General features: G+C 71.9%; 61 protein-coding genes, 1 tRNA gene and 2 riboswitches. Of the genes, 28 read left to right on the top strand and 34 right to left on the bottom strand.

The features are described from left to right. The first annotated feature begins 656 nt into the window (after positions 1–656). Positions 657–1475 (top strand): NAD(P)-binding domain-containing protein, encoded by an 819-nt coding sequence (locus ABD140_RS32190; protein WP_344245269.1) that lies wholly within the window; start codon positions 657–659, stop codon positions 1473–1475. A 430-nt stretch (positions 1476–1905) separates the two neighbouring features. Here the strand turns inward: ABD140_RS32190 and ABD140_RS32185 are convergent, their stop codons facing one another. The 9 genes from ABD140_RS32185 to purU form a co-directional block, all read right to left on the bottom strand. Further along, complete coding sequence (locus tag ABD140_RS32185) at positions 1906–3324, bottom strand: FAD-dependent oxidoreductase (RefSeq protein WP_344245267.1); 1419 nt, start codon at positions 3322–3324, stop codon at positions 1906–1908. A 220-nt stretch (positions 3325–3544) separates the two neighbouring features. Further along, positions 3545–4804 carry a serine hydroxymethyltransferase gene (locus ABD140_RS32180; protein ID WP_344245266.1) on the bottom strand — a complete coding sequence of 420 codons (1260 nt, stop codon included), beginning with the start codon at positions 4802–4804 and terminating at the stop codon, positions 3545–3547. After that, the gene (gene gcvH / locus ABD140_RS32175) at positions 4801–5187 is read right to left on the bottom strand and encodes a glycine cleavage system protein GcvH (RefSeq protein ID WP_344245265.1); all 387 of its coding nucleotides are present in this window, start codon (positions 5185–5187) and stop codon (positions 4801–4803) included. Before gcvH ends, ABD140_RS32180 begins: the two co-directional genes overlap by 4 nt. Next, positions 5184–6290 carry a glycine cleavage system aminomethyltransferase GcvT gene (gene gcvT / locus ABD140_RS32170; RefSeq protein WP_344245264.1) on the bottom strand — a complete coding sequence of 369 codons (1107 nt, stop codon included), beginning with the start codon at positions 6288–6290 and terminating at the stop codon, positions 5184–5186. The genes gcvH and gcvT overlap by 4 nt, the downstream gene beginning before the upstream one ends. An 80-nt stretch (positions 6291–6370) precedes the next feature. Then, positions 6371–6453, bottom strand: a riboswitch (glycine riboswitch). Between the two features lie 4 nt (positions 6454–6457). Then, positions 6458–6557: riboswitch (glycine riboswitch) on the bottom strand. A 64-nt stretch (positions 6558–6621) separates the two neighbouring features. Next, a complete protein-coding gene (locus ABD140_RS32165) occupies positions 6622–7413 on the bottom strand; it encodes a TSUP family transporter (protein ID WP_344245263.1) in 792 nt (263 codons plus the stop codon). Between the two features lie 266 nt (positions 7414–7679). Next, positions 7680–8204, bottom strand: a complete 525-nt coding sequence (locus tag ABD140_RS32160) for an Asp23/Gls24 family envelope stress response protein (RefSeq protein WP_344245261.1) — start codon at positions 8202–8204, stop codon at positions 7680–7682. Next, on the bottom strand, positions 8204–8806 hold the full coding sequence (locus ABD140_RS32155; protein WP_344245259.1) for a DUF6286 domain-containing protein: 603 nt from the start codon (positions 8804–8806) through the stop codon (positions 8204–8206). The genes ABD140_RS32160 and ABD140_RS32155 overlap by 1 nt, the downstream gene beginning before the upstream one ends. A 61-nt stretch (positions 8807–8867) precedes the next feature. Further along, positions 8868–9440, bottom strand: coding sequence for a YdeI/OmpD-associated family protein (locus ABD140_RS32150; protein WP_344245257.1), 573 nt, complete (start codon positions 9438–9440; stop codon positions 8868–8870). Between the two features lie 37 nt (positions 9441–9477). Beyond that, positions 9478–10314 carry a formyltetrahydrofolate deformylase gene (gene purU, locus ABD140_RS32145; RefSeq protein WP_344245255.1) on the bottom strand — a complete coding sequence of 279 codons (837 nt, stop codon included), beginning with the start codon at positions 10312–10314 and terminating at the stop codon, positions 9478–9480. Between the two features lie 106 nt (positions 10315–10420). Between purU and ABD140_RS32140 the strand changes: the two genes are divergently transcribed. Both ABD140_RS32140 and ABD140_RS32135 read left to right on the top strand, forming a co-directional pair. Next, entirely contained in the window at positions 10421–11305 is an 885-nt protein-coding gene (locus ABD140_RS32140; RefSeq protein ID WP_344245253.1) for a CE1 family esterase, read from the top strand. 57 nt (positions 11306–11362) lie between these two features. Next, positions 11363–12541 carry an amino acid deaminase/aldolase gene (locus ABD140_RS32135; protein ID WP_344245251.1) on the top strand — a complete coding sequence of 393 codons (1179 nt, stop codon included), beginning with the start codon at positions 11363–11365 and terminating at the stop codon, positions 12539–12541. Between the two features lie 27 nt (positions 12542–12568). Here ABD140_RS32135 and ABD140_RS32130 read toward each other — a convergent pair whose 3' ends face one another. Further along, positions 12569–12874, bottom strand: coding sequence for a DUF3618 domain-containing protein (locus ABD140_RS32130; RefSeq protein WP_344245249.1), 306 nt, complete (start codon positions 12872–12874; stop codon positions 12569–12571). A 118-nt stretch (positions 12875–12992) separates the two neighbouring features. On the opposite strand from ABD140_RS32130, the gene bcp reads away from it, so the two are divergent. The 6 genes from bcp to ABD140_RS32100 all read left to right on the top strand — a co-directional run bounded on the left by bcp (position 12993) and on the right by ABD140_RS32100 (position 17469). After that, the gene (gene bcp, locus ABD140_RS32125) at positions 12993–13460 is read left to right on the top strand and encodes a thioredoxin-dependent thiol peroxidase (protein WP_344245247.1); all 468 of its coding nucleotides are present in this window, start codon (positions 12993–12995) and stop codon (positions 13458–13460) included. Between the two features lie 27 nt (positions 13461–13487). Beyond that, a tRNA-Leu gene (locus ABD140_RS32120) sits at positions 13488–13562 on the top strand. 164 nt (positions 13563–13726) lie between these two features. Continuing rightward, complete coding sequence (locus ABD140_RS32115) at positions 13727–14581, top strand: MEDS domain-containing protein (protein WP_344245245.1); 855 nt, start codon at positions 13727–13729, stop codon at positions 14579–14581. Beyond that, positions 14581–15501, top strand: a complete 921-nt coding sequence (locus tag ABD140_RS32110) for an anti-sigma factor RsbA family regulatory protein (RefSeq protein WP_344245243.1) — start codon at positions 14581–14583, stop codon at positions 15499–15501. The genes ABD140_RS32115 and ABD140_RS32110 overlap by 1 nt, the downstream gene beginning before the upstream one ends. A 145-nt stretch (positions 15502–15646) precedes the next feature. Continuing rightward, positions 15647–16543, top strand: coding sequence for an MEDS domain-containing protein (locus tag ABD140_RS32105; protein WP_344245241.1), 897 nt, complete (start codon positions 15647–15649; stop codon positions 16541–16543). Further along, a complete protein-coding gene (locus ABD140_RS32100) occupies positions 16540–17469 on the top strand; it encodes an anti-sigma factor RsbA family regulatory protein (RefSeq protein WP_344245239.1) in 930 nt (309 codons plus the stop codon). Before ABD140_RS32105 ends, ABD140_RS32100 begins: the two co-directional genes overlap by 4 nt. 155 nt (positions 17470–17624) lie before the next feature. Here ABD140_RS32100 and rdgB read toward each other — a convergent pair whose 3' ends face one another. From rdgB to clpS, 10 genes are all read right to left on the bottom strand, one after another. Next, a complete protein-coding gene (rdgB, locus tag ABD140_RS32095) occupies positions 17625–18239 on the bottom strand; it encodes an RdgB/HAM1 family non-canonical purine NTP pyrophosphatase (protein ID WP_344245237.1) in 615 nt (204 codons plus the stop codon). Beyond that, the gene (rph, locus tag ABD140_RS32090) at positions 18236–18955 is read right to left on the bottom strand and encodes a ribonuclease PH (RefSeq protein ID WP_344245235.1); all 720 of its coding nucleotides are present in this window, start codon (positions 18953–18955) and stop codon (positions 18236–18238) included. The genes rdgB and rph overlap by 4 nt, the downstream gene beginning before the upstream one ends. Positions 18956–18976: 21 nt before the next feature. After that, positions 18977–19723: an MBL fold metallo-hydrolase gene (locus tag ABD140_RS32085; protein ID WP_344245233.1), complete on the bottom strand. Its 747-nt coding sequence runs from the start codon at positions 19721–19723 to the stop codon at positions 18977–18979. A 25-nt stretch (positions 19724–19748) separates the two neighbouring features. After that, complete coding sequence (gene murI, locus ABD140_RS32080; RefSeq protein ID WP_344245231.1) at positions 19749–20570, bottom strand: glutamate racemase; 822 nt, start codon at positions 20568–20570, stop codon at positions 19749–19751. Between the two features lie 60 nt (positions 20571–20630). Beyond that, positions 20631–21440 carry a thioesterase family protein gene (locus ABD140_RS32075; protein ID WP_344245229.1) on the bottom strand — a complete coding sequence of 270 codons (810 nt, stop codon included), beginning with the start codon at positions 21438–21440 and terminating at the stop codon, positions 20631–20633. A gap of 160 nt (positions 21441–21600) precedes the next feature. Next, positions 21601–22548, bottom strand: coding sequence for a PLP-dependent cysteine synthase family protein (locus ABD140_RS32070; RefSeq protein WP_344245227.1), 948 nt, complete (start codon positions 22546–22548; stop codon positions 21601–21603). Positions 22549–22551: 3 nt separating this feature from the next. Then, positions 22552–22824: a MoaD/ThiS family protein gene (locus ABD140_RS32065; protein WP_106397775.1), complete on the bottom strand. Its 273-nt coding sequence runs from the start codon at positions 22822–22824 to the stop codon at positions 22552–22554. A gap of 131 nt (positions 22825–22955) precedes the next feature. Then, a complete protein-coding gene (locus ABD140_RS32060) occupies positions 22956–23378 on the bottom strand; it encodes a M67 family metallopeptidase (protein WP_344245223.1) in 423 nt (140 codons plus the stop codon). Between the two features lie 61 nt (positions 23379–23439). Next, positions 23440–23970 (bottom strand): DUF2017 domain-containing protein, encoded by a 531-nt coding sequence (locus ABD140_RS32055; RefSeq protein WP_344245221.1) that lies wholly within the window; start codon positions 23968–23970, stop codon positions 23440–23442. Further along, positions 23971–24261 carry an ATP-dependent Clp protease adapter ClpS gene (clpS, locus tag ABD140_RS32050; RefSeq protein ID WP_344245219.1) on the bottom strand — a complete coding sequence of 97 codons (291 nt, stop codon included), beginning with the start codon at positions 24259–24261 and terminating at the stop codon, positions 23971–23973. It lies immediately after the preceding gene. 80 nt (positions 24262–24341) lie between these two features. Here clpS and ABD140_RS32045 point away from each other — a divergent pair, with 80 nt between their 5' ends. Together ABD140_RS32045 and ABD140_RS32040 are read left to right on the top strand one after the other, a co-directional pair. Next, the gene (locus ABD140_RS32045; protein ID WP_344245275.1) at positions 24342–25652 is read left to right on the top strand and encodes a nicotinate phosphoribosyltransferase; all 1311 of its coding nucleotides are present in this window, start codon (positions 24342–24344) and stop codon (positions 25650–25652) included. A gap of 31 nt (positions 25653–25683) precedes the next feature. Continuing rightward, positions 25684–26262, top strand: coding sequence for an isochorismatase family protein (locus ABD140_RS32040; protein WP_344245217.1), 579 nt, complete (start codon positions 25684–25686; stop codon positions 26260–26262). Positions 26263–26271: 9 nt separating this feature from the next. On the opposite strand, the gene ABD140_RS32035 is transcribed toward ABD140_RS32040, so the two are convergent. The 3 genes from ABD140_RS32035 to ABD140_RS32025 all read right to left on the bottom strand — a co-directional run bounded on the left by ABD140_RS32035 (position 26272) and on the right by ABD140_RS32025 (position 29321). Next, positions 26272–28005: a DEAD/DEAH box helicase gene (locus tag ABD140_RS32035; protein ID WP_344245273.1), complete on the bottom strand. Its 1734-nt coding sequence runs from the start codon at positions 28003–28005 to the stop codon at positions 26272–26274. 83 nt (positions 28006–28088) lie between these two features. Next, entirely contained in the window at positions 28089–28880 is a 792-nt protein-coding gene (locus ABD140_RS32030) for a hypothetical protein (RefSeq protein WP_344245215.1), read from the bottom strand. 45 nt (positions 28881–28925) lie between these two features. After that, complete coding sequence (locus ABD140_RS32025) at positions 28926–29321, bottom strand: hypothetical protein (protein WP_344245213.1); 396 nt, start codon at positions 29319–29321, stop codon at positions 28926–28928. Between the two features lie 10 nt (positions 29322–29331). Here ABD140_RS32025 and ABD140_RS32020 point away from each other — a divergent pair, with 10 nt between their 5' ends. From ABD140_RS32020 to ABD140_RS32005, 4 genes are all read left to right on the top strand, one after another. Then, positions 29332–29724 (top strand): hypothetical protein, encoded by a 393-nt coding sequence (locus ABD140_RS32020; protein WP_344245211.1) that lies wholly within the window; start codon positions 29332–29334, stop codon positions 29722–29724. Positions 29725–29838: 114 nt separating this feature from the next. Continuing rightward, entirely contained in the window at positions 29839–30423 is a 585-nt protein-coding gene (locus ABD140_RS32015) for a YqgE/AlgH family protein (RefSeq protein ID WP_344245209.1), read from the top strand. A gap of 49 nt (positions 30424–30472) precedes the next feature. Continuing rightward, positions 30473–30709: a DUF3039 domain-containing protein gene (locus ABD140_RS32010; protein WP_425544171.1), complete on the top strand. Its 237-nt coding sequence runs from the start codon at positions 30473–30475 to the stop codon at positions 30707–30709. 103 nt (positions 30710–30812) lie between these two features. Then, complete coding sequence (locus tag ABD140_RS32005; RefSeq protein ID WP_344245205.1) at positions 30813–31754, top strand: zinc metalloprotease; 942 nt, start codon at positions 30813–30815, stop codon at positions 31752–31754. On the opposite strand, the gene ABD140_RS32000 is transcribed toward ABD140_RS32005, so the two are convergent. Beyond that, positions 31755–33167: an NAD-dependent malic enzyme gene (locus ABD140_RS32000; RefSeq protein WP_344245203.1), complete on the bottom strand. Its 1413-nt coding sequence runs from the start codon at positions 33165–33167 to the stop codon at positions 31755–31757. It lies immediately after the preceding gene. A gap of 144 nt (positions 33168–33311) precedes the next feature. Further along, on the bottom strand, positions 33312–34217 hold the full coding sequence (locus ABD140_RS31995; RefSeq protein ID WP_344245201.1) for a co-chaperone YbbN: 906 nt from the start codon (positions 34215–34217) through the stop codon (positions 33312–33314). 259 nt (positions 34218–34476) lie between these two features. Here ABD140_RS31995 and ABD140_RS31990 point away from each other — a divergent pair, with 259 nt between their 5' ends. The 3 genes from ABD140_RS31990 (at position 34477) to ABD140_RS31980 (ending at position 37487) form a co-directional block, all read left to right on the top strand. Next, positions 34477–35235: an ATP-binding cassette domain-containing protein gene (locus ABD140_RS31990; protein WP_344245199.1), complete on the top strand. Its 759-nt coding sequence runs from the start codon at positions 34477–34479 to the stop codon at positions 35233–35235. Positions 35236–35309: 74 nt separating this feature from the next. Next, on the top strand, positions 35310–36569 hold the full coding sequence (locus ABD140_RS31985; protein ID WP_344245197.1) for a hypothetical protein: 1260 nt from the start codon (positions 35310–35312) through the stop codon (positions 36567–36569). A 264-nt stretch (positions 36570–36833) separates the two neighbouring features. Beyond that, a complete protein-coding gene (locus ABD140_RS31980; RefSeq protein ID WP_344245195.1) occupies positions 36834–37487 on the top strand; it encodes a DUF4230 domain-containing protein in 654 nt (217 codons plus the stop codon). A 67-nt stretch (positions 37488–37554) separates the two neighbouring features. Here ABD140_RS31980 and ABD140_RS31975 read toward each other — a convergent pair whose 3' ends face one another. Then, positions 37555–38730, bottom strand: coding sequence for an acetyl-CoA C-acetyltransferase (locus tag ABD140_RS31975; protein ID WP_344245193.1), 1176 nt, complete (start codon positions 38728–38730; stop codon positions 37555–37557). An 84-nt stretch (positions 38731–38814) separates the two neighbouring features. Here ABD140_RS31975 and mce point away from each other — a divergent pair, with 84 nt between their 5' ends. From mce to ABD140_RS31960, 3 genes are all read left to right on the top strand, one after another. Then, positions 38815–39249 carry a methylmalonyl-CoA epimerase gene (gene mce / locus ABD140_RS31970; protein WP_344245191.1) on the top strand — a complete coding sequence of 145 codons (435 nt, stop codon included), beginning with the start codon at positions 38815–38817 and terminating at the stop codon, positions 39247–39249. A 315-nt stretch (positions 39250–39564) separates the two neighbouring features. Next, positions 39565–40857: a DivIVA domain-containing protein gene (locus tag ABD140_RS31965; RefSeq protein ID WP_344245189.1), complete on the top strand. Its 1293-nt coding sequence runs from the start codon at positions 39565–39567 to the stop codon at positions 40855–40857. 125 nt (positions 40858–40982) lie between these two features. After that, positions 40983–42257 (top strand): AI-2E family transporter, encoded by a 1275-nt coding sequence (locus tag ABD140_RS31960; protein WP_344245187.1) that lies wholly within the window; start codon positions 40983–40985, stop codon positions 42255–42257. A 13-nt stretch (positions 42258–42270) separates the two neighbouring features. Here ABD140_RS31960 and ABD140_RS31955 read toward each other — a convergent pair whose 3' ends face one another. The 4 genes from ABD140_RS31955 to ABD140_RS31940 all read right to left on the bottom strand — a co-directional run bounded on the left by ABD140_RS31955 (position 42271) and on the right by ABD140_RS31940 (position 45250). Further along, positions 42271–43089, bottom strand: coding sequence for an alpha/beta fold hydrolase (locus ABD140_RS31955; protein ID WP_344245185.1), 819 nt, complete (start codon positions 43087–43089; stop codon positions 42271–42273). Between the two features lie 88 nt (positions 43090–43177). Continuing rightward, the gene (locus ABD140_RS31950) at positions 43178–43891 is read right to left on the bottom strand and encodes an alpha/beta hydrolase (protein WP_344245183.1); all 714 of its coding nucleotides are present in this window, start codon (positions 43889–43891) and stop codon (positions 43178–43180) included. Continuing rightward, positions 43888–44178 (bottom strand): ATP/GTP-binding protein, encoded by a 291-nt coding sequence (locus ABD140_RS31945; RefSeq protein WP_425544170.1) that lies wholly within the window; start codon positions 44176–44178, stop codon positions 43888–43890. The genes ABD140_RS31950 and ABD140_RS31945 overlap by 4 nt, the downstream gene beginning before the upstream one ends. 10 nt (positions 44179–44188) lie before the next feature. After that, positions 44189–45250, bottom strand: coding sequence for a 3-hydroxyacyl-CoA dehydrogenase (locus ABD140_RS31940; RefSeq protein ID WP_344245181.1), 1062 nt, complete (start codon positions 45248–45250; stop codon positions 44189–44191). Positions 45251–45317: 67 nt separating this feature from the next. Here ABD140_RS31940 and ABD140_RS31935 point away from each other — a divergent pair, with 67 nt between their 5' ends. Then, positions 45318–46349 (top strand): LLM class flavin-dependent oxidoreductase, encoded by a 1032-nt coding sequence (locus ABD140_RS31935; protein WP_344245179.1) that lies wholly within the window; start codon positions 45318–45320, stop codon positions 46347–46349. On the opposite strand, the gene ABD140_RS31930 is transcribed toward ABD140_RS31935, so the two are convergent. The 4 genes from ABD140_RS31930 to ABD140_RS31915 form a co-directional block, all read right to left on the bottom strand. Further along, positions 46318–46710 carry an SCO5389 family protein gene (locus tag ABD140_RS31930; RefSeq protein WP_344245177.1) on the bottom strand — a complete coding sequence of 131 codons (393 nt, stop codon included), beginning with the start codon at positions 46708–46710 and terminating at the stop codon, positions 46318–46320. The two genes, ABD140_RS31935 and ABD140_RS31930, sit on opposite strands and share 32 nt — an antisense overlap. Before the next feature lie 119 nt (positions 46711–46829). Further along, on the bottom strand, positions 46830–48329 hold the full coding sequence (locus ABD140_RS31925; protein WP_344245175.1) for an aldehyde dehydrogenase family protein: 1500 nt from the start codon (positions 48327–48329) through the stop codon (positions 46830–46832). Positions 48330–48403: 74 nt separating this feature from the next. Then, the gene (locus ABD140_RS31920) at positions 48404–49189 is read right to left on the bottom strand and encodes a site-2 protease family protein (RefSeq protein ID WP_344245173.1); all 786 of its coding nucleotides are present in this window, start codon (positions 49187–49189) and stop codon (positions 48404–48406) included. Positions 49190–49224: 35 nt separating this feature from the next. Further along, positions 49225–49788 (bottom strand): TetR/AcrR family transcriptional regulator, encoded by a 564-nt coding sequence (locus ABD140_RS31915; protein ID WP_344245171.1) that lies wholly within the window; start codon positions 49786–49788, stop codon positions 49225–49227. Positions 49789–49853: 65 nt separating this feature from the next. On the opposite strand from ABD140_RS31915, the gene ABD140_RS31910 reads away from it, so the two are divergent. The 6 genes from ABD140_RS31910 to ABD140_RS31885 all read left to right on the top strand — a co-directional run bounded on the left by ABD140_RS31910 (position 49854) and on the right by ABD140_RS31885 (position 53908). Continuing rightward, positions 49854–50744, top strand: coding sequence for an oxygenase MpaB family protein (locus ABD140_RS31910; protein WP_344245169.1), 891 nt, complete (start codon positions 49854–49856; stop codon positions 50742–50744). A 188-nt stretch (positions 50745–50932) separates the two neighbouring features. Beyond that, entirely contained in the window at positions 50933–51340 is a 408-nt protein-coding gene (locus tag ABD140_RS31905) for a hypothetical protein (RefSeq protein ID WP_344245167.1), read from the top strand. Between the two features lie 235 nt (positions 51341–51575). Next, positions 51576–51995: a hypothetical protein gene (locus ABD140_RS31900; RefSeq protein WP_344245165.1), complete on the top strand. Its 420-nt coding sequence runs from the start codon at positions 51576–51578 to the stop codon at positions 51993–51995. A gap of 217 nt (positions 51996–52212) precedes the next feature. After that, complete coding sequence (locus ABD140_RS31895; RefSeq protein ID WP_344245163.1) at positions 52213–52737, top strand: hypothetical protein; 525 nt, start codon at positions 52213–52215, stop codon at positions 52735–52737. A 268-nt stretch (positions 52738–53005) separates the two neighbouring features. Continuing rightward, entirely contained in the window at positions 53006–53296 is a 291-nt protein-coding gene (locus ABD140_RS31890) for a hypothetical protein (protein WP_344245161.1), read from the top strand. Positions 53297–53548: 252 nt separating this feature from the next. Further along, complete coding sequence (locus ABD140_RS31885; protein WP_344245159.1) at positions 53549–53908, top strand: hypothetical protein; 360 nt, start codon at positions 53549–53551, stop codon at positions 53906–53908. The last annotated feature ends 41 nt before the right edge of the window (positions 53909–53949 follow it).

Genomic DNA, 53949 nt, shown 5'->3' with positions numbered 1-53949 from the left:
GTTCCGATCCTCCCCGCGGGCCCGTCGACGAGCACGTCGTGGACGCCGCCGTCATCGCCTACATGGACGCACCCCGCCACGCCGCCGGCCGCATCCCGCACCCCGCACCGATCGTCCACGCCCCACTCCGTCGCGCGACACCGCGGACTTCCCACACCACCGCATGCCCCTCCATCGGCCAGGTGGTCTCTCCGAGTTCGGACCGCGGCATCCGGTACACGCCAAACGCCGGACCATCCATCTCGGGACCGCCTGCCGCCCATCACGTGCGGCCACGTGCGGCGGCGAACGAACCCGATCGGGGCCGCGTATCGCCCGGCCTTTCGTCTAGAGCAGGACCGAACAGAACTCCTCACCGTCCGGCCTGCCATCACCTCGTGCGATCCGGACCGCCCGCCACCCGGATCACGTGCGCCTCGTCACGGACGGTGACATGAACGGGCCAGCATCGCTGGGACCGTATATCGCCCGTTTGGAGCAGGGTCGAATGGGACCTGTCGGCGAACGTGTTGCCGTCTCCTCGTGCGGTTCGGGTCGTCCGACGGGCGGGACGTGTGCTGTCTCGTCGTGGATGGGGGCGACGGGCGGGTGGGGCTTGGCAGGGGGAGAGGGGTGGGACAGAATGGAAACGGTGTTTCCCAATGGAGGGCTTCGGCGTGCATTACGTGATCATCGGTTGTGGCAATGTCGGTATGGAGCTGGCGCGGCGCTGGACGGAGGCGGGGCACCGGGTGACCGGGACGACCACGACCGAGGGGCGGGTGGCCGAGCTTCGGGGGGTCTGCTCCGATGTGGCGGTGCTGCGGGGCAGCGACCGGGAGGCCGTCGAGAAGGCCGTGTCGGGGGCGGACGCGGTCGTGTTGACGGTGAGTCCGCGGATCTCGCGGTCGTTCGACGCCGAGTCACGGATCGCCGAGTACGCCGACACGCTCACGGCCAGCGCGGCCACGGCGGCCGCGGCGCATCCGCGGGTGGTGTTCACCAGCTCGATCTCCGTCTACGGGGCGGGACGCGGGGAGCTGGTGGACGAGACGACGCCGCCGACCGACGACGACGACGCCTCTCCCCGCAACTTCGTCTCGGGCGAGGAGGCCGTGCTGGCCGCGCCGCGCGGCGCGGTCGTGCGCATCCCGGACGTGCACGGCCACCCCCGCGACATCGACTACCCGGCGCGGGTGCGGATGGCCCACGAGATGCTGGGCGGCAGCGTCCCCTTCTCGGCCGAGTCGCTGCTGTACCGCATCGACTACCGCGACGCCGCCGCCGCGCTGGACTTCGTGGTCGCCCAGGGCCTCACCGGCGTCTACAACGCCATCCCCGACGAGACCGTCCCGCCGACCAACGCCGAGGCGTTCGGCGCGATCTGCGCCGCCGAGGGCCTCCCCCCGCTGAACTTCCGCGGCGAGATCAAAACCCCCGTCATGCCGGTCTCCTCGGCCAAACTCCGCGCCGCCGGCTTCACCTTCACCCACTGACCCCGCACGAGCCCCGCCGCGGCACGGCCGACAAGACCACCGAGCCGCCGCGGGGCTCCACCACACTCCCCCGCCCAAATCCAAGCCCCTCATCCCGGCCCCCTCGACCAGGCACCACGTCATCGGCCTCAGCTCCCTCGACCAGGCACCATGCCGTCGGCTTCAGCTTCGGCCGCCGGCCCCGCCGGGGCACTGCCGACAAGACCACCGAGCCGCCGCAGGGCTCCACCACACTCCCCCGCCCAAATCCAAGCCCCTCATCCCGGCCCCCTCGACCAAGCACCACGCCGTCGGCTTCAGCTTCGGCCGTCGGCTCCGGACGGCCCCGTCTGGGCACGGTCGGCGAGACGGGCGGGGTGGGGGGCAGGCGTGTTCTCGCGGCGGGAGTGGAACTTCGTCATGTCGGTCCGGGAGAGCGGGCTCGGGGTGGTCAGGAGGTGGCCAGGGTGCGGCCCAGGATGCGGCCGAAGGCCATGGCGGGGGTGAGGCACATGCCGGAGCAGAAGGCGTTGCCGTTCACGGCGGCGGAGCCGATGACCTCGCCGATGGCGTAGAGGCCGGGGATGGGCGTGTTGTTCTCGCGGCGGACGCGCAGGGACGTGTCGACGTCCAGGCCTGCGAAGGTGATCAGGGTGACGGGGTGGTTCTCGATCGCGTAGAAGGGGGCTTCGGTGATCGGGGCGGGCAGGTGCGCGCGGCCGAACTCCTCGTCGCGGCCGGCGGCCACCGCGGCGTTGTAGCGGGCCGCGGTCTCGGCCAGGCCCTCGGGTGAGATGCCCGCCTTCACGGCGAGCTCCGCGAGGGTCGCGGCCTTGTGGACGCCGCGGCGTTCACCGCACCGGGCGTCGAGGTCCTCGGGGGTCCAGCCGTGCACCATCGGCCGGGATTCGCGGAGCGCGCGGGCGTCGAAGACCATCCAGAAGGTCATCTGGTCGACGGCCGTCAGCCTCCGCTCCTTCAGGTCGATGCTCGGGTCGTCCTCGGCCACCCAGCGCCGCCCGTTCCGGTCGACGTAGATCTCCCACGGCGGGCGTTCGGGGGCCACCAGCTGCGGCCGGTGCAGCCAGTCCACGCGCAGGTCGTCGCCCTCGGGCGGCAGCCCGCCGAAGGTGGGGATGTACTTGCCGCGCCCCTGGACGCCCGCGCCGATGCGGCGGCCCATCTCAACGCCGTCGCCGGTGGACGTGGGGGCGGCGGACGTCGTCAGCGGCGCCCCGTCCAGTTCGGCGAACAGCTCGGGGGCGTAGCCGAATCCGCCTGTCGCCAGCACCACGGAGGGCGCCCGGAAGACCCGCCCGTCCTCGGTCGTGACGCCGACGACCTGCTCGTCGGCGGCGTCCCCGTCCCGCTCGACGAGCAGTTCCGCGACCCTCACCCCGCAGCGCACGTCCGCCTTCCCGGACTTCACGTGCGGCTCCAGCAGCAGTTCCAGCACCCGCAGGATCTCCGGCCCGCCCGGCAGGTCGGGTGCGTGCACCGTACGGGGCGTGCGGTACTGCTCGTGCCCGTGCACGATCCGCGGGGTGGCCGGGTCGATGGCGTATCCGGCGTCCAGCAGCCACTCCAGGACCGCGGGCTGCTCGGCCAGCGACAGCAGGGTGAGGTCCTCCCGCCCGGTGCCCCGGCTGATGCGCCGGATGTCGGCCCAGTGCGCCGCGACGTCGTCCTCGATGCCCTTCGCCCGCTGCGCCGAGAACCCCGCGGCCGACAGGTGCCCGCCGGAGTAGGGCAGCGCCCCGCCGACCCGCCCGGCCTTCTCCAGCAGGAGCACCTCCGCCCCCGCCTCGGCCGCGGCGATCGTGCACGCCAGCCCTCCGGGACCCGCACCCACCACGATCAGATCCGCCATCACCCCTCCGCACCGCGTTCCTCCAGTGGATACAGTGTTTCCCCAAAGACCTCCCCCGGTCAAGAAACCCCCGCCCCGACACGAGCCCCGGCCCGCAACGCGCAAGGTCTCAACCCGGGACGGCGCGAAGGACCGGCACGGAAAAGCGCGAGGCCCCGGCCGAAGAACGGGCGGGGCCTCGCGGGTGGAGCGGGACGCCGGGCGGGGGCCCGGCGGGGCGTCACAGGTCCGGGTAGAGCGGGTGCCTGTCGGCCAGGGCCTTGACGCGGGCGGACAGGGCCGAGGCGTCGAAGGACGGCTGGAGGGCGAGGGCGATGATGTCGGCCACCTCCTCGAAGTCCTCCTTGGTGAAGCCGCGGGTGGCCAGCGCCGGGGTGCCGATGCGCAGGCCGGAGGTGACCATCGGCGGGCGCGGGTCGTTGGGGACGGCGTTGCGGTTGACCGTGATGCCGATCTCGTGCAGGCGGTCCTCGGCGTCCCGGCCGGTCAGCTCGGAGTCCACCAGGTCGACCAGGACCAGGTGGACCTCGGTGCCGCCGGTCAGCACCTTCACGCCGGCCTTGGCGGCGTCGTCCTGGAGCAGGCGGGCCGCGATGGCCTGCGCGCCCTCCAGGGTGCGCCGCTGGCGGTCCTTGAACTCCTCGGTCGCCGCGACCTTGAGCGCCACGGCCTTGGCCGCGATCACGTGCTCCAGCGGGCCGCCCTGCATGCCGGGGAAGACCGCGGAGTTGATCTTCTTGCCGAGCTCCTCGCGGGCCAGGATCAGGCCGCCGCGCGGCCCGCCCAGCGTCTTGTGCGTGGTGGTCGTGACGACGTCGGCGTACGGCACCGGCGACGGGTGCAGCCCGGCGGCGACCAGCCCGGCGAAGTGCGCCATGTCGACGAACAGCAGCGCGCCCACCGAGTCGGCGATCTCGCGGAACCGCGCGAAGTCCAGCTGCCGCGGGTAGGCCGACCAGCCGGCGACGATCATCTTGGGCCGGTGCTCGGCCGCCAGCGCCGCGACCTCGTCCATGTCGACCCGGCCGTCGGACTCCCGCACGTGGTAGGGCACCACGTTCAGGAACTTGCCGGAGTAGTTGAGCCGCATGCCGTGGGTCAGGTGCCCGCCGTGCGCCAGGTCGAGGCCGAGCACGGTGTCGCCGTGGTCCAGGAGCGCGAAGTACACCGCGGTGTTGGCCTGCGCGCCCGAGTGCGGCTGGACGTTGGCGTGCTCGGCGCCGAAGAGCGCCTTGGCCCGGTCGATCGCCAGCTGCTCGGTGACGTCGACGTACTCGCAGCCGCCGTAGTAGCGCCGGCCGGGGTAGCCCTCGGCGTACTTGTTGGTCAGCACCGAGCCCTGGGCCTCCAGGACCGCCACCGGGGCGAAGTTCTCCGAGGCGATCATCTCCAGGGTGTGCTGCTGGCGCCCCAGCTCGGCGCGGACCGCCTCGTGGACCTCGGGGTCCACCTCGGACAGGTGCTGGAAAAGGGTGCTCATGCTTCCTCGATGATCTTGGAGTAGGCCTCGGCGTCGAGCAGGTCCGGGTTGTCGTCGCCGATCCGGATCCGGTACAGCCAGCCCTCGCCGTACGGGTCGGCGTTGATGGTCCCCGGGTCGTCGACGACCGCCTGGTTGACCGCCACGACCTTGCCGGACAGCGGCGAGTAGATGTCGGAGACCGACTTGGTGGACTCGGCCTCGCCGCACGGCTCGCCCGCGGTCACCTCGTCCTCCTCCGCGGGCAGCGAGACGTACACGATGTCGCCGAGGGCGTCGGCGGCGTAGTCGGTGATGCCGACGGTCACGACGCCGTCCTCACCGTCCAGGCCCGAGACCCATTCGTGCTCCTCGGTGTAGCGGAGCTGCTCAGGAACGCTCACTTGTCTGTTCTCCTGTAGAAGGGCAGGTCGACCACGTCGACCGGTTCGTGCTTTCCGCGGATGTCGACGGCGACCGGCACGGCGCCGGTTCCGACGTAGGCCATGGCGATGGGCTTGCCCAGGGTCGGGGAGGGTGCTCCGCTGGTCACCACGCCGCAGGGCGCGCCGTCCTCGCCGATGACCGCGTACCCCGCCCGCGGCACCCGCCGCCCGCGCGCGACGAGCCCGACGAGCTTGCGGGACGGCCCGTTCTCGGCGACGGCCGCGAGGGCGTCGCGTCCGACGAAGTCCTTCTCCAGCCGCACGATCCGGCCGAGACCAGCATCGTACGGGGTCAGCTCGGCGGTCAGCTCATGCCCGTACAGCGGCATGCCCGCCTCCAGGCGCAGCGTGTCGCGGGCCGACAGCCCGCACGGGGTGATCCCGTCCCCGCCCGCCTCGGTGATCCGCTGCCAGAGCTCCACGGCGTCCCCGGCGTCGACGAACAGCTCGAAGCCGTCCTCACCGGTGTAGCCGGTGCGGCCGATGAAGGCGACGACGCCGCCCACCGTGCCGCTGACCAGGGAGTAGTACTTCAGCCCGGCGAGGTCGACGTCGGTCAGCCGCGCCAGGATCTCCTGCGCCCCGGGCCCCTGGACGGCCAGCAGCGCGTAGTTCTCGGTCTGGTCGTCGACCGTGGCCTCGAAGTCGGCGGCCCGCGCCGTCAGCTCGGCCGCGACCACCCCGGTGTTGGCGGCGTTGGCCACCACCAGGAACCCGTGCCGGCTGAGCCGGTAGACGATCAGGTCGTCCAGCACCCCGCCCCGCTCGTCGACGAGCATCGTGTAGCGCGCCCGGCCCTGTTCCAGCGCCGAGATGTTCCCGGCCAGCGCGTGGTCCAGCGCCTCGCCGGCCTGTGCGCCTGTAACGAAGATCTCACCCATGTGCGAGACGTCGAAGATCCCGGCGGAGGTCCGCACGGCCTGGTGCTCGGCGGTCTCCGACTTGTAGCGCAGGGGCATGAGGTACCCGGCGAAGTCGACGAGATTGCCGCCGAGCTCCTTGTGCAGCTCGTACAGCGGCGTCGTCTTCACGGCGGCGGGTTTTTCAGAGGCAGGGGACACCTGGGTGAGCTCCTTGTGACCGGCACACGGCAGAACGTTTCCCATCGTCCCATCCGTACACCTGCTGAGTGGGCCCTCCCCCTCTGTCTTCTCTGCCTGAGAGCTTCACCCGTACGGGCTTTCACCTTCGGCGGAAGGCTCCGGCGCCTTCTCTTTCCAGAGGCCGCCCACCCCTCGCGGTCCTGGGTGCCTGAGAGGTTCCGGGGAGGAATTGCTCCTTCGGCGGCCCGGACCCGCCGGGCCCGGACGCTCTCCCGCACGGGATCATTCGGCGTCACCCCAACTATAGGGCTCCCCGTCCGCCCCGTCGGCGCCAGGATGCCCTTCGCCCTCAGCCCAGGCCCTGCGCCAGGTAGAGCAGGGAGACGGCGACGGCCAGGCCGCCCAGGAGCAGCCGGAGCGCCTTCTCGGGGAGCCGGGGCTGCAGGAGGGCGCCCAGGTAGCCGCCCGCCAGGCCGCCCAGGCCGCACAGGAGGCCCAGGGTCCACAGGGGCGCGATGTCGCCGGGGGCGATCAGGGACAGGACGGCGTAGGCGGCGGCGCCCACGATCGAGGTGACGAAGGTGGCGGCCAGGGCTGCGGGGGCCACGACCGCGACGGGCAGGCCGCGGCCCACCAGGATCGGGCCGAGCAGGGAGCCGCCGCCGACCCCGTAGATCCCGCCGACGACGCCGACGCCCAGGGCCAGCGCGGTCACCGCGGTACGGGACGGCTCAGGCGCCGGGGGCCGGGGGGACGGGCGCAGCGTCCGCAGGCACAACCACGTGCCCAGGGGGAGCAGGAAGGCGGCGACCAGCAGCCGGAAAACGGTCGGACCCGGCAGGGCGAAGACCCGGATCACCGCGCCGACGACCACGCCGGGCGCGGTCCCGGCCACCAGCAGCCGGGCCAGGGGGCCGGTCAACCGTCCCGTCCGGCGGTACCGGATCAGCGCGCCGGGCCCCGCCACCACGTTGAACAGCAGGTTGGTGGGGGTGACGGCCGGGCTGGGCACGCCCAGCACGCTCAGTTGGACGGGCAGCAGGAACACCGCTCCCGACACGCCCACGGGCGCGGTCACCACCGCGATCAGCAGTCCGGCGCAGAGCCCGAGCAATCCGGTCTGCCAGAATTCCCAAGCCATTAGACCAGGATTGCATAGATAAGTCCGCGCACCGTGGAGACCGGCGGCGCCTCGGTGCGCCGCCGGTCCCGAGCAGAAGGTCTAGCTCTGTTGGCTCAATCCCTCGCGGTCCCCCTTCCCCGACCCGGAGACGGAACATGATGCAGTGGTCACTGCTGATCGATACCCCCTGCGGATGGACGAGGAGTGACTTACTTAGCAACGACTGTACGAAGCGCCGCCCGGTACGGCGCTATCAGAACCGACAAATGCCGGTAGACCTCTCTTTAAGCGATACGCGTCTCGTGGTAGACCAGCCGGAACCGCAGGACCGCGTGCAGGTCGGGCATCTCGATCGCCTCGCGGAAGCGCACCAGCGAGTCCTCGCTGATCCGGGCGAGCAGCAGCCCGAGGTCGGCGCTCTCGTGGCAGAGGATCTGCAGCATCACCCGCGGCCGGGAGCGCGTGCCGGTGAAGCGCACGCGCACGTCGTGCACCCCCGGCAGCCCCAGCACCTCGCGGGTGAGCCCGGCCACCGCCTCGTTCGTCAGCGCCTTCCGGCGCCCGCCCAGCAGGGTGAAGCGGCGTAGCGCCGCCGCCCTGCCCTGGAGCAGCAGCCAGCACGTCCCCAGCACCGCCACCGCGGTCAGCAGGCCCGCCACCGCCGGCCAGAACCAGGGGTTGCGGGCGATGAAGCCGGAGGTGCCCTCGCCCAGCACCGGCCGGTCGCCCAGGAACCTGTTGAGTCCCAGCAGCACCCCGCTCGTCCCGCACAGCGCCAGCCCCGTCAGCGTCAGTCCCCTGCGCGCCATCAGCCCCGCCGACCCAGCCGGACGGCGACCGCGCGGCCGCGCTGCGGTCCGATCTCCTCCAGCCGGGCGAGCACCGCCCGGCGCAGCGGGACGATCGCCTCGGGCGGCGTGCCGCGCCGCGCTCCGGCCCGTACCGTGATCCGCCAGCCGACGCTCACCCGCGCCCGCACCACTCCTGGCGCCCCCAGCGCCGCGTCCTCCAGCGACCGGCGCAGCCCGTCCCTGCTCAGCGCCGCCGAGACCGCGGGGTCGTCGCCCCGGAGCAGCTCCATCCGGTCGTATCCGGGCAGCACCGCCAGCAGCAGGAGGACCATGCCCGCGATCCACAGGAGGTAGGCGGCCAGCTCCACCGCCGGATCGCCCCACAGCAGCGTCCGCAGCTCGGCGTCCAGCCGCTCCGCCCACGCGGGCGGCACGAGATGGTGCCCGTACCGGCGGGCCAGCACCTCCGCCGCGCCGAACCCGCCGCACGCCGCCATCAGGAGGGCGACGGCCGCCTCGGCGCCCGCCCGCTCCTTGCGGAACTCCCTGGCCGCGCGCCTGCGCGCCTCCCGCCGCCGCGCCGAATCCCCGAACAGCTCCGTGACCAGCGTCTCCCCCATAAGGGAACAGTAACCGAGCCACCACGTACGGCGATCTTCCCCGCCCCCCGAGTCGCCGGTTTCAGAGGTGGAGCTTCTCGCCCCTGCCCAGCATCGCGACGAACTTCTCGATCCGGGCGGCACGGGTCTGGGGGCGCTTGGCGTCCTGGATCCGGTACAGGATGGCGTAGCGGTTGCGCCCGTCGAGGCCGGCGAAGAACTCTGCGGCGGCCGGGGCCGCGTCCAGCGCGTCCTGGAGGTCCTCGGGGACCACGGCGTTGCGCGGCGAGGCGTAGGCGCGCTCCCACCGCCCGTCCGCGCGGGCCCGCTCCACCTCGGCCAGCCCCGCCGGGCGCATCCGGCCCGCGGCGGTCAGCTCGGCGACGCGCTCGCGGTTGACCTGGGACCACTTGCTGCGGGGCGTGCGGGGGGTGAAGCGCAGCAGCCAGTACGTCTCGTCCAGGGGCGCCTTCTGACCGTCGATCCAGCCGAAGCACAGTGCCACGTCACGGGCCTCGGGGTAGGTGATGGACGCCACTCCCGAGCCCTTCTTGGCGAACTTGAGCCACAGTCCCGGGGACACCTCGTGCTCGGCCTCCAGCCACTCCTCGAAGGCGGACGAGGACGCGAAGGCGAAGGTCGGCAGATCGCTCATACGCGCGACCCTAACGGCCGCCCGTGACATTTCCGGATCAGCGGAAGACGACGGTCTTCTCGTCGTTGAGCAGGACGCGGTGCTCGGCGTGCCAGCGGACGGCGCGGGCCAGGGCCAGGCACTCCATGTCGCGGCCGACGCGGCGCAGGTCCTCGGGGGTGTGGGTGTGGTCGACCCGGGCCACCTCCTGCTCGATGATCGGGCCCTCGTCCAGGTCGGGGGTGACGTAGTGGGCGGTGGCGCCGATCAGCTTCACGCCGCGCTTGTGCGCCTGGTGGTAGGGCTTGGCGCCCTTGAAGGACGGCAGGAACGAGTGGTGGATGTTGATCACCTTGCCCTGCAGCTTGGCGCACAGGTCGTCGGTGAGGATCTGCATGTAGCGGGCGAGCACCACCAGGTCGGCGTCGTAGTGCTGGACGAGGGTGAGGATCTCGGCCTCCTGCGCGGCCTTGCCCATCGTCATCGGCAGGTGGTGGTAGTCGATGCCGAAGGACTGGGTGAGCGGGCGCAGGTCCGGGTGGTTGGAGACGACCGCGACCACGTCGATGTCCAGCAGGCCCGAGCGCATCCGGAAGAGCAGGTCGTTGAGGCAGTGCCCCTCCTTGGACACCATGATCAGCACCTTCATGCGGGTGGCGGCGTCGCTGAGGTGCCAGTCGAGCGAGAACTCCCGCCCCAGCGGCGCGAACAGCCCCTGGAGCTCCTCCAGGCCCTCCTGGGCGGTGAACTGCACGCGCAGGAAGAACCGCCCGGCGTCCTGGTCGCCGTACTGCTGGCTCTCCAGGATGTTGCACTGCCGGGACGCCAGCAGGCCGGAGACGGCCGCCACGATGCCCGGACGGTCGGGGCACGACAGCGTGAGGATGTAACTCAACTCTCCACCTTCTGCAGGGGACGCCGGGGGCACGATGACTCGCCAGTTTATGCCCTGGTGGGAACGCCGCGTTTGGGGTCGGACGCGGACGCCTACATTCAAGGGCATGCGTCGACTTCTGGCCCTTTTGCTCGCTTTCGTACTGCTCGGTGCGTGCCAGGCCTCCGCGCCCGGGAAGGACGGCGCCCCCGGGCCTTCCGCCACCGGGACGGCGCCCCGCCCGGCCGAGCGGGACGGCGTCCCCACCGCGGCGGGCACCCACAGGCTCAAGCTGGAGGTCGGCACGCCCGGCCACCGCGAGTACCGGCTGCGCGTGCCCCCGGCGCTGCGCTCCTCGGCCGGGCCGCTGCCGCTGGTGCTGGCCGTCCACGGGGGCGCCTCCAACGCCGAGAAGTTCCAGGAGCTCAGCGGCTTCGACGAGGTGGCGGACGAGAAGGGCTTCCTGGTCGCCTATCCCGAGGGCTTCGCCTTCAGCTGGAACGCCGGCCCCTGCTGCGGCCCGGCCAAGCTCGCCCGCGTCGACGACGTCGGCTTCCTGGAGAAGCTGATCGACCGGCTCGTCGAGGCGAAGGTCGCCGATCCGGAGCGGGTGTACGTCTCGGGCTTCTCCAACGGGGGCGGCATGGCCTACCGCATGGCCTGCGAGGGGCCGGGCAGGGTCAGGGCGATCGGGGTGGTCTCGGCCTCCCTGGTCATCGACTGCGATCCCGGCCGCCCGGTCTCGGCGATGATCGTCCACGGGAGGGCCGACCGGTCGGTGCCCTACGAGGGCGGCGGGCGGCGCGACTTCAACGACGACCGGCCCTTCGCCCCGGTCTCCCGCGCGGTCGCCTTCTGGCGCGAGGCGGCCGGGGTCCGGGCCCTGCGCCGGGAGGGCGCCTGCCGGACGGGCGAGGGCAGGGCCGTGGTGCGCTTCTGCCCGCACGGCGGGGGCCACGTCTGGCCCGAGGGGACGGCGGCGCGGCTCTGGGCGTTCTTCTCCTCGGTGTAGCCGGAAAGACAGACGCGAATACTTTTCATGTTTCACTTTTTATGGGAAAGTGGACACATGGATCTCAAGGCGCGTTATGACTTCGCGACCGCGGAGCTCGACCCCCCGTTCGCGATCGTCGACCTGGCGGCCTTCCGCGCCAACGCCGCGGCCCTGGTGCGCCGGGCCGGGGGCAAGCCGATCCGGGTGGCCAGCAAGTCCGTCCGGGTCCGCGCCCTGCTGGAGGAGGTCCTGGCCCTGGACGGCTTCGCCGGGATCATGGCCTTCACCCTGCCCGAGGCCCTCTGGCTGGCCGGGCACCGCACCAGCGACGACATCCTCGTGGCCTACCCCACCGTCGACCGCGCCGCGCTGCGCCGCCTCGTCCGCGACGAGCACGCCGCCCGCACCGTCACCCTCATGGTCGACTGCGCCGAGCACCTGGACCTCATCCCGGCCGACGGGCACCCCGTGCGGGTCTGCCTCGACATGGACGCCGCCTACCCGGTGCTGGGCGGCCGGGTGAAGGTCGGCGCGCGCCGCTCCCCCCTGGCCACCCCCGAGCAGGCCGCCGCCTTCGCCGAGGAGGTCGTCAAGCGGCCGCACCTGCGGCTGGTCGGGCTGATGGGCTACGAGTCGCAGATCGCCGGCGTGGGCGACGCCCCCGCCGGCAGGCCCGCCATGGGCCTGGCCGTCAAGGCGATGCGCGCCCGCTCCCGGGTGGAGCTGGCCCGGCGGCGCGGCGAGGTCGTGCGGGCCGTGCGCGAGGTGGCCGACCTGGAGTTCGTCAACGGCGGCGGCACCGGCAGCCTGGAGTGGACCTCGGCGGAGCGGGCGGTCACCGAGGTCGCCGCCGGGTCCGGCCTGTTCCAGCCGCACCTGTTCGACAACTACAGCATGTTCAAGGCCACGCCCGCCGCGCTGTTCGCGCTGCCCGTCGTGCGGGTGCCCGGCCCGGGCACCGTCACCTGCCTGGGCGGCGGCTACCTCGCCTCGGGCCCGGCCGACGCGCTGCGCCTGCCCCAGCCCTACCTGCCGGCCGGGCTGGGGTACACCGGCACCGAGGGCGCCGGGGAGGTGCAGACGCCGCTCGTCGGGCCGGGCACCGCCGGGCTGGGGGTCGGCGACCGCGTCTGGTTCCGGCACACCAAGGCCGGCGAGCTGTGCGAGCGCTTCGACGCCGTGCACCTGGTCCTCGGCGAGGGCGTCGAGAGCACCGTCCCCACCTACCGGGGCGAGGGGAAGACCTTCCTGTAGGCCTGTAGGCCTACAGGCCCCGGAGGCTCAGCCCCGGCCGCTCCGCCGGGCGCGCAGCACCAGCAGGACGACGCCCGCCAGCACGACACCGCCGACGATGAGCGCGCGCTTGCGCTGCTCCTCGGTGAGCGGCGAGCCCTCGGCGTCGCCGGGCGAGACGATCGCGCCGACCGTCGCGGCCACCTGGTGCAGCTCCTCGCGCACCCGGTCGCCGGTGCGGTGGACGACGTTGCTCGGGCTGACCCGGTCGGCGATCGCGTCGATGTTGCGCGCGAGGGCCTCGAGTTCGCCCTCGATCTCCTGCTCGATCCGGTCCGGATCCCTGTCGGCCATCCCGCGTCCTTCGTCGTAGTTACCGGTGGGCGATCAGTCTTGCAGGTCATCGCCGCCCCCAGGGAGGCGAGTGCCGGTAAGTTTGTCCCTTCCACCACCCGCCGCGAAAGGATGCCAGGTGACAGACCGTCTCGAGCCCGGCGACGAGGCCCCCGACTTCACGCTCACCGACGCCGACGGCGAGCCCTTCACGCTGTCGTCGCTGCGCGGCGCGAAGGTCCTCCTCTACTTCTACCCCGCGGCGATGACCCCCGGGTGCACCAAGGAGTCCGTGGACTTCGAGCAGTCGCTGGCCGAGCTGGAGGCGGCCGGGGTGAAGGTGGTCGGCGTCTCCCCCGACGCCCCCGCCAAGCTCGTGAAGTTCCGCGAGCGCGACAAGCTGACCTTCCCCCTGCTGTCGGACCCCGAGCGCGCGGTGCTGCAGGCGTACGCCGCCTACGGCGAGAAGAAGCTCTACGGGAAGGTCACCGTGGGCGTCATCCGCTCCACCTTCCTCATCGACGAGGAGGGCAGGATCGAGAAGGCCTACTACAACGTGCGGGCGACCGGGCATGTGGCCCGTCTCCGCAAGGAGCTGGGCCTGTAGCCCGCTGGTAAGGTCGTAGCCGCGCACGGGGCCGTAGCCCAATTCGGCAGAGGCCGGCGGTTTAGGTCCGTCGTGTTGTGGGTTCAAATCCCACCGGCCCTACATAAAAGGGACAGCCCACCGGCTGTCCCTTTTTCGTGCCGCGGCATCCGCCCCTCCCCCCTTCCGGCGCGCGCCGAGTCGTTATATGAAAAAAGCGGCGGCCCCACCGGGCTCCGCCGACGTAGATTGGACGGGTCCGCACCCGTCGGGAGGCCCGAGCAGCCATGTACGTCCGGAGATCGGTCAGGGATCTTCTCCCGGGCGACCATGCCTGGCTCCCGTTCTGCTGCCCCGACGAGCAGGGCCACGTCATCGGCTCGTGGATCGCCCAGGGGCTGCGCATCCGCGACAAGGTCGTCTACGTGACCGACGCCGAGCACTGGGAGCTGCCCGGCCTGTACGGCCACGACCTGAGCCCCGCGGTCCGGGCGGGCCTGCTCACCCTGCTCCCGGTCGGCGAGGCCTGCCTGACCGGCGGGATGTTCGACCCGGAGAAGATGCTCCAGACCGTCGCCGACGAGATCGCCAAGGCCGAGGAGCAGGAGTTCCGCGGCATCCGGATCACCGCCGAGACGTCGTGGGCGCTGGACCAGCCGTTCGGCGACACCCGCCTCATGGTCTGCGAGCGCGAGCTCGCCGAGCGCGTCGGGCCGAGCGTGTCGGTCACCGCCATCTGCCAGACCGACGTGCGCCGCTGCTCGCCCGCCCAGTTCGACCTGCTCGCCGAGCAGCACGAGGTGCGGGTGGTGCCCGACCCCGACTTCGACGACCCGGTCCTCAGCATCACCCGCACCTACCGGCCGCCCGGCCTGCGGTTGTGCGGCGAACTCGACGCCGCCCGGCACACCCACTTCGTCGAGGCGCTGAACTCCCTGCCGTCCCAGGAGGAGGCGATCCACCTCGATCTCTCCGAATTGGACTTTCTCAGCCTCAGCGCGCTGCGGACAATGGTCGAATACACGCGGAGGCGCGGATCGCGCGGTGCCGTCGTGCTGCACCGGGTGCCGCCCGAGGTGCGCTCCACGCTGGAGGTGGTCGGGATGCACCGGCTGCCGGGGATCCGACTGGATGAGGACTGATGGCCCTGACCCATGTGGCACTTCCCTACGACGCGGACGAGGATTTCCTGGAAGGCGCCTTCCCCTTCCTGGACGAGGGTCTGGAACGTGACGAGACGGTCCTGGCCGTCACCTGCGAGCACAAGACGGGGCTGCTCCGCGAGAAGTTCGGCGCCCAGGTGCGCTACGTCCCCCCGGCGGCCTTCTACGAGCACCCGGCACGGGTCGTCTCGCGGGTCCTGCACCAGATGGAGACGGCGGCCGAACGCGGGAGGCGGGTGCGGCTGCTGGCCGAGCCCGACTGGAAGGGCCGCGCCGACTGGGAGACCGTGGAGTGGCTGCGGCTGGAGGCCCTGGTCAACGTGGCGCTGGCCCGCACGGACGGCTCCATCATGTGCCCCTACCACGCGTCCCTGCCGCGCCCCGTCCTGGACGGCGCGCGGCACACCCACCCCCTGCTCGCCCGCGACGGCCTCCCCCGGGACAACCCCGCCTACCTGGACCCCGCCGTCTTCAGCGCGATGTGCGACCCGCCGCTGCCGCCCGCACCCGGGCACGCGCTCGAGATGCCGCTGCGCTCGGCGGACCTGCGCGAGCCGCGCGCGCTGATCACGGTGTACGCGCACCGCTACGGGCTGGCCGGGCACCGGCTGCACCAGCTGCTGGTCGCACTCACCGAGGTGGCGACCAACGCGCTCAGCCACGGCGAGCCGCCCGTCCTGCTGCGGGTGTGGGAGGAGCGCGACGCGCTGCTGTGCGAGGTCAGCGACCGCGGGCACTGGTGCCCCTCGGAACGGCACGGGCCGGGCTGGCTGCCGCCCGGGACCGCCGGCTCCCCCCGGCTGGGGCTGTGGGCGGTGCGCATGCTGTGCGGCCGGGTCCAGGTCAGAACCGGAGTGGAAGGGACACGGATACGCCTGCACACGCCTTTCCGCGCATGAAATGCATGTGCAGCTGCATTAGCCATGATATTTCTCCTCCACATGCCGAGAGTTCCCGCCACGCGACGCCGCCCGGCGTACGCTTGACGGAGCAAGAAAAGGAACACCTTCCCCGCACGCGACGACGCACAGGTCAGGACGGAGCATGGTCAGCTGGTTCACGCAGCGCGCGGTCGGTGATCTCCGGCCCGGCGATCACGCGTGGCTGGCGTACTCCCATCCCGACGAACAGCGGCGCGTGCTCGGTGACTTCGTCTACGCGGGCCTCGAGGCGGGCGAGAAGGTGATCTGCGTCGCCGACACCACGGCGCGCGACCTGCCCGGGCTGCTGTCGCTGCACCACATCGACGCCACGCCCTTCGCCGAACTCGGCCACCTGACGGTGATCCCCTGGCGGGAGGCCTGCGTCCACGACGGGCACGGCCGCCCCGACGCGCTCTCCCGCACCCTGGAGCAGGAGATCTCCCGGGCCCTCGACCAGCGGTTCCGCCGCGTCCGCATCACCGCGGACATGACCTGGGCGGCGGGCGTCCCCGGAGGTGACAGCTTCATGCTCGACTGCGACTGCGAGGTCGAGGTCCTGGTGGGACCCAGCACCCTGACCACCGCCATCTGCCAGGTGGACCGGCGCCGCTGCGCACCCGAGGCGCTCTCCGCCCTCCAGAACCACCACGAGGTACTCGTCGAAGTGAACCCCGAATACGACGACGGCGTGCTGCGCATGACCCGTACGTACGCCCCCTACGGCCTGCGCCTCGAGGGCGAGATCGACGGGGCGCGCCACCACGCCCTCACCCGCACCCTCGCCTCGGTGAGCGACCCGCGCGACCGGGCCGCCCAGCGGATCCACCTCGAACTGGCGAACCTGCGGTTCATGGACCTGGTCTCGCTGAACCTCCTGGGCTCCCACGCCCGGCGCCTCACCCGGGGCCACGGCCTCGTTCTGGACAACCCCTCACCCGAACTGGAGAGCGTGATCGAGATGGTGGGCTTCCATCGGCTTCCGGGCATCGTCAAGGGCCTGGGTTGGAGGCGCTCATGAGCACCGCGCTGCTGCACCAGGCCCTGCTGCACGGCGGCACCGAGGAGTTCCTCGACGCGGCGGTGCCCTTCCTGCACGAGGGCCTGGCCGCCCGGGACCGCATCCTCGCCGTGGTCCCGCACGACCGCCAGGAGGCGCTGCGGGACGTCCTGGGCCGGGACCGCAAGGAGATCGAGTTCCACGACGCGACCGCCTTCTACCGGCACCCGGTCCGCACCATCGCCGCCTACAACGACGTCCTGCGCCAGGCCGGCCCCCGCCGGGTGCGCGCGCTGGCCGAGCTGGACTGGAGCGGCCCCGCCCAGGCGTGGGAGCAGCGCGAGTGGGGCCGGTACGAGTCGCTGGTGAACGCGGTGTTCGGGCCCTCGAACGCGCAGGTCATCTGCTCCTACGACCGCACGCTGGCCCCGCCCCCGGTCGTCGAGGAGGCACGCCGCACCCATCCCGACCTCTTCGAGGGCGGCCACTACCCGGCCTACAACGACCGGTACGTGCGGCCGGAGCGCTACGGCGCCGACTGCGACCGGCTTCCGCTGCCCGAGGTGCCCGCCGAGGCCGAGCGCCTCGCCCTCACCTCGCTGGACCTGGCGCCGCTGCGCGCGTTCCTGGCCGAGCGGGGACGGCGGATGGGGCTGCCCGACGACAAGGCGGGCTCCCTGTCCATGGCGGTCACCGAGATCGCCACCAACGCGGTGCTCCACGGCACCCCGCCGATCGAGTTCCGCATCTGGTGCCAGGGCCGCGTCCTGCACTGCGAGGTCGCCGACGTCGGCCTGTGGCGCCCCGACGGCCTGGCCGGCTTCCTGCCGCCCGAGTCCGCCATCGCCGGCGGCTTCGGCCTGTGGAGCGCCCGCATGCTCGTCGACCTCCTGGAGATCCGCGCCGGCCACCACGGCACCCGCGTCCAGCTCCGCATGGTCTGCTGACCCCGCCCCGGCCGCACCGGGCCCGCCGGGCCTTCGGCACGGGCTCGACCCCGGACACGCCGGACGCGGACGGCCCACCCGGGCCTTCGGCACGGGCTCGTGCCCGGCTCCGTGGCGCGCTGAACGGAGCGCGGACGGCCGCGGCGGTGCTCAGATCAGGGGTCGGTGAGGGTGGTGAGGTAGGCGGCGAGGGCGCGGAAGGCGCGGCCTCGGTGGCTGATCTCGGACTTCTCACGGGGAGTGAGTTCGGCGGTGGTGCGGCCCGAGCCGGCGACCTCGAAGACGGGGTCGTAGCCGAAGCCTCCGGTGCCGCGCGGGGCGGTGATGATGCGGCCGTCCATGCGGCCCTCCACCACGTGCTCGCGGCCGTCGGGGTGGGCGATGGCGGCCGCGCAGACGAAGTGGGCGCCGCGCTCGGGCTCGGCGACGTCGGCGAGCTGGTCGAGCACCAGCTCCAGGTTGGCGCGGTCCCGGCCTCCGGGGTGCTCGGCGCCGAAGCGGCCCGACCAGCGCGCCGAGAGCACGCCCGGCATGCCGTTCAGGGCGTCCACGCACAGGCCCGAGTCGTCGGAGACCGCGGCCAGGCCGGTGTGCGCGGCGATCGCCCGGGCCTTGAGCAGGGCGTTGCCGACGAAGGTCAGCTCGGTCTCGGGCACCTCGGGGGCGTCGGGGAACTCCGCCAGGCCCACCACCTCGTAGCCGGTGAGCAGGTCCCGCAGCTCGGTGACCTTCCCGGGGTTGCGCGTGGCCAGCACCAGCCGGCGGCTCATCGGGCCAGCGCCTCCTTCTGCATCATGGTGAGGTCGACGCAGCCCAGCTGGGCCAGGTCGAGCAGCTCGTTCAGCTGCTCGCGGGAGAAGGGCACGCCCTCGGCGGTGCCCTGCACCTCGATGAGCCTGCCGTCGCCGGTGCACACCACGTTCATGTCGGTGTCGGCGACGACGTCCTCCTCGTAGCAGAGGTCGAGCCGCGACTCGCCGGCCACCACGCCGACGCTGACCGCGCACACCGAGCCGATGAGCGGGTCGCCCTTGGTCATCCTGCGGTCGCGCATCCAGGTGACGGCGTCGGCGAGCGCCACGTAGGCGCCGGTGATGGCGGCGGTGCGGGTGCCGCCGTCCGCCTGCAGCACGTCGCAGTCGATGGTGACGGTGCTGCCGGCGAAGGCCTTGAAGTCCACGCACGCCCGCAGGGAGCGCCCGATCAACCGGGAGATCTCCTGGGTGCGCCCGCCGAGCTTGCCGCGCACCGACTCCCGGTCGTTGCGGGTGTTGGTGGCGCGCGGCAGCATCGCGTACTCGGCGGTCAGCCAGCCCAGGCCGCTGTCGCGCCGCCAGCGCGGGACCGTGTCCTGTACCGAGGCCGCGCACAGGACGCGGGTGCCGCCGAACTCCACCAGCACGGAGCCCTCCGCGTGGTCGAGCCAGCCTCGCTGGATACGGACATGTCGGAGCTGGTCGTTCACGCGACCGTCGGGGCGAGCCATGGGGCCAGCCTACCGGTGCGGCTACAGCCGATAGACGGTCCCGCTGCGGGCCAGGTCGATCGGCCCGCCGTACCCGCCGGTCTTGGCCTCCACGAGCGACTTCTCCTCGTCGTTCCACGGCACCAGGTGGGTCAGCACCAGCCGCCCGACCTGTGCCCGCTCGGCGTACTCCGCCGCCTCCTTCGCGGTCAGATGCAGGTCGGGCGGGTTGTCGCCCTCCAGGAAGGACGCCTCGCACAGGAACAGGTCGGCGCCCTCGGCCAGGTCCACCAGGGTGTCGGTCAGCCCGGTGTCGCCCGAGTAGGCCAGCGTGCCGCCGCCCGCCGAGGTGATGCGGAAGCCGTAGGACTCGATGACGTGGTTGACCGGCTCGCAGAGGATCTCGAACGGGCCCGCCTCGAACTTGCGGGTCAGCGGGGTGAAGTCGAAGGTGTCGGTCATGCCCGGATCGAGTTCGAGGTCGTAGGCCTCGGCCATCCGCGTCGCCGACTCCGTGGGCCCGAAGACCGGGATCTTCGGCTTGGTGCCGTGCGGGCAGTACTTGCGGGCCACGTAGTAGCCGCACAGGTCCATGCAGTGGTCGGCGTGCAGATGGGAGATCGCGATCGCGTCGATGTCGTACAGGTCGTGATGGCGCTGCAGGGCTCCCAGCGCGCCGTTGCCGAAGTCGAGGAGGAGGGAGTAGCCGTCCTCCTCGAGGAGATAACAGGAGGCGGGGCTGTCCGGCCCCGGGAAGCTGCCGGAGCAGCCGATCACAGTCACCCGCACGGGGAGCTCCTCTACTTACTGTGGTTCATGGGGTGAGACGGAACACGCTGGTGTCCGAAGGGGACTCGACGTAGCCGAGTACCGGTCCGAGGAAGCGGCGTCCGATCGTGCGGAACACCTCGGGGTCACCGGTCGCGCGGAACCGGTGGACGGGTGGGGAGGCGGCCTCCGCGCGGGCCAGACCCCGGTCGTGCAGCAGTCTGTAGACGTCCTTGGCGGTCTCGTCGGCGCTGGAGACCAGGGTGACCCCGTCCCCGACGACGTAGGAGAGGACCCCGGTCAGCAGCGGGTAGTGCGTGCAGCCCAGGATGAGGGTGTCGCACTCGGCCTCGATGATCGGCTTCAGGTACTCGCGCGCCACGTCGAGCAGCTCGTCGCTCATCGTGACGCCGCTCTCCACGAACTCCACGAACCGCGGGCAGGCCGCGCTGGTGAGCTCGATGTGCGGGGCGATGGCGAAGGCGTCGTCGTAGGCGCGGCTGGTCACCGTGGCGCGGGTCGCGATGAGCCCGACCCTGCCGTTGCGGGTGGCGGCGACCGCGCGCCGCGCCGCGGGGAAGATCACCTCGACGACGGGCACGTCGTAGCGTTCCCGCGCGTCGCGCAGCATCGCCGAGCTGGCGCTGTTGCAGGCGATCACGAGCATCTTCACGCCTTCTTTGACCAGCTGGTCGAGCATCTCCAGGGCGTACCCGCGGACCTCGGCGATCGGCCGCGGCCCGTACGGCTGACGCGCCGAGTCGCCCAGGTAGAGGATCGGCTCCCCGGGCAATTGGTCCAGCACGGCCCGGGCCACCGTGAGTCCGCCGAAGCCGCTGTCGAAGATCCCGATAGGCGCGTCTGACATGACGTCCAAGGCTATGCGAAGACGTCGTCACACATTGTGTGACGCTCGATACATCGAACATTACTTACGAGTACGTGCGGCTCGTGCGAGCTGCCTGCTCTGTGCGACCAGATTTCCGGCGGCATCCCAGATCTCCACGTTCTCATCGGACCACCCGTCGTTCACCATCCGCCCCGTGCCGTGCACGGCGAGCCAGCCGGGCGCGGGCAGCGCCCGCAGATGCCAGGTGAGCTCGACCGTGGGCGACCAGCCGGGGAAACCGGCGTTCGTCACCACAGGTATCAGAGCGTCGATGGCCAGCGCCAGGACATACGGGTCCGGGTCGTCCCCGTCCTGCAGCCGGACGTGGGCGCGCATCTCCGGCCGCCCCGTGAAGTCGCCGTCCAGCCAGCCCATCACCGCCGGGTCGAACCGCATGTCCACCTGGGCGGGGAAGCCCTTCTTGGGCCGCGCGCGGCCGGGCGGGGGGCAGTCCTCGGGCGCGGGCATCGGCGGCTGCTCGCCCACGTAGGCGGGCTTGGCGTCGGGGTCGAGCGTGCCCGTGGTCACCAGCGCGTCCAGCAGCGGCTCGCCCCCCTGCACCAGCGAGGCGCGCAGCATCGACGCCGTCCTGCCCTCCCGGCGCCGCTCGACGACCACCTCGGCCGGGCCCGGCAGACCCGGACGCAGGAAGCTCACCGCGGTGGAGACGGGGTGCTCGTGCTCGGACTCGGCGACCGCCGCGCGCATCAGGACCGCCATGAGGTAGCCCCCGTTGAGCACCACGGGACCGCCCGGCTTCGTCTCGAACCCGAAGGCGTCGCCCAGCTCGGCGCGGTAGCGCCCCTCCCCCAGCGGGGAGACCGCGGTCGTCTCACTGAATGTCGTCATCCGCCCACCTCACAGCCCACCGAACAACGTTCGGCGGCAGCCTACCGATCCCGGCGCGGACGGCGGACCGGCGGGGACGGGTGCGGCACGGAACGGGCGGAACGGGCGGGGGACGCGGGCCCGCCGGTCCGGGGACGGCCCCGGGACCGGCGAGGCGGCGTCAGGCCCAGAGCTGGCCTTCGAGGGCGGCCTCGGCCTCTTCCAGGGTGCCCTCGTAGGCGCCCGTGGAAAGGTACTTCCAGCCGCCGTCGGCGACCGGGAAGGCGATGTCGGCGCGCTCCCCGGCCTTGACCGCCTTGGCGGCCATGCCCAGGGCGGCGTGCAGCGACGCGCCCGTGGAGATCCCGGCGAAGATGCCCTCCTGCTCCAGCAGCTGGCGGGTGCGGCGCAGCGCGTCACCGGAGGTGACCGAGAAGCGGGTGGTCAGGACGCTCGGGTCGTACAGCTCGGGCACGAAGCCCTCGTCGATGTTGCGCAGCCCGTAGACGAGGTCGCCGTACCGGGGCTCGGCCGCGACGATCTTGACTCCGGGCACGTGCTCGCGCAGGAACCGGCCGGTGCCCATCAGGGTGCCGGTGGTGCCCAGGCCCGCCACGAAGTGCGTGATCGTGGGCAGGTCCGCCAGCAGCTCCGGGCCGGTCGTCTCGTAGTGCGCCAGCGCGTTGGCCGCGTTGCCGTACTGGTAGAGCATGACCCAGTCGGGGTTCTCGGCGGCCAGGCCCTTGGCCACCCGCACCGCCTCGTTGGAGCCGCCCGCCGCGGGCGAGGGGATGATCTCCGCTCCCCACATCCGCAGCAGCTGGCGGCGCTCCTCGGAGGTGTTCTCGGGCATCACGCAGATGATCCGGTAGCCCTTGAGCTTGGCGGCCATCGCCAGCGAGATCCCGGTGTTGCCCGAGGTGGGCTCCAGGATGGTGCAGCCGGGGGTGAGCACGCCGTCCTTCTCGGCCTGCTGGACCATCCACAGCGCCGGCCGGTCCTTGATGGAGCCGGTCGGGTTGCGGTCCTCCAGCTTGGCCCAGAGCCGGACCTCGGGGGACGGCGACAGGCGGGGCAGGCCCACCAGCGGGGTCCGCCCCACCGAGTCCAGCAGGGAGTCGTAGCGCACGGCTCAGCCGCCGGCGACGGCGGGGAGCACGGTGACGGTGTCGCCGTCGGACACCTCGGTGTCCAGGCCGCCCAGGAAGCGCACGTCCTCGTCGTTGAGGTAGACGTTGACGAACCGGCGCAGGCCCTTGTCGTCGACCAGGCGGTCGCGAAGGCCCGGGTGGCGGGCGTCCAGGTCGCCGATCAGCTCGGCCAGGTTGGCGCCCTTGCCCTCGACGGCCTTGGCGCCGTCGGTGAGGTTGCGCAGAATCGTCGGGATCCGGACCTCGATCGCCATCTTGCGTGATCTCCATTCAAAAAGTCGTTACGGCTCGGGACGGGCGTCACCGACAGTCGTAGACGACCTCGGCACGCGAGTGGGAGAAGAGGAAACTCTGGACCATGACTCCGAGTTTACCCGGGTTCGGGTCACACGGACTCGTAGGCCTCCACCACCCTCACCTCTTCCTCGGTGACGACACCGTCCACGATCCGGTACGAACGAAACTCGGTCTCATTCTCTTCCCGGGTGGAGACCAGGACGTAGTGGGCGTTCGGCTCCGCGGCGTAGGACACGTCGGTCCGCGAGGGGTAGGCCTCGGTCGCGGTGTGCGAGTGGTAGACGACCACCGGCTCCTCGTCCCGGTCGTCCATCTCCCGCCACACCTTCAGCTGCTCCAGCGAGTCGAAGCGGTAGAAGGTCGGCGAGCGCTCGGCGTTCTCCATGGGGACGAAGCGCTCGGGGCGGTCGCTGCCGATCGGCCCCGCCACCACGCCGCAGGCCTCGTCGGGGTGGTCGGCACGGGCGTGCGCCGTGATCTGGTCGACGATCTCCTGGGTGATGGTCAGCATGGGCCGCATATTACCCAGAGGGAATTTTCCGCCGGGAGGGCCGGTCGGCCCGGCGCCCCCGTCAGCCCCACAGGCAGTGCACCAGGCCGTCCTGGAGCTGGGTCAGCCAGTCGTAGGTGACGATCATGGCGTACTCGGGGTCGTCCCGGTCCAGGTCGCGGAACCGGTCGTGGTCGTCCTCGCCCAGTTCCAGGCGGGTGCCCAGGGCCAGCCGCAGGTCGTTGAGCACCCGCAGCCAGGCCTGCGCCCGCTCGGGGTCCAAGGTCACCTCGCCGCCCTCGCCCAGGCTGCGCAGGACCAGGTCGGAGTCGCGCTCCTTGCCCTCGCGCAGCGAGGCCTCGGTGTAGCGGCGGAACTCCCCGGACGCCGCGCCGTCCTCGCGGTAGCCGTCGGGGAACAGCCGGGCCAGCACCGGGTCGGCGGGCGCCTCGGTGTTCTCGGAGATGCCCAGCTCGGCCAGGCCCGGATCGCCCTTGGGCAGCTCGCCCAGCAGCTGGCGCAGCTGGCCGATGAGGTTGGCCAGGACCGCCTTCTCCGCGCGGTCCAGCGACATGCGGACGCCCGCGGGGCTCCTTCGGAAACCGCCGCTCATCTAGTCGTCCCGCTTCACTGTCGCCCACAGCCCGTAGGAGTGGAGCACCTCGACATTGCGTTCCATCTCCTCCCTGGTGCCGGAGTCGACCACGGCCCTCCCCTTGTGGTGCACGTCGAGCATGAGCTTCTCGGCTTTCTCCCTGGCGAACCCGAAGACCGTCTGGAAGACGTAGGTGACGTACGACATCAGGTTGATCGGGTCGTTCCACACGATGGTCAGCCACGGGAGATCAGGACGGGTCTCCTCGTCCGCACCGACCCTCTCGGCGGTCATGGGTGCGCTGGTCATCGGATTCTCCCTCCCTCGTTCTCGAACCTACCGGGCGCGTCGCCGCGAACACCCCTACCCGTAGTCTGCGGAGGGTGGACATGCCAGAGGCGGTGCGCGGCGCGGGCACGGCGCTGCTCACTGATCATTATGAACTCACCATGCTCCAGGCGGCCCTGCGCGACGGCACCGCGGCGCGGCACGCCGTCTTCGAGGTGTTCGCCCGGCGGCTGCCGCAGGGGCGCAGGTACGGCGTGACGGCCGGCACCGGGCGGTTCCTGGACGCGCTGGAGCGCTTCCGGTTCGGCGCGGACGAGCTGGACTTCCTCACGCGGAGCGGCGTCGTCGACGACGCCACCGCGGCCTGGCTGGAGCGCTTCCGGTTCGGCGGCGACGTGTGGGGCTACGCCGAGGGCGACTGCTACTTCCCCGGCTCCCCCATCCTCCGGGTGGAGGGCACGTTCGCCGAGACGGTCCTGCTGGAGACCCTGGCGCTGTCCGTCTTCAACCACGACTGCGCGATCGCCGCCGCGGCCTCCCGCATGGTCCAGGCCGCCGGGGGCCGCCCGCTGATCGAGATGGGCTCGCGCCGCACCCATGAGGGCGCGGCGGTGGCGGCCGCGCGCGTCGCCCATCTCTGCGGTTTCGCCACGACCTCCAACCTGGAGGCCGGCCGGACCTACGGCGTGCCCACCGCCGGGACCGCCGCCCACGCCTTCACCCTCCTGCACGACGACGAGCGGGCGGCGTTCCGCTCCCAGCTCTCGGCCTCCGGCACGGACACCACGCTCCTGGTCGACACCTACGACGTGGCCGAGGCCGTGCGCACCGCCGTGGAACTGGCCGGGCCTGGGCTGGGCGCGGTCCGCATCGACAGCGGCGACCTGCGCGCGGTCGCCGAGGAGGCGCGCCGCCAGCTCGACGGCCTCGGCGCCCGCGGCACCCGCGTCGTGGTGACCGGCGACCTCGACGAGTACGCCATCGCCGCCCTGGCCGCCGCCCCCTGCGACGCCTACGGCGTGGGCACGTCCCTGGTCACCGGCTCCGGGGCGCCCACCGCCTCCCTGGTCTACAAGCTGGTGGCCCGCGAGGACGCCTCAGGCGATCTCGTCCCGGTCGCCAAGTCCTCTCCCGGCAAGTCCGGTACGGGCGGGCGCAAGCACGCCCACCGACGGTTCCAGGACGGCGTCGCCGTGGCCGAGCTCGTCTCCACCGACGCGCCCGCCCCCGAGCCCGGCACCGAGGACCGCCCCCTCCAGGTCCCCCTGGTCACCGCCGGCCGCGTCGTCGGCCGCGAGCCCCTGGAGGCCGCCCGCGAACGCCACCGGCGCGCCCTGGCCGAACTCCCCCCCGCCGCCCTCCACCTCACCAAGGGCGATCCGGCGCTTCCCACCCTGACCGGACAGAGTTAATCTCTCATTGAGCATGTGAAGAGGAGGAGCCATGACCCGTGCGTTGATCATCGTGGACGTCCAGAACGACTTCTGCGAGGGAGGGTCGCTGGCCGTGGGCGGCGGGTCGGGCGTCGCCGCGGCCATCTCCGCGCACCTGGCCGGGCACCGCGACGCGTACGCCCACGTGGTGGCCACCCGCGACTGCCACGTGGACCCGGGCGGCCACTTCGCCGAGGAGCCGGACTACACCGACTCCTGGCCGCCGCACTGCGTCAGCGGCACCCGCGGCGCGGAGTTCCACTCCGACCTGGCGCTCGACGCCGTCGAGGCGGTCTTCGACAAGGGCCACCGGGCCGCCGCCTACAGCGGCTTCGAGGGCGCCACCGAAGAGGGCGCGTCCCTGGCGGAGTGGCTGCGGGCCCGCGGCGTCACCGGGGTCGACGTCGTCGGCATCGCCACCGACCACTGCGTCCGCGCCACCGCCCTGGACGCCAGGGCCGCGGGCCTGGACACCACCGTGCTCCTCGGCCTCACCGCGGGCGTCGCCCCCGCCACCACCGACCGCGCCCTGGACGAGCTGCGCGAGGCCGGGGTCGCCCTGGAGGGCGAGCCCGTCCTGGTCTCCTGACCGCGGGGCTCAGGCCCGCCGGGAGGCCCACTCCCTGATCTTCTCGATGCGGCGCTTGATCTCGGTGGCGCTGGCCTGGGGCACGGCGGGGCCGCCGCAGGAGCGGCGGAGCTCGGTGTGGACGACGCCGTGGGGCTTGCCGGTGCGGTGGCTCCAGGCGCCGACGAGGCTGTTGAGCTCGGTGCGCAGGGCGTGCAGGTCCTCGGCCGCGGTGACGGGCCGCTCCGTCTCGGACTCCCCGCCGGCGCGCTTGCGCTGGTTGGCGAGCTGGCTGGCCTGGCGCTGGCGCAGCAGCTGCGCGACCTGCTCGGGCTCCAGCAGGCCGGGGATGCCCAGGAAGTCCTCCTCCTCGGCCGAGCCCGGGGCCGCCTGCAGGCCGAACTCGCCGCCGTCGAACAGCACGCGGTCGAAGGTCGCGCTGGCCTCCATCGTCTCGAAGGGGATCTCCTCCGACAGGTCCGCGCCGTCGTTCTTGCGGTTGGCCTGCTCCAGCGCCTCGTCGTCCAGGCCGTCCTGCTCGCGCTGCTTACGGTCCAGGACGTGGTCGCGCTCGCGCTCCATCTCGGCGGCGTGACCCATTAGCAGGGGCACGCTGGGCAGGAACACCGACGCCGTCTCGCCGCGCTTGCGCGCGCGCACGAAGCGCCCGATGGCCTGGGCGAAGAACAGCGGCGTGGCGGTCGAGGTGGCGTAGACGCCGACGGCCAGGCGCGGGATGTCCACGCCCTCGGAGACCATGCGGACCGCGCACAGCCAGCGGTCCTCCGAGTCGGCGAACTGCTGGATCTTCTTGCTGGCCTTGGGGTCGTCGGACAGCACGATGGTGGCGCCCTGCCCGGTGATGCCGCGGATCATCTTGGCGTAGGCGCGGGCCGCCTCGTGGTCGGTGGCGATGACCATCGCCCCGGCGTCCGGCATCGCCTTGCGGATCTCGGTGAGGCGCTTGTCGGCGGCCTGGATGACCTGGCGGATCCAGTCGCCCTTGGGGTCGAGCGCCGCGCGCCAGGCCTGGGACGTCTGGTCCTGGGTGAGCGGCTGGCCGAGCGTGGCGGTCAGCTCGTCGCCCGCGCGGGTGCGCCAGCGCATCTCCCCGGCGTAGGCCATGAACATGACCGGGCGCACGACGCCGTCGGCCAGCGCCGGGCCGTACCCGTAGGTGTAGTCGGCGCGGCTGCGGCGGATGCCGTCGTGCCCCTCCTCGTAGTCGACGAACGGGATGGGGTTGATGTCGGTGCGGAACGGCGTGCCCGAGAGGGAGAGCCTGCGGGTGGCCGGCTCGAACGACTCGCGCACCGCGTCGCCCCACGACAGGCCGTCGCCGGCGTGGTGGACCTCGTCCATGATGATGAGGGTCTTGCGCGCCTCGGTGCGGTTGCGGTGCAGCGCCGGGCGGGCCGCGACGGTGGCGTAGGTGACGGCGACGCCGTGGAAGTCCTTGGCGGTCTTGCCCTGGGCGTTGGTGAACTCCGGGTCGATCCTGATGCCGACGCGGGTGGCGGACTCGGCCCACTGGCGCTTGAGGTGCTCGGTCGGGCAGACGACGGTGATCCCCTGGATCACGCGGCGGTCGAGCAGCTCGCGGGCGAGGCGCAGCGCGAAGGTGGTCTTGCCCGCGCCGGGCGTGGCGACCGTCAGGAAATCCCGCCGCGGCTCTTGGAAGTAGAGTTCCAGCGCCTGCTGCTGCCAGGCGCGCAGCGATCCGGCGGTTCCCCAGGCGGCCCGCTCGGGGAAGGCGGGTGGCATGTCGGGGGCGGCAAAGGTACTCACGATCCCGACAGGCTACCGAGCCCCACCGACAGGACACGCCCGGGACGCGGTGGGCGCCGTCACGTTCGGGTGCGCTCGCGCGAGGGGAAGGACTCCGTCCTGCGCCCCGGCCACAGCAGCGCGTACCAGGCCAGGACGCCTCCCGTGACCGCCGCGCCCGCGCCCGTGTAAGCGAACGCGGGACTGATTCCGGTCATCGGAAGCGTCTGCGGCCGCGGTTGCCTCCGCGTGTCCCCGGCCACGACATTCCGCCTCTTCTTCGCCTTCTTCACGACCTCCTCCCGCACCCGCCCCTCCGCGGCGCTCTTGCGCGCGGTGCCGGAGACGGCGCCCTTGGGCGCGGGCGGTGCCGCGTCGTGCGCCTGCCGCCGGGACGCGGGCGGCGGGGGCGTGCCGGGAGCCGTCCCCGGCGCGGTCCCGGCGTCGGGCTCCGCGGCCGAAGGCTCCGCGGCCGGGGTCCCGCTCTCGCCCGCGGAAGGCGCGGGACGCGGCTCCCCGGCGGCGGGGGTGCCGCCCTTGGGCTCCGGCGCGGCCGGAGCGGAGGCGGCCGGAGCGGAGGCGGCCGCGGAGCAGTCGGCGGTGCGCCTCGCCGAGGCCGCGGACTCCCCGGTGGTGTGGACGGCGATGACGGTGGGGCGGTCCTCGGCGAGGCGGACGCGGCTGATCACGGTGGTGCCGGCCGGGACCAGCTCGGTGCGCTGGACCTCGCCCGCGACGCGCAGGGCGTAGCGCTCGTCGGCGGCGCCGGTGTTGGCGATGGTGACGGCCACGATCCGCGTCGGGCACCTCACCTCGCCGAAGGTCACCTCCAGGTCGGCGGGCGGCGCGGCCAGCAGCATCTCCCCGAACAACGGTCCCCCTCCCGCGGTGTGATCACATGATCACAGCGGGTGAACCTACCCCCGTTCGGCCCTGCCGAACACGTTCTCCCGGCGGCGCGGCCACAGGCCGCCCCACCACAGGATGATCGCGCCGGTGATCATCGCGGCGACGCCGGTCGCGATCCGCGCGACCATCACCGTGTCGTCGGCGCCGGTGTGCGGCAGCCGCTCGGCGGCGTCCGGGCCCGCCGGACCGTCGCCGGCCGCGGCCTTGCGGCAGTTCAGCCGGTAGGCGCGGGACTTCACCGGCTCGCCGTCCCGGGTGACCCGCACGACCACCCGCTCGTCCTCGGTGAGCGTCACCCAGGACGTCCGGGAGGCGTTCGGGCCGAGCTGGTCGGCGAGCACGAGCGAGCCGTCGCGGGTGATGGCGTACCCCTGGCCGGTCCCCGTGTCGTTGGTGACCTGCACGCTGATCTTCTTGGCGGGGCAGTCGACCCGTCCGAAGGCGACCGTCAGCGAGCGCGCGGGCGGCGCGGTGGTCTTGGTGGGCGCGGGCGGCGGCGTGGACGGGCTCGGCGGGGGCGTGGACGGCTTCGGAGTCGCCGTCCGGCTGGGCGTCGGGGTCGCCGTCGGGGGCGGGGTCCTGGTCGCCGTGGGCGAGGCGCTCCGTGTCGCCGTCGGGCTCTCCGCCGGAGTGGAGGCCGCCGGCGGCGTCCCCGTCGGCGTCGGCTCCCCCGTGGAGGCGGCGTCCGAAGTGTCGTTCCCGCCGGTGAAGGCGGGAATCACGATCAGCGCCCCGATCACGAAGAAGATCGCTGCAATGATCACCCTGACCGGCTGCATCCCCGCGCCTCCCGAGAGCATCGCTTGATCGTTTCTTTACCCCTCATTGTGGCGGTTACGCCCCGGTTCGGTGGGCGCAACGCCGCGTCCGTTCTCCGAACGGCGTGCCGCAGGCCCCTGGAGACAGGCGATGATGGAGGCCATGCGGGAACAGGAGGACGTCATCCGGCCCGGCCGGCTCTTGGTCGCCACGCCGGTCCTGGAGGACCCCAACTTCCGGCGGAGCGTGGTCCTGGTGGTCGACCACGACCCCGAGGAGGCGACGCTGGGGGTGGTGCTGAACCGGCCCACCGAGGTCGCGGTCGGGCAGATCCTGCCGGGCTGGGCGGAGCTGGCCGACCGTCCTGACGTGGTGTTCCAGGGCGGACCGGTGGGTCTGGACAGCGCGCTGGCGCTGGCCCGCCTGCCCGGCACCGGCGAGCCGCTCGGCTGGCGGGCGCTGGAGGGCGTGCCCGCCCTGGCGCGGGTCGGGCTGGTCGACCTGGACGGCCCGCCGGAGGCCCTGGCCGAGGAGTTCGCGGGCTTCCGGGTCTTCGCCGGGTACGCCGGCTGGGGTGCTGACCAGCTCCGGTCAGAGCTCGCCGAGGGCACCTGGTACGTGCTCGCCGCCGAGCCGGAGGACGTCTTCACCGCCGATCCCGAGCGGCTCTGGCAGGCGGTCCTGCGCAGGCAGGGCGGCGACCTGGCCTTCGTCGCGACGTATCCCGAGGATCCGTCACTAAACTGAACGGATGAGCGATCCGACTTACGAGCCCGGCCAGGGCGGCACGGGAACGATGATCAAGCCGGACACCGATGTCCGTCCGGACCTCTCGCACGGTGACGGCGACCATGAACGCTTCGCGCACTACGTGAAGAAGGCCAAGATCACCGAGAGCGCGCTGACCGGCACCCCGGTGATCGCGCTGTGCGGCAAGGTCTGGGTGCCCAACCGGGACCCCAAGAAGTTCCCGGTCTGCCCCGAATGCAAGGAGATCTACGAGGGCATGGCCCCCGGCGGCTCCGAGGAGTAAACGTTTGGCCGCGCACCGCACCGCCGCATTCGTGATCATGTAGTCTGCCTGCGAATTCAGCGCACGGCAGGTCGGGGGACGGATGCGGCGAGGCGTTGCGGTCATGCTCACGGTCACGGCGGTGTCGGCCTCGGCCACCGCCGCCTCGGCGGCCCGGCAGGCCCCCGCCGTCGCGGACTGCGCCCCCGGGAGCGCCGCACGGCAGATGCGCTTCGCCGGCGACGCCCCCGCGACCGACCCGCTCTTCGTCCGCAAGAGCATCACCGCCCTGGACCGCAGGGTCCCCGGCAGGGCGCCCGCCTCCTTCACCGTGCCGGTCGCCTTCCACGTGCTCACCGACGCCTCCGGCAAGGGCCACCCGGGGATGGACCGCGTCCGCCGGCAGATCGCCACCCTCAACGACGCCTACGGCGGCCGCAAGGGCGGCGCCGACACCGGTGTGCGCTTCCGGCTCGTCTCCGTCGACACCCTGGCCAACGACACCTGGTTCGCCAAGCCCCACCAGCACGAGGGCGACTACAAGATCCTGCTGCGCAAGGGCGGCCCCGAGACCCTCAACCTCTACAGCGCCGCCGTCGGCACCGACGTGCTCGGCCACTCCACCTTCCCCGAAGCGCACAAGGAGGCGCCGCTGGTGGACGGCGTCATCATCGACCACCGCAGCCTGCCGGGCGGCCCGTTCCCGCACTTCAGCCTCGGCTACACCGCGGTCCACGAGGTCGGCCACTGGCTCGGCCTGTTCCACACCTTCGAGAACGGCTGCGGCGCGCCCGGCGACGGCGTCGACGACACCCCCGACGAGGCGACGCCCACCGAGGGCTGCCCCAAGGGCAGGGACACCTGCCGGAGCGACGGGCTCGACCCGGTGCACAACTTCATGAACTACTCGTGGGACGACTGCATGAGCGAGTTCACCCCGGGACAGGCGTCGCGGATCCAGCGCAGCTGGGCCGCCTACCGCAGCACCTCCACCGCCGCCCGCGCCGCCGGGCTCCCGCCGCGGTCCGGGGCCGTCCGGGCCACCCCCGCGATCACGGGCGCCTGATCACCCCTCCTCGTCGGAGTCGGCCTTGCGGCCGCCCGCCGCCTCCCGCACGGCCGCCGCGACGGCGGTGGTGACGTCGGGGTGGAAGACGCTGGGGACGATGTAGTTGGGGCCCAGCTCGGCGTCGGTGACCACCCCGGCCAGCGCCTGGGCCGCTGCCACCAGCATGTCGCTGTCGACCGCGTCGGCCTGCGCGTCCAGCAGCCCGCGGAAGACGCCGGGGAAGGCCAGCACGTTGTTGATCTGGTTGGGGTAGTCGCTGCGGCCGGTGGCGACCACCGCGGCGTGCTCCCGGGCGTCGTCCGGGCTGACCTCCGGCTCGGGGTTGGCCAGCGCGAAGACGATGGAGTCGGGGGCCATGCCCGCCACGTCGTCGCCGGTGAGGATGCCCGGGGCCGAGACGCCGACGAACACGTCGGCGCCCTTGACCGCGCCCTTGAGGTCGCCGTCGTAGCCGTCGGCGTTGGTGTGCTCGGCGATCCAGCGCAGCGACTCGTCCAGGTCGGCGCGGCCGGAGTGGACGGCGCCGTGCATGTCGCAGACGATGACGTTGCGCGCCCCGGCGTGCATCAGCAGCTTGAGGATGGCGCTGCCGGCCGCGCCCGCGCCCGCCATCGTGATCCGCACGTCGGCGAGGTCCTTGCGCACCACGCGCAGCGCGTTGGTCAGCGCGGCCAGCACGCAGATCGCGGTGCCGTGCTGGTCGTCGTGGAAGACCGGGATGTCCAGCAGCTCGCGCAGCCGCGCCTCGATCTCGAAGCAGCGCGGCGCGGAGATGTCCTCCAGGTTGATGCCGCCGAAGCCCGGGGCGATGCACTGCACGATGCGCACGATCTCGTCGGTGTCCTGGGTGTCCAGGCAGATCGGCCAGGCGTCGATCCCGGCGAAGCGCTTGAACAGCGCCGCCTTGCCCTCCATCACCGGCATGGCCGCCTCGGGGCCGATGTTGCCCAGGCCCAGCACCGCCGAGCCGTCGGTGACCACCGCGACGCTGTTGCGCTTGATGGTCAGCCGGCGCGCGTCCTCCTTGTTGCGGGCGATCGCCAGCGACACCCGGGCCACGCCCGGGGTGTAGGCCATCGAGAGCTCCTCGCGGTTGCGCAGCGGCACCTTGGACTTCATCTCGATCTTGCCGCCGAGGTGCATGAGGAAGGTGCGGTCGGAGACCTTGTGCACCTTCACGCCGTCGATCGCCTCCAGCACCCCGACGATCGCCTCGGCGTGCTCGGTGTCGCGGGTGGCGATGGTGACGTCGATGCGCAGCGTGTCCGTGGCCGCCGTGTTCACGTCCAGCGCCGTGACCACACCGCCGGCGTGCTCCACGTGGTGGGTGATCCCGCTGACGGCGCGGCCGCCGGCGGGGACCTCCAGGCGGACGGTGATGGAGTACGACACGCTGGGCGCGGTGGCCACGGGGAGCTCCTCAACTCGAGAAAGGCGAGAGCCCTGACTCCACTTCTGACACGCCAGGGGCTCCCTTGCAGGATACGCCCGAAAGCCCTGGCTACGGGCCGTGCGATGGAAAAAACGTCAGATTTTCCGCCCGCCCCGCCGCCCTCAGAACAGCGCCGCCTGCAGCCCCCGCCGCGCCTTGGCCACCCGCGGGTCGTCGGCGGGAAGCGCCTCGAACAGGGCCAGCAGGCGCACCCGGGCGGCGTCCCGCTCCTCGCCCGCGGCGGTGCGCACCACCGAGAGCAGCAGCTCGAAGGCGCCCTCCGGGTCGTTCTGCAGCAGCCGGACGTCGGCGGCCTTCAGCGGGTCGGCCTCCACCTGCTCCTGGTCGTAGCCCTTCACCCGCAGGGTCAGCTCGGTGAGCGCCAGCCTGCGCTTGGCCACCTCGTCCCTGGGGTCCGCGGCCAGCACCGCGCGGAACTCCTCGGCGGCGGCCTCGAAGTCGCCGCGGGCCAGCGCGTCCTCGGCCGCGGCGTGCGCCGGGTCGGCCTCCTCCGCCTGCGGCGGCTCCTCGGCCCCCGCGGGCGCCTCGCCCATCAGGCCCTGCTCCTGGAGCGCGGCGAACAGCTCGGCCGTGGCCGCCCGCAGCTCCGCCTCCGGCGGGACGCTGTTGAGGAACGGCATCATCTGGCCCTGGACGACCACGCCGACGAACGGCAGCCGCTGCACCCGCATCTGCTGGAGGTAGCCCTGCAGCTGCTGGTTGACCTCGATGTCCACCCTGGCCAGGTACCAGGAGCCGCCGCCCTCGGCGACGAGCTTCTCCAGGTCCGCCATGAGCGCGTCACAGGACGGTTCGTTCTCCACCACGAAGGCGACCATCACCGGTGTCCGCAGCGAACGCTCCACCACCTCGGCGCTGAACGTCGCGTCGGTGGCCTCGATGGAGTACTGCCCGCCCTGTCGCCCGCCCGCCCCGGCCTGCGCGGCGCGCTCCTGCTGCTTCTTGGCCGCCGCCGCGCGAGCCGCGAGGTCGACGGCTCCGTGCAGGGAGAAATCACGCTTCTGCATACGGTCCATCCTGCCGCATCCGAGCGGCCTCTCGTACGCCGCTCCCCGTCTCTCCCTCCCCGAGGCGGCCGTGATCGCGCCGAACGCGACATCGCCGAGAGTGAGCAAAAGAATGCTGACAGCGATGTCCAAGCATCGCTATAGTTCCGCTGTCGATGCGTGATGCGCGGGCAAAAGCCCAGGCCGCACGGGGGTTGGCGTGCACTGGGACCGGTTCGCGGGGGACGTGCCGCATCGCGAGGATCGAGGGGGATTGACAGTGATCGTGGAGACTTCCGCGGTCGTGGCGAGGGGGCTGGGGGTCCGCCACGGCGCGCGATGGGTACTGCGTCCGTCCTCCTTCGGCCTGCCGGGGGGCCTGGTCGGCATCGCCGGCCCCGACCGCTCCGACCGGTCCGACCTGCTCGCCACGCTCGCCACGCTGCGCCGCCCGCACGCCGGCCGGCTCGAGGTGCTCGGCCTCGACGTCCGCACCAGGGCGGCCCTGCGCCGGCTGCGCACCCGGATCGGCTTCCTGCCGGCCCGCGCCCGCTGGGCCGCCGGGTTCACCGTGCACGACCTGGTCTCCTACGCCGCCTACTACCAGCGCCGCTCGCCCTCGACCGTGCGCGACGTGCTGACGGCGCTGGAGCTGGACGACGCCGCGGCCTGGCCGTACGGCGAGCTGCCGGCGGACCTGCGGGTGCGCGCGGGGCTGGCGGCCGCCTGCGTGCACCGGCCCGAGATCGCCTTCCTGGAGGAGCCGCTCACCCTCCTGGGCGAGGCGGCGCGGGCCGACCTCGTCCCGCTGCTGGCCGGGCTGGCCCCCACCGTGGTCGTCACCGCGCCCGCCGCCGAGTGGCTGATCCCCTGGTGCGACCACGTCTACGTGCTGGAGCGGACGCGGCTCGTCCCGGCCGGGGAGGCGGCCGCGCCCCCGGCCCCGCCGGCGCGGGAGCGGCGGCCCGAGCCGCGCCACGGGCACTGGCACCTCGTCCGCGGGCCGCAGCGCAGACTCCGCCGGGCGACGGTGCCATGACGCGGCCGTCCGGGAGGACGGCCGGGGCGCGAGGAGTCGGTGACGAACGCGGTGGCGACGACGGGGGGTGAGCGATGCCTGGTCTGGCACGGGCGGTACGGCCCGCGCGGATCGCGCGGGTGGCCCGGGTGGTGCGGGTGGACGCCCGGCGCGGTTCGCTGCTGACCGCCGTGCCGCTGCTGGCCCTGCTCGGCGCGGTGGCCGGCTGGCGCGAGCTGCCCGAGGGCTTTCGCGACTGGGACAGCGTGGTGGGCGCAGCCGAGGCCTCGGTGCGCTGGAGCGGCCCGACCGCGGCGGGGCTGGCCGCCTGGACCGGCATGAGCGGCCGCCACCTCGACTACCTGCGGGCGCTGACCGCCCGCTCGCCGGCCGCCGCCCCCCTGCACGACCTGGCGCTGCTGAGCGCGGTGGCGCTGACCGGCTACCTGGCGGGCGCCCTGGTGGTGGCGGCGCCTGTCCTGCCCGGCGGCGGCTTCCGCGAGACGCACCTGCTGGGCGTCCTCGCCGGGGCCGGAACGCTGGCCCTGTACGTGGCGGCGGGCTACCTGGCCGGCCTGTCCTGGGCCCACCCGCTGGCGGTGGCGCTGACGGTCGCCGCTGCCGCCGCCTGGGTCGCGCTGCGGCCCGAGGGGTCCTGGACGGTGCTGCTGCCGCCCTCGCTGACCGGCCCCGCCGACCTCTTCGACGCCCCGCGCGCCGGCGTGCTCGCCGCCCAGCTGTGCTGGGCGGCGGGCCTGGCCGCCGCCCTGGTGCTGGGCCACCTGGCCTGGATCACCCGGCGCCGCCTCCTGCTGGGCGGGGTGCTGCTCGCCCTGTCCGCCACGGCCCTGGGCACCGCCCGCATCCACGCCGCGGACGGGGTGGCCAGCCACCCCTCGCAGGTGAAGCGCGTCTGCCGGCACTGGCCGGTGAGCGTCTGCGTGCACCCCTCGCTGGCCGCGGCCCTGCCCTCGCTCAGCGCGGCCGTCGCCCCCCTGGCCGCCCGCCTGTCGGGCACCCCCGACGCCATCGTCCGGATCGAGCAGCGCTCCGGCCGCGAGCCCGCCTCCTTCGACGCCGGCACCGTCGGCTTCCACCTGCCCGACCTCTCCCCCGGCTACGCCCGCCGCGCCGTCCACGAGATCGAGTCCACCCTCGCCCGCTGCCCCGCCCCGCCCACCGGCCTGCAGGCCCAGGTCAGCGCCTGGCTGCGCGACGACCCCGTCCCCCACCTCCCCGACACGCCCTTCACCCGCTGGTCGGAGACCCAGCGCCGCGCCTGGCTGGCCCTGCGCTACGCGGAGTTCCGCTCCTGCTCGCTGGTCTCCGTCCGCCACCGCCCCCGCCCCGCCTGAGCAGAGCCCGCCCAGCCCGAGCAGAACCCACCGCTTGAACAGACCGCCCCGCTGAGCAGAACCCACCGCTTGAACAGAATTTGTGGCGGTGCCTTCCACAGCCCCCCGCGCGAAGGGCGACCGTCGCGATTCGGGCGGCCCTGTCTGGACTGAGGATCTTGATCGCCCCCAGGGCGATCAAGATCTGAAGGAAGACAGGGCCCAAGGGCCCGAATCGCCCGCCGCGACGGAGTCGCGACCAAAAAGCAGGGCATATGTAGGGGTATGAACCCCTCGAAAACCGCGCTGTTCGTGAAGACCGGCGTCGTCGTGATGACGTTGGCCGTGCTGTACGCGGTGGCGCAGAGCATGAGCTGGCTGCCGGATTGGACCAATCCGTTCGGGGAGCGGACCAAGGACAGGTCGGGGCCGGTGGTGCTGCAGTCGGTCCGCGACCTGTCGCGGTACGAGGCGGCGACGGGCCAGTTCCAGGTGGTGGTGGACCTGGAGAAGGACGCGCGCTTCCTGCCGGGTTCCATCCGGGGCGAGCGCACGCTGTTCGTCGGCGTGGGCACCGTGGACGCCTATGTGGACTTCTCGCGGCTCGCCGAGGGGGCGGTGAAGGTGAACGCCGACCGCACCGAGGCGACGATCACGCTGCCGCCCGCGCAGTTGGAGGAGACGGCGCTGGACCCCGAGGAGTCGCGGGTGTTCGCCACCCAGCGGGGCATCCTCGACCGGTTCGGCGACTTCTTCTCCGGCAACCCCGGCGACCAGCAGAAGCTCTACCAGCTGGCCGCCCAGAAGATCCAGGAGGCGGCCGACTCGGGCGGGCTGAAGAAGCGCGCGGACGCCAACACGAAGCTGATGCTGGAGAACCTGCTGAAGGCCCTGGGCTTCGAGAAGGTGACGATCGTCCAGGATCCGGCCGCGCAGTGAGCCGAAGGGGGGCGCCCGCGGGCGCCCCCCTTCCCGTTCCGCGCGGTCGCGCCGGACCGCGGACGCGTCAGACCTTGATGATCAGGGCGTCGCCCTGGCCGCCGCCGCCGCACAGGGCGGCCGCGCCGGTGCCGCCGCCGCGGCGCTTGAGCTCGTGGGCGAGGGTCAGCACGATCCGGGCGCCGGACATGCCGATCGGGTGGCCCAGCGCGATGCCGCCGCCGTTGACGTTGACGATGTCGGCCGAGAGGCCGAGGTCGTCCATCGACTGCAGGCCCACCGAGGCGAACGCCTCGTTGATCTCGACCAGGTCGAGGTCGGCGACGCCGAGCCCGGCCTTGCCCAGCGCGTGGTTGATCGCGTTGGACGGCTGGGAGTGCAGCGAGTTGTCGGGGCCCGCCACGTTGCCGTGGGAGACGATCTCGGCCAGCCAGGTCAGGCCCAGCTCCTCGGCCTTGGCCTTGGACATGACCACGACCGCGCAGGCGCCGTCGGAGATCTGCGAGGACGAGCCCGCGGTGATGGTGCCGTTCTTGTCGAACGCCGGGCGCAGCTTCGCCAGCGACTCGGCGGTGGTGTCGGGGCGCACGCCCTCGTCGTCCTTGAAGACCACCGGGTCGCCCTTGCGGGAGGGGATCTCCACCGGGACGATCTCCTCGGCGAGCAGCCCGTTCTTGATCGCGGCCGCGGCGCGCTGGTGGGAGCGGGCGGAGAACTCGTCCTGCTCCGCGCGGCCGATGCCCAGCTTCCCGTTGACGTGCTCGGTGGCCTCGCCCATCGGGCGGTTCTCGAACACGTCGGTCAGGCCGTCGTGGGCCATGTGGTCGAGGACCTCGATGGAGCCGTACTTGTAGCCGGCGCGCGACTTGGGCAGCAGGTGCGGGGCGTTGGTCATCGACTCCATGCCGCCGGCCACCACGATGTCGAACTCGCCGGCGCGGATCAGCTGGTCGGCCAGCGCGATCGCGTCGAGGCCGGACAGGCACACCTTGTTGATCAGCAGGGAGGGCGTGCTCATGGGGATGCCCGCCTTGACCGCGGCCTGGCGGGCGGGCATCTGGCCCGCCCCGGCCTGCAGCACCTGGCCCATGATCACGTACTGCACGTCGGAGCCCTGGACGCCGGCCCGCTCCAGTGCCGCCTTGATGGCCAGGCCGCCGAGGTCGGTGGCGCTGAAGTCCTTGAGGGAGCCCTGCAGCCGCCCGATGGGCGTGCGGGCACCGGCGACGATCACAGACGACATAACAGGGGGCCTCCCGGGACAGCGGTTGTTCCGTTTGCCACGATACCCAGGGAGTGCCAAGGACCTTTCTGGAGGGGCTGACCCATGCTGAGCCGCATCGACCACATCGGCATCGCCTGCCACGACCTCGACGCCACCGTCGAGTTCTACAAGAAGACGTACGGGTTCACCGACGCCCACTTCGAGGTGAACGAGGAGCAGGGCGTGCGCGAGTGCATGCTCAAGATCAACACCACCGGCGACGGCGCCGCGTCCTACATCCAGCTCATCACCCCGACCCGGCCGGACTCCACGGTGGCCAAGTGGCTGGAGAAGAACGGCGAGGGCGTGCACCACATCGCCTTCGGCACCGACGGCACCGACGTCCAGGCCGAGGCCGACGCGATCGCGGCCGAGGGCGTGCGGGTGCTGTACGACGCCCCGCGCCGCGGCTCGATGGGGTCGCGGATCACGTTCCTGCACCCCAAGGACTGCCACGGGGTGCTCACCGAACTGGTCCAGAAGGCGCCGGAAGCCTGAGTCATCCAGGAGTGCCTGTTTCGTGACGTGATCGCAATCACGCGGTCACGGAGCGGCCCTTCCGTGGATGTTCATCCCTTTAAGTCCGATTTACTTGTCCGTAGGGCAAGCTGGGAGACGTCCATCCGGGGGCTCTGAAGAACGTAACAAATGCGACAATCCACGCAGTGCGTTCAGATGAGCCCCCAACACGGCAGCGGCCAGAGTACGCTGCTCTCGCCGGAAGAAGGTCTGGGCCAGCAGCCAGGCGTCAACCGGTCTGTGAGATTCACCCCAGAACCCCGGCCGCACTCGTCACACCAGGATTGAGCCTCCATGCAGTCCGACATCGACGCCCAGCTCAGCAACTTCTTCGAAGACGGCAAGTCTTCCGAGTCCAAAGAATTCGACGTGGTGCTCAGGGGTTATGACCGGCATCAGGTCGACGAGCACATCAAGGTGCTCGACAACAAGGCGCGCCAGCAGATGGAGAAGGCCGAGGCCTTCCAGCGGGAGCTGAAGGACGCGCACCGCCAGCTCCAGGAGCAGGAGCGCCCCACCTACTCCGGTCTCGGCGCCCGCATCGAGCAGCTGCTGCGCCTGGCCGAGGAGCAGGCCACCGAACTCGTCGGCGCCGCCCGCTCGGAGGCCAACGAGATCAAGGCCGCCGCCAAGGTCGACGCCGCCGAGCTGCGCGCCACCGCCGAGAACGACGCCGCCGAGCTGCGCGCCACCGCCCAGCGCGAGGGCGACGACATGCGCAACACCGCCGAGCGCGAGGCCGAGGAGGTGCGCACCGCAGCCCGCCGAGAGGCCGACGAGCTGACCTCCACCACCGAGCGCGAGGTCGCCAAGCTGCGCGCCACCGCCGACCACGAGGTCGCCGAGAAGCGGGCCACCGCCGAGCGCGAGATCGCCAAGCTGCGCACCACCACCGAGCGCGAGGTCGCCCAGCTGCGCGCCTCCACCAAGCGCGAGCGCGACGAGATCCTCACCACCGCCAAGCGCCAGGCCGACGAGATGCGCGCCCAGGCGCAGCGCATCCTGGAGGAGTCCGAGGCCCAGCGCGCCCAGGCCGAGGCCGAGTTCGAGATCCAGCTCGCGGCCCGCCGCGAGGAGGCCGACCGCCAGGACGCCGAGCGCCACGCCGCCGCCCAGGCCGCCACCCAGAAGCTCGTCGCCGAGGCCGAGCAGCGCGCCTCCTCGGCCGAGCAGCGCGCCGCCAAGGCCACCCAGCAGGCCGAGCAGACCCGCCGCGAGGCCGACCAGCACGCCAAGCAGCTGATGGCCAACGCGCGCAAGAACTCCGACAACGTCATCGCCGAGGCCAAGGCCCAGGCCGAGCAGCTGCTCGCCGAGACCAAGGCCGAGGCCGAGCGCATCCGCACCGCCGCGCAGCGCCAGGTGGACGAGCTCACCCGCCAGCGGGACTCCATCACCAGCCACCTCAACCAGCTGCGCCAGCTCATCGGCGGCGTCTCCCCGGTCATGGGCGACCCGGCCGCGGTCGCGGCGCCCGAGCCGACTCCCGCCGTCTCCGCGCCCGAGCCCAAGCCCGCGGCCAAGCCCGCCGCCTCCGGCAACAAGAAGGCCGCGCAGTCCGACGACGACGACTGGTGGCAGGAGTGAGCCTCCTCACCCGCCGGTAGGCGTCCGTAGGCACCCGTTGTAAAAAGAGAGCCTGAGGCCACAGAACGGCCTTAGGCTCTCTTGCGTCTACAAGTGTGGACACCCCGGGTGCGAGGAGAGACCGCGTGCAGGACAACACCCCCCCGCCGGACGCCGAGACGAGCGGGCCCGACGTCGGCAAGGGGCGGGTGGAGACCGTTCCCCGGCCCGGCGGCGAGCCCCCCGTCAAGCCTTCCGTCGAGCCCCCCATAAAGCCTCCCGCCGACGGCGGCGACGAGGCGCCGGGGCATCCCGACCCCATCACCGACCTCGACCAGCGCCGGCGGGAGGCGGGCGTCACCGAGCAGCTGCCCTTCGGCCCGCTCGGCCGCCCACTGGGGCGCTTCCACCCCTTCTCGCTCGGGTTCACCGGCGCGCTCGGCGTCATCGTCGCCTGGCTGCTGTTCCAGGCGGTCCAGAGCGCCCAGCACGTCCTGCTGCTCATCATCGTCGCGCTGTTCCTGGCGGTCGGGCTGAACCCCGCGGTGGAGCGGCTGGTCCGGGTGGGCCTGTCGCGCGGCAAGTCCGTCGGCGTGGTGTTCCTGGGCGTGCTGCTGCTCTTCACCGCCTTCGGCTGGGCGCTGGTGCCCCCGATCGTCACCGAGGTCTCGCACTTCGCCAAGGAGATCCCGGGCTACATCACCCAGCTGCAGAACAACCGCACGATCGCCGAGTTCGACGCCAAGTACAAGCTCCTGGAGAAGGCACAGCAGAAACTGCTGGAGTCCGACTTCCAGACCAGCGTCGCCGACTGGACGCTCAACATCGGCAAGGGCGCGCTGTCGGCCATCTTCAACACCTTCACGGTGCTGATCCTGATGCTGTACTTCCTGGCGAGCCTGCCGCAGATCAAGATGTTCTTCTACCGGTTCACCCCGCGTTCGCGCCGTGCCCGCGTCGCGCTGCTGGGCGACGAGATCCTCGACCAGATCGGCAACTACGTCGGCGGCATCTTCACCGTCGCGACCATCTCCGGCATCAGCACCTACATCTTCCTGGTGTTCGCCGGGGTCCCCTACGCCGCGGCGCTCGCCCTGATCGTGGCGCTGACGGGCCTCATCCCCATGGTCGGCGCGACGATCGGCGGCGTCATCGTCACCATCGTCGGCTTCCTCACCGGAGTGCCCGAGGGCATCGCCTGCGGCGTCTTCTTCGTGCTCTACCAGCAGGTGGAGAACTACCTCATCTCCCCGCGCATCATGAAGCGCTCGGTGGACGTGCAGCCGACCGTGACGATCGTCGCCGCCCTCGTCGGCGGCGCCCTGATGGGCGTCATCGGCGCGCTGCTGGCCATCCCCACCGCCGCCGCGATCGCCCTCATCATCCGCGAGGTGCTCCTGCCCCGCCAGGACGCCCGCTAGCCGGCGGGCGCGGTCAGGGGGCGGCGCGGGCGACCGCGGCGGTGAACTCCGCGACGGCCTGGTCGAACAGGTCGGGCTGCTCCAGGGGGGTGAGGTGGCCGGCGCGGGGGATGACGGTCAGCTCGGCGTTGGGCAGCGCCTCGGCCATGGCACGGGCGTCGTCCTCGGTGGTCAGCCGGTCCTCGGCCCCCACGACGACCAGGGCCGGCACCTTGACGCCGCGCAGGGTGTCGGTCGAGTCGGGACGGGCCGCCATCGCGCGCTGCGCCCAGGCGGCGGCCGGGGGCGGAGCGGACTGCACCAGGCCGCGGACCCGGCCGTAGACCAGGGGGCGCTGGCGCATCGTGGTGGGGCCGAGCAGGGCGGGCAGCACCTCCTCGACCAGCGCGTCAGGGCGCTGCTCGGCGGTGAGCCGCTCGGCCATCCGCAGGCGCTTCTCCCGCGCCGCGTCGGGGTCGGCGGTGGCCTTGGTGTCGGCGAGGACGAGCCCGCGCACCCGGTCGGGGTGGCGGCGGCACAGCGCCATCGCGACGTAGCCGCCCATGGAGACGCCGCCGATGACGGCGCGGGTGATGTTCTTGGACTTCAGCAGCGCGGCGACGTCGTCGGCCATCGTCTCGACGGACGGTTCGGCGTCGCCGAGCAGCGAGCCGCCGAAACCGCGCAGGTCGGGGGTGATGACGCGGAACCGGGACGAGAGCCGTTCGCGCTGCGCCAGCCACATGGCCGAGGACAGGGGGAAGGCGTGCAGCAGTACGAGCGGAGTGCCTTGCCCGACGTCCCGTGCGTACAACTGCCTCAACGTGGTCCTCCCGGTCACCTTGGACTGCATCCGACGCAGGGTTCGATACCCTCCCGGTCCCCGGCTCATCTGTCCGTGGCCGCGATCGGACGTTTCCCGCCCGCGGGGGCGGGCCGCCTCACGCCGTCTCGGTCGGCAGCGGCCACGCGCCCGGCGCCACCCGCCTGACGATCTCGTCGAGCACCACCCGCACGGACGGCTCCCCCACCCACAGGTGCTTGGCGCCGGGGACGCCGACGACCTCGGCCTGCGGGACGCGGGCGAAGCGCTCGGCGGCCTCGGCGGGCCGCAGGTAGTCGTCGAACTCCGGCACCAGGGCCGTCAGCGGTCGGCCGTCGGCGGCCCAGGCGTCCAGGTCGCGGTCGGTGGCGCGGTGCAGCGGCGGCGACAGCAGGATCGCGCCGCGCACCAGCGGGTCCAGGCCCCACTTGAGCGCCAGCTCGGTGCCGAAGGACCAGCCGACCAGCCAGGGCGCGGGAAGGTCGTGGTACTCGGCGTGCTCCAGCGCCGCCGCCACGTCGTACCGCTCGCCCTCCCCGCCGTCGAACGCGCCCTGGGAGGTGCCGCGGTCGGAGGTGGTGCCGCGGGTGTTGAACCGCAGCACCGCCAGGTCGGCCAGCGCCGGGAGCCGGTTGGCCGCCTTGCGCAGCACGTGGCTGTCCATCATGCCGCCGTGGGTGGGCAGCGGGTGCAGGCAGACCAGGGTGGCCACCGGGTCGCGCCCCGCGGGCCTGGCCACCTCGCCGACCAGCTCCAGCCCGTCGGCGGTGTGCAGGACGATGTCCTCGCGGTGCGCGGGCAGCACCGTGCTCGCCCTGATCTCGGTGCTCACTTTCTGGGTCCTCTCCGCAGCCGTGCCTGCCAGCAGGCACGGTGCCAGTGCCGGCGGTCGTCCGGCCCGCCCCGGTCGGCGGGCCAGGCGACCAGGTGCGCCACCCCGGGCGGGATCGTCTGGTCGCAGCCGGGGCAGCGGTAGGTCTTCAGCGCGGCGGAGGCCAGGACCGTGCGGACGTGCCACTCACCGTCCGGCTCCCGCCGCGTCTCGGAGATCCCGTAGGACCAGGGGCCGCCCATCGCGCGGCCCCCGCCGCCGTCTCGCCTGTTCTTCCGCGCGCACACCGTCGGAGGGTCAGTCCGCCCACTGGCCCCGGTTGCGCAGCTCGGTGACGGGCCCCACCGGGAAGCCGCAGCCGAGCGTCATCGCCGCGTCGGCGTCGTCGGCGCTGCAGTAGCCGCTGCGCACCATCTGCGCGGCGTCCTCCAGGTAGGGGTTGTACAGGCGGTCGGAGACCTCGGTGGAGGCCTTGCCCTCGACCGGGTCGACGACGTTGCCGGAGCCGACCTTCTCGTAGGTGTAGAAGCCGCGGCCGGTCTTGCGGCCGAGCGCGCCCTCGGCGACGAGGGAGCGCAGCAGCGGCGCGGGCTCGTGCCGTGCCTCGCCGGAGTCGCGGTGCACCGCCTCCAGCACCTCCAGGCAGGTGTCGAGGCCGATGAGGTCCATCAGGGTGAGCGGGCCCATGGGCAGGCCGATCGCGGTCATGGAGGCGTCGATGTCCTCCTTGCCCGCGGCGCCGGAGTCCAGGAGCTGCGCGGCGGGGCCGAGGTAGCCGAACAGCAGCCGGTTGGCCACGAAGCCGGCGCGGTCGCCGATGGTGACGGGCGTCTTGCCCAGGTCGCGCACCAGCTCGGTGACGGCGGCGACGAACTCCGGCCGCGAACCCTCGGTGCCGATCACCTCGACCAGCTTCATCACGGGTGCGGGGTTGAAGAAGTGCACGCCCACGATCGAGGCCGGGCGGGTCGTGGCCGCGGCGATCTCGGTGACCGACAGGGACGAGGTGTTGGTGGCCAGCACCGCGTCGGGGCCGCACACCTTGTCCAGCTCGGCGAAGACCTTCTCCTTGAGGTCGATGCGCTCGGGCACCGCCTCGATCACCAGGTCGCAGCCGGCCAGCGCGGCGAAGTCGGTGGAGAAGGCGATGCGGCCGAGGATCTCCGCCTGGCCCTGCTCGCTGAGCCTGCCGCGCTTGACGGCGCGCCCGGTCGAGGACTCGATGTTGCCGCGGCCCCGCTCCAGCGCCGCGTCGTTGATCTCGACGCCGACGGTGTCGATGCCCCCGCGGGCCAGCACCTCGGCGATCCCGGCGCCCATGGTGCCCAGTCCGACCACACCCACCTTGCGGAAACCCATAAGTCTCTCTCCTCCAAAGGTTCTGGATGAAGTCTCGCAGACGTCTCCGGAGGGCATGTCAGGGAGCATGCGCTTTGCTCTCTTCCTCCCTTGCGGACAGTGGCCGGGCCAGACGCCCGGCGAGGCCCTGGCGCGGACGGTCGGGCTGGCCCGCCTGGCCGAGGAGTGCGGGTTCGACGACGTGTGGCTGGCCGAGCACCACTTCATGAGCTACGGGGTGTGCCCGTCCCCGGTCGTCCTGGCCGGTCATCTGCTGGGCGCGACCTCCCGGATCGGGGTCGGCACGGCGGTGGCGGTGCTGTCGGCACGGCATCCGGTGGCGCTGGCGGAGGAGGCCGCGCTGCTGGCCTCGGTGGCGCCGGGCCGGTTCCGGCTGGGAGTGGGCAGGGGCGGCCCGTGGCGGGAGCTGGAGGTCTTCGGCACCGGGTTGGAACGCTGGGAGTCGGGCTTTCCCGAGTCGTTGGAGCTCCTGCTGTCCTGGCTGCGGGCCGCTCCCGGGAGCCGGGTGGGCGTGGACGGGGAGCTCTTCCGCTTCCGCGAAGTGCCGGTGGTGCCCGTACCGGAGACTCCGCCGGAGGTCTACGTCGCCTGCACGAGCCCGCAGACGGAGGCGCTGGCCGCCTCGCTCGGGCTGCCGATGCTGCTGGGGATGCACGCGAGCGACGCGGAGAAGGCCGAGGCCGTCACCCGGTACCGCGCGGCCGGCGGGCCGGAGGCGGTACGGCATCTGTCCACGGGTGTCGCCTGGGTCGCCGATTCGCGCCGGGAGGCACGGGAGACCGTGCGGACGGAGCTGCCCCGCTGGCTGGGTCCGGGACTGGCCGGTTACGTGCCGGTGGACGGCCGGATCCGGCCGGTGACGGACGTGGCGGCCTACGCGCGGAAGTTGTGCGGGCTGCACGCGGTGGGGACGGTGGAGGACTGCGTGGAGGCGCTGGCGCGGGCCTGCGCGGTGCCCGGTGTCGGTCAGGTGAGCCTGCTGGTGGAGTGCTCTTCCGACGCCGGTCGGGTGGCCGAGAACGTGCGGCGCCTCGGCAGCGAGGTGCTGCCGAGGCTGCGCGCACGGATCAGCAGTCGCGCAGGTGCGGCGACTGGTTGAGGATCTGCTCGCGGGCGGTCACGAAGCGGCGGTAGGTCTCGGAGTTCGCCGCCTCACCGGAGAAGACCGCGACCCTGTGGCAGTTCTGGAAGGCGAGCCTGACGCCGAAGTAGCGTTCGATGCTGCCCCGCATGGCGTCGCTGGCCAGCAGGCGCAGCAGCTGCCCGCGCGCCTGCTCGTCCGGGGGCGGGGTCTGGTTGTCGGCGAAGTCGCCGCCGGCGACCTCCAGGTCGGCCACCAGGCCGCTGACCAGGTCCCAGGCGTAGGGCAGGGAGTCGCGGATGCATTCGACGAACGTGGCGTCGTCGATCTCGCCCTGCCTGGCCTGGTCGAGCAACTGGGGGGAGACGTCGAGAGACATGGGTGTGAATTCCTTCCGCCGAGTCGTCCATCCGCGACGCTAATCACCTTTGCGGTGCGCGTCCAGAGGGCCGACCCGGCGAAAGGAGATCATTTCCTTACCGGACCGAAAGAGTTCTGTTACCGATAGGTCTTCCCGTGGAGCTTCTTCATCAGGTTGACGATCTGCTCCACCTCCTTCTCCGTGCGGGTGAAGGTGGTGGTGTCCAGCGGCGACTTGAAGCGCTGGCGCGTGATCGCCTTGGGCCTGGCGAACTCGCGCAGGCCGTCCGCGCCGTGGATGCGCCCGAAGCCCGACTCGCCCACCCCGCCGAACGGCAGGCCGGGGATGAGCGCGAACGCCAGGGCCGCGTTGATCGAGGTCATGCCGGTGCGCAGCCTGCGCGCCACCTCGATGGCCGACCTGCTGCGCGAGAAGATCGTCGAGGCCAGCCCGTAGTCGGTGGCGTTGGCCAGCTCCACCGCCTCGTCCACGTTCTTGACCTTGGAGACGGTGATGGTCGGGCCGAAGGTCTCCTCGCAGATCGCCGCGGAGGTCTCGGGCACGTCCACCAGCACGACCGGGTCGACGAACGGGCGGCGCACCGACTCGGGGCCGCCGACGACGGCCTTGCCGCCACTGGCCAGCGCGTCGTTGATGTGCCGCTCGATGATGTCGAGCTGCCGGGGCATCGTGATGGGGCCGTAGGAGGCGCCCTCCTCCTCGTAGCCGGCCTTGAGCTCGCGGGCCCGCTCGGTCAGCTTGGCGAGGAAGTCGTCGTAGACGCTCTCCACCACGTAGATGCGCTCGACGCCGGTGCACGTCTGGCCGGCGTTGGACATCCCGCCCCACAGCGCGGAGGCCGCGGCGGCGTCGAGGTCGGCGTCCGCCGCCACGATGAAGGCGTCCTTGCCGCCGCACTCGGCGACGATCGGGGTGAGGGTCTCGGCGCAGGCGGCCATGACCCGCTTGGCGGTCGGCCCGGAGCCGGTGAAGGCCACCTTGTTCACGCCCGCCTGGCACAGCGCGGCGCCCGTCTCGCCGTAACCGGTGACGACCTGCAGGACCGGGTGCTCGGGCACCGCCTCGGCCATCAGCTCGCCGAGCAGGACGCCGACGCCGGGGGTGAACTCCGACGGCTTGAACACCACGGTGTTGCCCGCGGCGAGCGAGAACGCGATCGATCCCATCGGGGTGTAGATGGGGTAGTTCCACGGGCCGATGACGCCGACGACGCCCAGCGGGTGGTACTCCAGGATCGCCTTCTGGTTGATGGCCAGCAGGCCGGGGAAGACGCTGCGCGGCCCGAGCACCTTGCCGGCGTTGCGCGCGGCCCAGTCGATGAGGTTGATCGCGCCGACGGCCTCGAACACCGCGTCGCCGACGGGCTTGCCCGTCTCCTGGTGGATCACCCGCGCCATCTCGTTGAGGTTGCGGGCGAGGGCGCTCTTGAAGTTGAGCAGCCGGACGCGCCGCTCCTTGAAGCCGAGCCCGCCCCACCACGCCGCGGCCGCCCTGGCCCGCTCGACCGCGTCGGACACCGCGCTCGCGTCGTGGACGGGGTGCTCGCCGACGACGTCACCGGTCGCCGGGTTGAGGGACGTGAAGGTCGTGCTCCCCGTCTCGGTCGTGACCGACATAACGGGACCTCCCAGGAGAAGACGAAGATGGCTGTTGTGGCGTAGTAAATCACCACTTACACCCATGGGGTAAGTCAGATCTGCCAGAAGAGGAAAAGCTCGTGTCCCCATCGGGACAATTCGCTGTCGATGCCGAACCAGCCGGTGACGCGGTAGACGAGGTCGAAGAACCAGCGGTTGAACACCGGGATCCACAGCAGCGCGATGAGCCCGAGGAACAGGTAGCCGCCCCAGGGCGCCACCTTCCGCACGAACGGGCGCGGCAGGTAGGGCTCCCAGATGCCGAAGCCGTCCAGGCCGGGGACGGGCAGCAGGTTCAGCACCGCGGCCGTGACCTGGAGGAAGCCCAGGTAGGCCAGCGCGAGCCAGAACACCGCGTGCCCCGGTTCGACGTACCCGCCCAGGACCAGCCCGATCACCAGCGCGAACACCACGTTGGCCAGCGGCCCGGCCAGCGAGATCAGGCTGTGCCGCAGCCTGCCGCGGATCGCGCCGCGGTCCACCCAGACCGCGCCGCCCGGCAGGCCGATGCCGCCCAGCAGCAGGAAGAGCACCGGCAGCACGATGCTGAGCGTCATGTCGGTGTACTTCAGCGGGTTCAGGGTGAGGTAGCCCCGCGCCTCGATCAGCCGGTCGCCGAAGCGGTGCGCCAGGAAGGCGTGCCCGAACTCGTGCAGGCACAGCGACACGATCCAGGCGCCCACCACGAACCCGAACACCGCGAGCCGCGCGGGCTGCTCGCCCACCGCGTCGCCGTACCCCCAGGCGATCCACCCGCAGACGGCGGTGAAGCCCACGATGGCGAGGAAGACCGGGCTGATGCCCCGGCCGGAACGCTGCTCCGCTGCTTCGGCTTTCACGGGACGCACGCTACCCGCCCCGTGCGCGTCCGGAATCAGGGAACGAGGGCGGGCACCACGTACAGGCGCAGGAACCGCCGCGTCTCCTCCTCGTCGCGGACCAGGGGGGCGAGGCTGAGCGAGGCGATCATCCGGAAGAGGAACTCCACCGTCCCCGCGACGTCGAGCTCGGCGCGCAGCAGGCCCGCCCGCTGGGCCGCGGCGAAGTAGGGCTCGACCCGCTCGGCGCACAGGTCCAGGGCGCGCTGCGAGGCCTGGCTCACCACGTTGTGGGTGTGGCCCACCGCCTCGGGCACGAACAGCGCGGCGAAGCGCGGCTCGCCCTGCACGAACTCCACGGCGTCCATGACCCCGGCGATGACGGCCTCGGCGGGGGTGAACTCCTGCGGCAGCCGCTCCCCCATGCGGTCGAGGAAGCGTCCGACGTCCCGCAGGAAGACCGCGAGGATCAGCTCGTCCCGGCCTCCGGAGAAGTTGCGGTAGAGCGTCGCCCGCGACATGCCCGCCGCGTGCGCGACGTCCTCGACGGTCGTCTTGGCCACTCCGAACCTGGCGAAGCACTCCTCCGCCGCGTCAATGATCTTCTCCTGGGGCGACATGGCCCACAGCCTAGCCGTGAGACAAGACTTGTCTTTTGTCTCACGACTGCGTGAGGATGGGCGGCATGAACCTCCGCGCGATGATCGACGAGTCCTACTGGTCCCTGCTCGCCGCCACCCACCTGCCCGGCGAGCAGTACACCGAGCCCGTGGGCGATCCCGGGCTCTTCGGTCCCGGCTCCGCCCTGTGGTACGTGCACACCGACGTCACCGGCGTGCTCGGCGGGGTCTCGGGACTGCTGCTGGGCACCCTGAACGAGCCCGTCACACACGGCACGAACCAGCACTCCAACTACCTCCAGGACCCCATCCGGCGGCTCGGCTTCACCGCGAGCTTCATCCGCGGCATGTCCTTCGCCTCGACCCCGGTCGCCGAGAAGCTGGCGGAGATCGTCCGGAAGATGCACACCCGGGTGCACGGCACCATGCCCGACGGCCGCCCCTACTCGGCGACCGAGTCCGCCGACATCATCTGGACCGGCACCACGCAGGCCTACCAGGCCGCCCGCGCCCACCTGCGGTACCACCCCAGGCCGCTGAAGGGGAAGGGCATCGACGAGTACTTCGCCCAGTACGCGGTGATCTCCGAGAAGCTCGGCGCCACGGACGTGCCGAAGTCCCGCGCCGACGTCGAGGACTACTTCGCCATGATGCGCCCCCGCCTCACCGTCAGCGAGGAGACCCTGGAGGCCATCGGCTTCCTGCGCGGCCCCTACGGCGAAGACAGGGTCAGCCAGGTCACCACCCAGCTCGTCAGCCGGGTCGCCACGGACCTGCTCCCCGGCTGGGCCAAGCGCCTGCTGGGCCTGCACGCCCGCACCCCGCTCACCCCCCTGGCCGCCCGCGCTGCCGGCGAGGCCATCACCAGGACCCTCCGCCACGGCGTCCACCAGCGCTACGTCGAGCAGGCCCACCAGCGCGTCGGTGTGCCCTTTGTCCCGCCGAGCTCCCTGTGAAACACAGTAGAGCCGGACAAATAACCCAATAGGCAACAGAGCGGGAATTCGCCCTCATCCAACAGGTTCGCGGGACCGTACCGCACAAAATCACTCTTGACCAACAATAGCGAAAGGCAGACATTTCCCCATACCGAATGCCGGACAGATGCCGTACTAGTCACACTTCCGCATTTGGAGGCAGGCAAATGATCAAGGAAACACTCGGAGCGGCGGTCCTCGGCACGACCCTGTGCGGCGTACCGGCCACGGCGACGGCGCAGACCCCGGGCGCCTTCCCCAGTACCGCCGCCGCACAGGAGAACCTCTCCGTCGCCATCCGGGTCAGGACCGATGTGGTCGGAAACCTGAGCCGCATCAGGGTCACGCTCGAGGACGAGGACGACAACAAGGTCACCGGCAAGAACGTCTGCCTGCGGAGGAGGAACGCGGCCGGCAGCTTCCCCATCCTCACCTGCGGGCTGACCGGCAGCGACGGACGTGTCCGGTTCGACGTGAACCCGAACCGGGTCTACCAGGTCCGCGTCCCCGCCGGTGGCGGCTTCAACGCCTTCACCAGCCGCGCGTTCGACGCCGACGAGAACCTGGACATCTGAGCCCGTGCGGGTCAGGGGCCCCACCGCGCGCCCCTGACCCACCCGAAGGCGAAGGGACGAGACCACGGGCCGGGCCCGGGGGTCCCGCCTCCGGAGGCCCACCGGTCTCCGGAGGCTTTCTCTTTCCCGCGGGCCTTCCGTCCCCGCGGCCGATCCGATCGACCCCGGCGACAAACGGATGACCCTTAACGCCGGATGGGCGGCCCACAGCCGCATTTCACAGCCGGAGGCAGACATGATCAAAGAAACACTCGGAGCCGCGATCCTCGGCGCGACGCTGGTGAGCGCGCCCGCCGCCGCGGCGACGGCGGCGGACCCCGCCCGGCGGGCCGCGCAGGCCGCCGCGGTCCCGAAAGAGGAGCTCTCCGTCCGCATCAGGGTCTGGACCGAGGTCTTCGGGAATCTGAGCCGGATCCGGGTCATCGTCAAGGACGAGGACAGGGACGCGGTGAAGGACCTCAAGGTCTGCCTGCAGATCAAGAGGAGGGGCTTCCGCACCTTCCAGTGCGCGGAGACCGACGAGAAGGGCCACATCACCTGGCTGGCCAATCCCCGGCGGACCTATCGGATCCTCATTCCGCCCACCCGGGACTACGAGGGATTCCGCAGCAGGGCGTTCGACGCCGACGAGGAGGCCGACCTGAGGCCCCGCTGAGACACGGATCGAGCCGGACCTTCGCGCGCCCTCGGAGACCATCGGGTTTCCGGGGGTCTTTTGTTCCCCGCCCCCTTCCGCCCAAACAAACGACATTTCCCCCCAATAACCCCGTTCCAATAACGGCTTGGTCGATCACTGAATAAAAACAACATTTCTCCATACTCAAATACGGACAGATGCCGTACCAAGTCACACTTCATATCTGGAGGTCGACATGCTCAAGGAAACGCTGGGAGCCGCGGTTCTCGGAATGACGCTGGCGAGCGCGCCGGGGAGCGCCACGGCCGCCGCCGAACGCACCGCCTCCGCCGAGACCGCGGAGGCCGCCTCCGCGGCCCGGCGGGAGGCGCTCACCGTCCGGATCGACACCGACCGCCGGGGACGGTGGGGAGCCGTCCGCATCCGCGTCCGCGAGGCGATCGACCGCGAGCCCGCCCGCGGCGTCCAGGCCTGCCTGCAGATGCGGCGGTGGGGCGGCTGGAGGACCGTGGACTGCGAGCGCACCGACTGGCGCGGGAGGGCCGACTGGTCCGTCCGCGCCGGCCACCACAGCGTCTACCGCGTCCACGTCCGCGGAAGCTGGAGGTACTACCCGTACTACAGCGACAACTTCCGGATCCGCGGCCACCGGAACTGGTGGGACGAGGGCCGGGACAACGGCCGGGACTGGGACGACGGGCGCGACTGGGACAACGGGCGCGACTGGGAGAACGGACGGGACGACGACCGCCGCCGCTGACCTTCCCGATTACCGAGCACACGACTCTGAGAAGAGTTAGTTGTCGAATCTGTCCGATTCTGCTTGCAGCAGAGTCCGTGTCCCTCGGGAGCCTCTCGGTTTCCGGGGGATTTACTTCTCTCGAGCGCAGCTTCGTGGCGCCGACATGTTCCAGTTGACGGAGCGGACCCGCCTGGTGTTTTGACCAACAGCAGAACAGCTCGGACATTTCCCAATACCAAATGGCGGACAGATGCCGTTTAGTCACATCTTCACTCTGGAGGTAGACATGATCAAGGAGACGTTCAGCGTCGTCGCTCTGGGCGCCGCCCTTCTCGGAGCCCCGGCGGCGGCGACCGCGGCCGAGGCCAGCACCACCACCACCGGCAGCCAGACCGTCGTGGCCGGCTGCGACAACTGGTGCGGTGGCGGCCACCACCGCGGCTGGGGCCACCACCACGGCTGGGGCCACCACGGCTGGGGCCACCACGGCTGGGGCAACTGGGGCCAGGGCTGGGGCAACTACAGCGGCAACTACAGCGGCAACCAGTACGGCGGCATCCACTTCCGGATCGACTGACGGTCGCGGCTGAGGCCGGAACGATGACGGCCTGACCGGCCCCCCGGGAACCCAGTGTTCCCGGGGGGCTTTTCCTTTTCCCCGGCCCTTCCCGCCTTTTCCGGCACGCCATTCACCTAACAAATAGGACATTCCACCCGGCAGAACCCACTCATTACCGGTTTTGACCGAGCGAAGATCGAACTAGACATTTCTCAATACTCGATGGTGGACAGATGCCGTTTAGTCGCACTTCATCACTGGAGGTAGACCATGATCAAGGAAACCATCGGAGCCATCGGCGCGGCAGTCCTCGGCGCCTCCCTCCTGGGAGCCCCGGCCACCGCGGCGACCACCACGCAGACCGCCACGGCCGCCTCGTCCGTCGCCAAATACGGCGGCGACGACGACTGGTGGGGCTGGGACTGCTGGGACGACGACTGGGAGGACTGGGGCGGCCGCTGGAACAACGGCAACCGCGGCTGCTGGAACAACGGCAACCGCTGGAACAGGCGCCACCACACCAGCCACAACAACCACCGCAACCTGCGCAACAACCAGCAGAAGCTGCAGCAGCAGCAGCACCAGAACGTCTACATCTACAACTACAAGTCCAAGAAGAGCCGCCGCTGACGCGGCGTCACGCCTCTGACGAGACGGGCCCCGGCGGGACA

The sequence above is a fragment of the Actinocorallia libanotica genome (assembly GCF_039525175.1).
GTDB lineage: Bacteria > Actinomycetota > Actinomycetes > Streptosporangiales > Streptosporangiaceae > Actinocorallia > Actinocorallia libanotica.
Note: the sequence above shows the minus strand (reverse complement) of the source record. Positions and strands in the feature narration are given on the sequence as shown.

Excerpts from the sequence above, each read along its gene's own strand:
- ABD140_RS32185 (WP_344245267.1), bottom strand. The coding sequence starts at position 3,324 with ATGGCGGATCTGATCGTGGTGGGTGCGGGTCCCGGAGGGCTGGCGTGC.
- ABD140_RS32180 (WP_344245266.1), bottom strand. The coding sequence starts at position 4,804 with ATGAGCACCCTTTTCCAGCACCTGTCCGAGGTGGACCCCGAGGTCCAC.
- ABD140_RS32165 (WP_344245263.1), bottom strand. The coding sequence starts at position 7,413 with ATGGCTTGGGAATTCTGGCAGACCGGATTGCTCGGGCTCTGCGCCGGA.
- ABD140_RS32160 (WP_344245261.1), bottom strand. The coding sequence starts at position 8,204 with ATGGCGCGCAGGGGACTGACGCTGACGGGGCTGGCGCTGTGCGGGACG.
- ABD140_RS32155 (WP_344245259.1), bottom strand. The coding sequence starts at position 8,806 with ATGGGGGAGACGCTGGTCACGGAGCTGTTCGGGGATTCGGCGCGGCGG.
- ABD140_RS32150 (WP_344245257.1), bottom strand. The coding sequence starts at position 9,440 with ATGAGCGATCTGCCGACCTTCGCCTTCGCGTCCTCGTCCGCCTTCGAG.
- ABD140_RS32140 (WP_344245253.1), top strand. The coding sequence starts at position 10,421 with ATGCGTCGACTTCTGGCCCTTTTGCTCGCTTTCGTACTGCTCGGTGCG.
- ABD140_RS32135 (WP_344245251.1), top strand. The coding sequence starts at position 11,363 with ATGGATCTCAAGGCGCGTTATGACTTCGCGACCGCGGAGCTCGACCCC.
- ABD140_RS32130 (WP_344245249.1), bottom strand. The coding sequence starts at position 12,874 with ATGGCCGACAGGGATCCGGACCGGATCGAGCAGGAGATCGAGGGCGAA.
- ABD140_RS32115 (WP_344245245.1), top strand. The coding sequence starts at position 13,727 with ATGTACGTCCGGAGATCGGTCAGGGATCTTCTCCCGGGCGACCATGCC.
- ABD140_RS32110 (WP_344245243.1), top strand. The coding sequence starts at position 14,581 with ATGGCCCTGACCCATGTGGCACTTCCCTACGACGCGGACGAGGATTTC.
- ABD140_RS32105 (WP_344245241.1), top strand. The coding sequence starts at position 15,647 with ATGGTCAGCTGGTTCACGCAGCGCGCGGTCGGTGATCTCCGGCCCGGC.
- ABD140_RS32100 (WP_344245239.1), top strand. The coding sequence starts at position 16,540 with ATGAGCACCGCGCTGCTGCACCAGGCCCTGCTGCACGGCGGCACCGAG.
- rdgB (WP_344245237.1), bottom strand. The coding sequence starts at position 18,239 with ATGAGCCGCCGGCTGGTGCTGGCCACGCGCAACCCCGGGAAGGTCACC.
- rph (WP_344245235.1), bottom strand. The coding sequence starts at position 18,955 with ATGGCTCGCCCCGACGGTCGCGTGAACGACCAGCTCCGACATGTCCGT.
- murI (WP_344245231.1), bottom strand. The coding sequence starts at position 20,570 with ATGTCAGACGCGCCTATCGGGATCTTCGACAGCGGCTTCGGCGGACTC.
- ABD140_RS32075 (WP_344245229.1), bottom strand. The coding sequence starts at position 21,440 with ATGACGACATTCAGTGAGACGACCGCGGTCTCCCCGCTGGGGGAGGGG.
- ABD140_RS32065 (WP_106397775.1), bottom strand. The coding sequence starts at position 22,824 with ATGGCGATCGAGGTCCGGATCCCGACGATTCTGCGCAACCTCACCGAC.
- ABD140_RS32060 (WP_344245223.1), bottom strand. The coding sequence starts at position 23,378 with ATGCTGACCATCACCCAGGAGATCGTCGACCAGATCACGGCGCACGCC.
- ABD140_RS32055 (WP_344245221.1), bottom strand. The coding sequence starts at position 23,970 with ATGAGCGGCGGTTTCCGAAGGAGCCCCGCGGGCGTCCGCATGTCGCTG.
- clpS (WP_344245219.1), bottom strand. The coding sequence starts at position 24,261 with ATGACCAGCGCACCCATGACCGCCGAGAGGGTCGGTGCGGACGAGGAG.
- ABD140_RS32045 (WP_344245275.1), top strand. The coding sequence starts at position 24,342 with ATGCCAGAGGCGGTGCGCGGCGCGGGCACGGCGCTGCTCACTGATCAT.
- ABD140_RS32040 (WP_344245217.1), top strand. The coding sequence starts at position 25,684 with ATGACCCGTGCGTTGATCATCGTGGACGTCCAGAACGACTTCTGCGAG.
- ABD140_RS32035 (WP_344245273.1), bottom strand. The coding sequence starts at position 28,005 with ATGCCACCCGCCTTCCCCGAGCGGGCCGCCTGGGGAACCGCCGGATCG.
- ABD140_RS32015 (WP_344245209.1), top strand. The coding sequence starts at position 29,839 with ATGCGGGAACAGGAGGACGTCATCCGGCCCGGCCGGCTCTTGGTCGCC.
- ABD140_RS32010 (WP_425544171.1), top strand. The coding sequence starts at position 30,473 with ATGATCAAGCCGGACACCGATGTCCGTCCGGACCTCTCGCACGGTGAC.
- ABD140_RS32005 (WP_344245205.1), top strand. The coding sequence starts at position 30,813 with ATGCTCACGGTCACGGCGGTGTCGGCCTCGGCCACCGCCGCCTCGGCG.
- ABD140_RS31995 (WP_344245201.1), bottom strand. The coding sequence starts at position 34,217 with ATGCAGAAGCGTGATTTCTCCCTGCACGGAGCCGTCGACCTCGCGGCT.
- ABD140_RS31985 (WP_344245197.1), top strand. The coding sequence starts at position 35,310 with ATGCCTGGTCTGGCACGGGCGGTACGGCCCGCGCGGATCGCGCGGGTG.
- ABD140_RS31980 (WP_344245195.1), top strand. The coding sequence starts at position 36,834 with ATGAACCCCTCGAAAACCGCGCTGTTCGTGAAGACCGGCGTCGTCGTG.
- ABD140_RS31975 (WP_344245193.1), bottom strand. The coding sequence starts at position 38,730 with ATGTCGTCTGTGATCGTCGCCGGTGCCCGCACGCCCATCGGGCGGCTG.
- mce (WP_344245191.1), top strand. The coding sequence starts at position 38,815 with ATGCTGAGCCGCATCGACCACATCGGCATCGCCTGCCACGACCTCGAC.
- ABD140_RS31965 (WP_344245189.1), top strand. The coding sequence starts at position 39,565 with ATGCAGTCCGACATCGACGCCCAGCTCAGCAACTTCTTCGAAGACGGC.
- ABD140_RS31955 (WP_344245185.1), bottom strand. The coding sequence starts at position 43,089 with ATGCAGTCCAAGGTGACCGGGAGGACCACGTTGAGGCAGTTGTACGCA.
- ABD140_RS31940 (WP_344245181.1), bottom strand. The coding sequence starts at position 45,250 with ATGGGTTTCCGCAAGGTGGGTGTGGTCGGACTGGGCACCATGGGCGCC.
- ABD140_RS31935 (WP_344245179.1), top strand. The coding sequence starts at position 45,318 with ATGCGCTTTGCTCTCTTCCTCCCTTGCGGACAGTGGCCGGGCCAGACG.
- ABD140_RS31930 (WP_344245177.1), bottom strand. The coding sequence starts at position 46,710 with ATGTCTCTCGACGTCTCCCCCCAGTTGCTCGACCAGGCCAGGCAGGGC.
- ABD140_RS31925 (WP_344245175.1), bottom strand. The coding sequence starts at position 48,329 with ATGTCGGTCACGACCGAGACGGGGAGCACGACCTTCACGTCCCTCAAC.
- ABD140_RS31915 (WP_344245171.1), bottom strand. The coding sequence starts at position 49,788 with ATGTCGCCCCAGGAGAAGATCATTGACGCGGCGGAGGAGTGCTTCGCC.
- ABD140_RS31910 (WP_344245169.1), top strand. The coding sequence starts at position 49,854 with ATGAACCTCCGCGCGATGATCGACGAGTCCTACTGGTCCCTGCTCGCC.
- ABD140_RS31905 (WP_344245167.1), top strand. The coding sequence starts at position 50,933 with ATGATCAAGGAAACACTCGGAGCGGCGGTCCTCGGCACGACCCTGTGC.
- ABD140_RS31900 (WP_344245165.1), top strand. The coding sequence starts at position 51,576 with ATGATCAAAGAAACACTCGGAGCCGCGATCCTCGGCGCGACGCTGGTG.
- ABD140_RS31895 (WP_344245163.1), top strand. The coding sequence starts at position 52,213 with ATGCTCAAGGAAACGCTGGGAGCCGCGGTTCTCGGAATGACGCTGGCG.
- ABD140_RS31890 (WP_344245161.1), top strand. The coding sequence starts at position 53,006 with ATGATCAAGGAGACGTTCAGCGTCGTCGCTCTGGGCGCCGCCCTTCTC.
- ABD140_RS31885 (WP_344245159.1), top strand. The coding sequence starts at position 53,549 with ATGATCAAGGAAACCATCGGAGCCATCGGCGCGGCAGTCCTCGGCGCC.